The sequence below is a fragment of the Enterococcus sp. LJL99 genome, assembly GCF_054871725.1.
Genome location: NZ_JBTXLT010000014.1, coordinates 1 through 57,671, shown reverse-complemented (window position 1 = coordinate 57,671; position 57,671 = coordinate 1). Strand labels below are relative to the sequence as shown.

The 57,671-nt window shown below is 32.5% G+C and carries 52 protein-coding genes, 1 tRNA gene and 1 pseudogene (1 of these 54 running past the window's edge); 13 read left to right on the top strand and 41 right to left on the bottom strand.

Annotation, left to right across the window (positions count from 1 at the left end; genetic code table 11):
- Together ACYSNW_RS16200 and ACYSNW_RS16195 are read right to left on the bottom strand one after the other, a co-directional pair.
- Nucleotides 1-482, bottom strand: the 5' portion of a protein-coding gene (locus ACYSNW_RS16200) for a potassium channel family protein (RefSeq protein ID WP_461746254.1). 232 nt of this gene lie to the left of the window's left edge; only the first 482 of its 714 coding nucleotides appear in the window; it begins with the start codon at nucleotides 480-482; the stop codon falls past the left edge of the window.
- Nucleotides 483-1,109: 627 nt separating this feature from the next.
- On the bottom strand, nucleotides 1,110-1,241 hold the full coding sequence (locus ACYSNW_RS16195; protein WP_461746252.1) for a hypothetical protein: 132 nt from the start codon (nucleotides 1,239-1,241) through the stop codon (nucleotides 1,110-1,112).
- Between the two features lie 158 nt (nucleotides 1,242-1,399).
- On the opposite strand from ACYSNW_RS16195, the pseudogene ACYSNW_RS16190 reads away from it, so the two are divergent.
- Both ACYSNW_RS16190 and ACYSNW_RS16185 read left to right on the top strand, forming a co-directional pair.
- Nucleotides 1,400-1,918: pseudogene (locus ACYSNW_RS16190) on the top strand (DUF6609 family protein).
- Between the two features lie 143 nt (nucleotides 1,919-2,061).
- Entirely contained in the window at nucleotides 2,062-2,271 is a 210-nt protein-coding gene (locus ACYSNW_RS16185) for a hypothetical protein (RefSeq protein WP_461746250.1), read from the top strand.
- A gap of 352 nt (nucleotides 2,272-2,623) precedes the next feature.
- Here the strand turns inward: ACYSNW_RS16185 and ACYSNW_RS16180 are convergent, their stop codons facing one another.
- The 5 genes from ACYSNW_RS16180 to ACYSNW_RS16160 all read right to left on the bottom strand — a co-directional run bounded on the left by ACYSNW_RS16180 (nucleotide 2,624) and on the right by ACYSNW_RS16160 (nucleotide 6,230).
- The gene (locus ACYSNW_RS16180) at nucleotides 2,624-3,034 is read right to left on the bottom strand and encodes a GNAT family N-acetyltransferase (RefSeq protein WP_461746248.1); all 411 of its coding nucleotides are present in this window, start codon (nucleotides 3,032-3,034) and stop codon (nucleotides 2,624-2,626) included.
- A gap of 202 nt (nucleotides 3,035-3,236) precedes the next feature.
- Nucleotides 3,237-3,309, bottom strand: a tRNA-Lys gene (locus tag ACYSNW_RS16175).
- 149 nt (nucleotides 3,310-3,458) lie between these two features.
- Nucleotides 3,459-3,593: a FeoB-associated Cys-rich membrane protein gene (locus ACYSNW_RS16170; RefSeq protein ID WP_461746246.1), complete on the bottom strand. Its 135-nt coding sequence runs from the start codon at nucleotides 3,591-3,593 to the stop codon at nucleotides 3,459-3,461.
- 13 nt (nucleotides 3,594-3,606) lie between these two features.
- Nucleotides 3,607-5,760 carry a ferrous iron transport protein B gene (gene feoB, locus ACYSNW_RS16165; RefSeq protein ID WP_461746245.1) on the bottom strand — a complete coding sequence of 718 codons (2,154 nt, stop codon included), beginning with the start codon at nucleotides 5,758-5,760 and terminating at the stop codon, nucleotides 3,607-3,609.
- A gap of 2 nt (nucleotides 5,761-5,762) precedes the next feature.
- On the bottom strand, nucleotides 5,763-6,230 hold the full coding sequence (locus tag ACYSNW_RS16160) for a FeoA family protein (protein WP_461746243.1): 468 nt from the start codon (nucleotides 6,228-6,230) through the stop codon (nucleotides 5,763-5,765).
- 414 nt (nucleotides 6,231-6,644) lie between these two features.
- Between ACYSNW_RS16160 and nrdH the strand changes: the two genes are divergently transcribed.
- The 4 genes from nrdH (at nucleotide 6,645) to nrdF (ending at nucleotide 10,553) form a co-directional block, all read left to right on the top strand.
- A complete protein-coding gene (nrdH, locus tag ACYSNW_RS16155) occupies nucleotides 6,645-6,869 on the top strand; it encodes a glutaredoxin-like protein NrdH (RefSeq protein ID WP_461746241.1) in 225 nt (74 codons plus the stop codon).
- Between the two features lies 1 nt (nucleotide 6,870).
- The gene (gene nrdI, locus ACYSNW_RS16150; RefSeq protein WP_461746239.1) at nucleotides 6,871-7,248 is read left to right on the top strand and encodes a class Ib ribonucleoside-diphosphate reductase assembly flavoprotein NrdI; all 378 of its coding nucleotides are present in this window, start codon (nucleotides 6,871-6,873) and stop codon (nucleotides 7,246-7,248) included.
- On the top strand, nucleotides 7,229-9,388 hold the full coding sequence (gene nrdE, locus ACYSNW_RS16145; RefSeq protein ID WP_461746237.1) for a class 1b ribonucleoside-diphosphate reductase subunit alpha: 2,160 nt from the start codon (nucleotides 7,229-7,231) through the stop codon (nucleotides 9,386-9,388). Before nrdI ends, nrdE begins: the two co-directional genes overlap by 20 nt.
- Nucleotides 9,389-9,590: 202 nt before the next feature.
- Nucleotides 9,591-10,553: a class 1b ribonucleoside-diphosphate reductase subunit beta gene (gene nrdF / locus ACYSNW_RS16140; protein WP_461746236.1), complete on the top strand. Its 963-nt coding sequence runs from the start codon at nucleotides 9,591-9,593 to the stop codon at nucleotides 10,551-10,553.
- Between the two features lie 116 nt (nucleotides 10,554-10,669).
- Here nrdF and ACYSNW_RS16135 read toward each other — a convergent pair whose 3' ends face one another.
- From ACYSNW_RS16135 to ACYSNW_RS16040, 20 genes are all read right to left on the bottom strand, one after another.
- Nucleotides 10,670-11,800 (bottom strand): AI-2E family transporter, encoded by a 1,131-nt coding sequence (locus ACYSNW_RS16135; RefSeq protein WP_461746234.1) that lies wholly within the window; start codon nucleotides 11,798-11,800, stop codon nucleotides 10,670-10,672.
- Between the two features lie 75 nt (nucleotides 11,801-11,875).
- Nucleotides 11,876-12,583, bottom strand: a complete 708-nt coding sequence (locus tag ACYSNW_RS16130) for an MgtC/SapB family protein (RefSeq protein WP_461746233.1) — start codon at nucleotides 12,581-12,583, stop codon at nucleotides 11,876-11,878.
- 316 nt (nucleotides 12,584-12,899) lie between these two features.
- On the bottom strand, nucleotides 12,900-14,018 hold the full coding sequence (locus ACYSNW_RS16125; RefSeq protein WP_461746231.1) for an LCP family glycopolymer transferase: 1,119 nt from the start codon (nucleotides 14,016-14,018) through the stop codon (nucleotides 12,900-12,902).
- 117 nt (nucleotides 14,019-14,135) lie between these two features.
- Entirely contained in the window at nucleotides 14,136-15,281 is a 1,146-nt protein-coding gene (gene wecB / locus ACYSNW_RS16120; RefSeq protein WP_461746229.1) for a non-hydrolyzing UDP-N-acetylglucosamine 2-epimerase, read from the bottom strand.
- Between the two features lie 17 nt (nucleotides 15,282-15,298).
- A complete protein-coding gene (locus ACYSNW_RS16115; RefSeq protein WP_461746228.1) occupies nucleotides 15,299-16,513 on the bottom strand; it encodes a nucleotide sugar dehydrogenase in 1,215 nt (404 codons plus the stop codon).
- Nucleotides 16,506-18,410 carry a heparinase II/III family protein gene (locus ACYSNW_RS16110; protein WP_461746226.1) on the bottom strand — a complete coding sequence of 635 codons (1,905 nt, stop codon included), beginning with the start codon at nucleotides 18,408-18,410 and terminating at the stop codon, nucleotides 16,506-16,508. Before ACYSNW_RS16110 ends, ACYSNW_RS16115 begins: the two co-directional genes overlap by 8 nt.
- Nucleotides 18,403-19,737, bottom strand: a complete 1,335-nt coding sequence (locus ACYSNW_RS16105) for a hypothetical protein (RefSeq protein WP_461746224.1) — start codon at nucleotides 19,735-19,737, stop codon at nucleotides 18,403-18,405. Before ACYSNW_RS16105 ends, ACYSNW_RS16110 begins: the two co-directional genes overlap by 8 nt.
- Nucleotides 19,734-20,822: a glycosyltransferase family protein gene (locus tag ACYSNW_RS16100; protein ID WP_461746223.1), complete on the bottom strand. Its 1,089-nt coding sequence runs from the start codon at nucleotides 20,820-20,822 to the stop codon at nucleotides 19,734-19,736. The genes ACYSNW_RS16105 and ACYSNW_RS16100 overlap by 4 nt, the downstream gene beginning before the upstream one ends.
- Nucleotides 20,822-21,919, bottom strand: coding sequence for a glycosyltransferase (locus tag ACYSNW_RS16095; RefSeq protein ID WP_461746221.1), 1,098 nt, complete (start codon nucleotides 21,917-21,919; stop codon nucleotides 20,822-20,824). Before ACYSNW_RS16095 ends, ACYSNW_RS16100 begins: the two co-directional genes overlap by 1 nt.
- Nucleotides 21,916-23,346: an oligosaccharide flippase family protein gene (locus tag ACYSNW_RS16090; protein ID WP_461746219.1), complete on the bottom strand. Its 1,431-nt coding sequence runs from the start codon at nucleotides 23,344-23,346 to the stop codon at nucleotides 21,916-21,918. The genes ACYSNW_RS16095 and ACYSNW_RS16090 overlap by 4 nt, the downstream gene beginning before the upstream one ends.
- 1 nt (nucleotide 23,347) lies before the next feature.
- The gene (locus tag ACYSNW_RS16085) at nucleotides 23,348-24,106 is read right to left on the bottom strand and encodes a glycosyltransferase family 2 protein (RefSeq protein ID WP_461746217.1); all 759 of its coding nucleotides are present in this window, start codon (nucleotides 24,104-24,106) and stop codon (nucleotides 23,348-23,350) included.
- Between the two features lie 582 nt (nucleotides 24,107-24,688).
- Entirely contained in the window at nucleotides 24,689-25,561 is an 873-nt protein-coding gene (locus tag ACYSNW_RS16080) for an NAD-dependent epimerase/dehydratase family protein (protein ID WP_461746216.1), read from the bottom strand.
- A 2-nt stretch (nucleotides 25,562-25,563) separates the two neighbouring features.
- The gene (locus tag ACYSNW_RS16075; RefSeq protein ID WP_461746215.1) at nucleotides 25,564-26,181 is read right to left on the bottom strand and encodes a sugar transferase; all 618 of its coding nucleotides are present in this window, start codon (nucleotides 26,179-26,181) and stop codon (nucleotides 25,564-25,566) included.
- Nucleotides 26,182-26,195: 14 nt separating this feature from the next.
- On the bottom strand, nucleotides 26,196-27,998 hold the full coding sequence (locus ACYSNW_RS16070) for a polysaccharide biosynthesis protein (RefSeq protein WP_461746213.1): 1,803 nt from the start codon (nucleotides 27,996-27,998) through the stop codon (nucleotides 26,196-26,198).
- Between the two features lie 15 nt (nucleotides 27,999-28,013).
- Complete coding sequence (locus tag ACYSNW_RS16065) at nucleotides 28,014-28,778, bottom strand: tyrosine-protein phosphatase (protein ID WP_461746212.1); 765 nt, start codon at nucleotides 28,776-28,778, stop codon at nucleotides 28,014-28,016.
- Between the two features lie 21 nt (nucleotides 28,779-28,799).
- Nucleotides 28,800-29,507: a CpsD/CapB family tyrosine-protein kinase gene (locus ACYSNW_RS16060; RefSeq protein WP_461746210.1), complete on the bottom strand. Its 708-nt coding sequence runs from the start codon at nucleotides 29,505-29,507 to the stop codon at nucleotides 28,800-28,802.
- 10 nt (nucleotides 29,508-29,517) lie between these two features.
- Nucleotides 29,518-30,306: a YveK family protein gene (locus ACYSNW_RS16055; RefSeq protein WP_461746208.1), complete on the bottom strand. Its 789-nt coding sequence runs from the start codon at nucleotides 30,304-30,306 to the stop codon at nucleotides 29,518-29,520.
- Nucleotides 30,307-30,471: 165 nt separating this feature from the next.
- Entirely contained in the window at nucleotides 30,472-31,329 is an 858-nt protein-coding gene (locus ACYSNW_RS16050; RefSeq protein WP_461746206.1) for a hypothetical protein, read from the bottom strand.
- Nucleotides 31,330-31,373: 44 nt separating this feature from the next.
- Nucleotides 31,374-32,354, bottom strand: coding sequence for a diaminopimelate epimerase (gene dapF / locus ACYSNW_RS16045; RefSeq protein ID WP_461746204.1), 981 nt, complete (start codon nucleotides 32,352-32,354; stop codon nucleotides 31,374-31,376).
- A gap of 109 nt (nucleotides 32,355-32,463) precedes the next feature.
- Nucleotides 32,464-33,072 (bottom strand): superoxide dismutase, encoded by a 609-nt coding sequence (locus ACYSNW_RS16040; protein ID WP_461746203.1) that lies wholly within the window; start codon nucleotides 33,070-33,072, stop codon nucleotides 32,464-32,466.
- Between the two features lie 181 nt (nucleotides 33,073-33,253).
- Here ACYSNW_RS16040 and ACYSNW_RS16035 point away from each other — a divergent pair, with 181 nt between their 5' ends.
- The 3 genes from ACYSNW_RS16035 (at nucleotide 33,254) to ACYSNW_RS16025 (ending at nucleotide 36,451) form a co-directional block, all read left to right on the top strand.
- Nucleotides 33,254-34,072: a DUF1189 domain-containing protein gene (locus ACYSNW_RS16035; protein ID WP_461746202.1), complete on the top strand. Its 819-nt coding sequence runs from the start codon at nucleotides 33,254-33,256 to the stop codon at nucleotides 34,070-34,072.
- A gap of 120 nt (nucleotides 34,073-34,192) precedes the next feature.
- Nucleotides 34,193-35,284 carry a flavodoxin-dependent (E)-4-hydroxy-3-methylbut-2-enyl-diphosphate synthase gene (ispG, locus tag ACYSNW_RS16030; RefSeq protein ID WP_461746200.1) on the top strand — a complete coding sequence of 364 codons (1,092 nt, stop codon included), beginning with the start codon at nucleotides 34,193-34,195 and terminating at the stop codon, nucleotides 35,282-35,284.
- Nucleotides 35,285-35,488: 204 nt separating this feature from the next.
- Nucleotides 35,489-36,451, top strand: a complete 963-nt coding sequence (locus ACYSNW_RS16025; protein WP_461746199.1) for a phosphoglycerate dehydrogenase — start codon at nucleotides 35,489-35,491, stop codon at nucleotides 36,449-36,451.
- 157 nt (nucleotides 36,452-36,608) lie between these two features.
- On the opposite strand, the gene ACYSNW_RS16020 is transcribed toward ACYSNW_RS16025, so the two are convergent.
- The 9 genes from ACYSNW_RS16020 to nox all read right to left on the bottom strand — a co-directional run bounded on the left by ACYSNW_RS16020 (nucleotide 36,609) and on the right by nox (nucleotide 45,605).
- Complete coding sequence (locus ACYSNW_RS16020) at nucleotides 36,609-37,544, bottom strand: glycosyltransferase family 2 protein (RefSeq protein ID WP_461746198.1); 936 nt, start codon at nucleotides 37,542-37,544, stop codon at nucleotides 36,609-36,611.
- A gap of 314 nt (nucleotides 37,545-37,858) precedes the next feature.
- A complete protein-coding gene (locus ACYSNW_RS16015; RefSeq protein WP_461746274.1) occupies nucleotides 37,859-38,170 on the bottom strand; it encodes a HesB/YadR/YfhF family protein in 312 nt (103 codons plus the stop codon).
- A 70-nt stretch (nucleotides 38,171-38,240) separates the two neighbouring features.
- Nucleotides 38,241-38,906, bottom strand: coding sequence for a potassium channel family protein (locus ACYSNW_RS16010; RefSeq protein WP_461746196.1), 666 nt, complete (start codon nucleotides 38,904-38,906; stop codon nucleotides 38,241-38,243).
- A 205-nt stretch (nucleotides 38,907-39,111) separates the two neighbouring features.
- Nucleotides 39,112-39,744 (bottom strand): response regulator transcription factor, encoded by a 633-nt coding sequence (locus ACYSNW_RS16005; protein WP_461746195.1) that lies wholly within the window; start codon nucleotides 39,742-39,744, stop codon nucleotides 39,112-39,114.
- A complete protein-coding gene (locus ACYSNW_RS16000; protein ID WP_461746193.1) occupies nucleotides 39,741-40,823 on the bottom strand; it encodes a sensor histidine kinase in 1,083 nt (360 codons plus the stop codon). The genes ACYSNW_RS16005 and ACYSNW_RS16000 overlap by 4 nt, the downstream gene beginning before the upstream one ends.
- On the bottom strand, nucleotides 40,820-41,551 hold the full coding sequence (liaF, locus tag ACYSNW_RS15995; RefSeq protein WP_461746192.1) for a cell wall-active antibiotics response protein LiaF: 732 nt from the start codon (nucleotides 41,549-41,551) through the stop codon (nucleotides 40,820-40,822). Before liaF ends, ACYSNW_RS16000 begins: the two co-directional genes overlap by 4 nt.
- A 403-nt stretch (nucleotides 41,552-41,954) precedes the next feature.
- Nucleotides 41,955-42,428, bottom strand: coding sequence for a transcription elongation factor GreA (gene greA / locus ACYSNW_RS15990; protein ID WP_461746190.1), 474 nt, complete (start codon nucleotides 42,426-42,428; stop codon nucleotides 41,955-41,957).
- A gap of 250 nt (nucleotides 42,429-42,678) precedes the next feature.
- Nucleotides 42,679-44,064, bottom strand: a complete 1,386-nt coding sequence (gene mltG / locus ACYSNW_RS15985) for an endolytic transglycosylase MltG (protein WP_461746188.1) — start codon at nucleotides 44,062-44,064, stop codon at nucleotides 42,679-42,681.
- Between the two features lie 209 nt (nucleotides 44,065-44,273).
- Nucleotides 44,274-45,605 (bottom strand): H2O-forming NADH oxidase, encoded by a 1,332-nt coding sequence (gene nox, locus ACYSNW_RS15980; protein WP_461746186.1) that lies wholly within the window; start codon nucleotides 45,603-45,605, stop codon nucleotides 44,274-44,276.
- Between the two features lie 283 nt (nucleotides 45,606-45,888).
- Between nox and ACYSNW_RS15975 the strand changes: the two genes are divergently transcribed.
- On the top strand, nucleotides 45,889-47,076 hold the full coding sequence (locus ACYSNW_RS15975; RefSeq protein ID WP_461746184.1) for a hypothetical protein: 1,188 nt from the start codon (nucleotides 45,889-45,891) through the stop codon (nucleotides 47,074-47,076).
- Nucleotides 47,077-47,267: 191 nt separating this feature from the next.
- Here the strand turns inward: ACYSNW_RS15975 and ACYSNW_RS15970 are convergent, their stop codons facing one another.
- Both ACYSNW_RS15970 and ACYSNW_RS15965 read right to left on the bottom strand, forming a co-directional pair.
- Nucleotides 47,268-47,918 (bottom strand): HAD family hydrolase, encoded by a 651-nt coding sequence (locus tag ACYSNW_RS15970; protein WP_461746182.1) that lies wholly within the window; start codon nucleotides 47,916-47,918, stop codon nucleotides 47,268-47,270.
- A 177-nt stretch (nucleotides 47,919-48,095) separates the two neighbouring features.
- Nucleotides 48,096-48,965 carry an SPFH domain-containing protein gene (locus ACYSNW_RS15965; protein WP_461746180.1) on the bottom strand — a complete coding sequence of 290 codons (870 nt, stop codon included), beginning with the start codon at nucleotides 48,963-48,965 and terminating at the stop codon, nucleotides 48,096-48,098.
- A gap of 269 nt (nucleotides 48,966-49,234) precedes the next feature.
- On the opposite strand from ACYSNW_RS15965, the gene ACYSNW_RS15960 reads away from it, so the two are divergent.
- Nucleotides 49,235-50,209: a ring-cleaving dioxygenase gene (locus tag ACYSNW_RS15960; RefSeq protein ID WP_461746178.1), complete on the top strand. Its 975-nt coding sequence runs from the start codon at nucleotides 49,235-49,237 to the stop codon at nucleotides 50,207-50,209.
- Nucleotides 50,210-50,320: 111 nt separating this feature from the next.
- Here the strand turns inward: ACYSNW_RS15960 and ACYSNW_RS15955 are convergent, their stop codons facing one another.
- The 3 genes from ACYSNW_RS15955 to ACYSNW_RS15945 form a co-directional block, all read right to left on the bottom strand.
- Nucleotides 50,321-50,809 carry a gamma carbonic anhydrase family protein gene (locus ACYSNW_RS15955; protein ID WP_461746176.1) on the bottom strand — a complete coding sequence of 163 codons (489 nt, stop codon included), beginning with the start codon at nucleotides 50,807-50,809 and terminating at the stop codon, nucleotides 50,321-50,323.
- A gap of 307 nt (nucleotides 50,810-51,116) precedes the next feature.
- Entirely contained in the window at nucleotides 51,117-52,883 is a 1,767-nt protein-coding gene (locus ACYSNW_RS15950; RefSeq protein ID WP_461746174.1) for an ABC transporter ATP-binding protein, read from the bottom strand.
- A complete protein-coding gene (locus ACYSNW_RS15945) occupies nucleotides 52,880-54,610 on the bottom strand; it encodes an ABC transporter ATP-binding protein (protein WP_461746172.1) in 1,731 nt (576 codons plus the stop codon). Before ACYSNW_RS15945 ends, ACYSNW_RS15950 begins: the two co-directional genes overlap by 4 nt.
- A 938-nt stretch (nucleotides 54,611-55,548) precedes the next feature.
- Here ACYSNW_RS15945 and ACYSNW_RS15940 point away from each other — a divergent pair.
- Both ACYSNW_RS15940 and rnjA read left to right on the top strand, forming a co-directional pair.
- Nucleotides 55,549-55,761: a DNA-directed RNA polymerase subunit epsilon gene (locus tag ACYSNW_RS15940; RefSeq protein WP_461746170.1), complete on the top strand. Its 213-nt coding sequence runs from the start codon at nucleotides 55,549-55,551 to the stop codon at nucleotides 55,759-55,761.
- A 1-nt stretch (nucleotide 55,762) separates the two neighbouring features.
- Nucleotides 55,763-57,433 (top strand): ribonuclease J1, encoded by a 1,671-nt coding sequence (gene rnjA, locus ACYSNW_RS15935; RefSeq protein ID WP_461746168.1) that lies wholly within the window; start codon nucleotides 55,763-55,765, stop codon nucleotides 57,431-57,433.
- Nucleotides 57,434-57,671: the final 238 nt, after the last annotated feature.

Here is a 57,671-nt window from a genome sequence, read left to right as displayed (position 1 = left end):
TAGCCAACCGTCGTAACTGTTACAATACTCCACCAGACACTATCTTTATAACTGATATTTTCAACAATACTGTAAAATCCACTTCCCACGAACACAATACAGGCACTTGCATACAATGCGTAAATAAAGCCATTTCTATAAAGAATACTATTTTTGTTGTGCCCTAATTTTGCCAACAAATTAATTACTCGAAAAATACGATTTGACTTTCCGATAATTCCTATATTAAGCAAATTCAATGGAATAATCGCTAGTAAATTGAAGATATTGCTGATAAAATATTGCCGTTTATTTTCAGCTAGTATAAATCGGACGATATAACTGATAATAAAGGCGATAAGAATTGATGTATCAATAATATTGAACGGATATTTATTTAAATCAATCACACCAGCTAAACTTAAGATAAATAGCATTATCCAGAATAAAGTAATAATAAAATCACTCACAATATACAGTTTATGAAATAGTTTTTTATCCAAAATCATTCAGCTCCCATTTTAAAATCAAATTAGACCATTTAGCTATTAGAAAAATTTTTTTAGATTGCTCTTCATTTTTCAAGATTCTCTTTAACGTATTACGATCTACTAACACATTGACGGTGTCAAATTGTCTTTTACAAAATACAGCATAGGTATGCATTAAAAAATCTTTTCTGCAGTTAAGTAGTTTGTGTCTAAATCATATCATATTGTATTAATAGTGGGGGAATTTTGATAGCTTGGTAACGATAAAAAATAAATTGATTTACAACAAAAAAAATAGTACTTATTCAACTTCACAGATAAATACTATACTTTTTTAGTTTTATTAGTTAATACTCTTATAAGCACTGATCAATCGCTAAATTATTCTAATTACTTACTTTAGAAATACACAATAGTACTCTATCTCACAACTAATATTGATAAATAGAACTTATTTATCTCATCATAGAGCTAGACAAATAATTTTCACTAGGATTTATCACTTCAAAGTCCTGCTTGTTGACATTTAAATCTTTAAGAATTAATTGATTCAATTTTTCTTTCCCTAAACAACAAAAACTTCTGTAGCCCATCTCACCATAAGGTGCCCAAAAAGCACATTTTTGCAGTCTTACATCATTAGCAAAATCGATTTTTAAATTGAATAATCGTATCAATTGTATTTTCAGATTTTTTACTCATCCTAACCCAGACAACAAAACCAACAATAACAAGGACTAACATAACCACTGAGAATAAAATTTTACCCATGACACACTCACTCCTTTTCGATTATAAAAGCGTTTTCTTACTTTGAGTATATCATTATAGGTTTCAATTTCAATCTTTAGTTATAGGAGCTAATTCTCAAAATAGCTTTGAAAAGTAAATTAATAAGGAGTATACTAAAAAAAATCGTTGATTAGGATGTGAATCACTTGGAACAAGCGCAAAGATATCTTTACCCCAGACAAAAAATTTGTGGAATTTGGCTAGTTATAGTTGGTTTATCAATGTTTACTTTATTGAATAATGGCTACAAACATCCAATTATTTTTGCCATTATATATATTTTAGGGATGGTATTTTAATTAAATCCTATAACTAGAAAAAAATTATCCGTTGGTGTAGCTACACCTAAACAAAAAATGTGGTCAAATCTTAGTCTTTTAATTTTATCTTTTTCTTGTTTTATTGGTTTTTTTCTAAGCAATGGAAACATAACGAATATTTGGCTTGCAATCTTGCTCGCTGTAGGTTTTCACTTCTTTTTCTTCATCCCAGTTCATGGGAAATTGATCGGTATATTAGGATTGCTTACTACGCTCAATGCCCTATTAGCAATTTTTGTAAAGGAATATCAATTAGATATGGTATTTATCGTTGATGGTTGCCTCAAGTGTTTGTTTGGAACAATTATGATTTTTTTGAGTCCTATTGATTTTTAAGGTTGGTAAACAAGACTTACTTGGCAGTAATAGTAGCTATACTATAAAAAACATTTTGTTAACTAAAGTTATATTAAAAGAATATATTATTGCTTTCGTTTGTTAAAATTAGTTATTAACATTAATATAAAAGGAGCATCATTATGGAAATCTCTATTTCTAAAATTGGTAAAATCATTGAGCATTATTATAAAATCGGTTATTTTGAGTCTGATTCGTTAAAATCAGCCATCGAAAAAATGGTGAATGATTCTGATACTGGTCTTGGAATAACTGTTCAATTAGCTGACACAGAACCTTTTGACGAAGTTACATTGAATATGATTTTAGAGGAAATTTTTGACTCACTCTAATTTTAAATTCAAATAATTCAACTAAAAATTTCTAGCAATTGAACAATTCATGTATTGAGCAAATTTTTTTCTCTTGCTTATTCCAATACAACTGATTGCTTTCTATTAATTGTCTGCCCCAATATTTATTTGCTCTAAATAAAAGTAAAATAATAATTACCAATAAAACAATTATCAAAATTTTGTATTTTAGATTCAGTTTTTTTGTTGTGATTACTTCTAGTTTGATTCATAGTACACGCTCTTTTCTATTCAAATTATTAATTTTAGTGTGCTCAATAAAAGGATTACAGGTACGTTCTATCAAATTGCATAGAACATACTCACTCTATAGATTTATTTTTGGCTATATCTACTTTGATTCCCTAGGCCACTTCATACCTATGGATGGTTCTACACTTATAAAGCCATAACGTTTGTATAAACCTATAGCTTTTTCATCTGCAATAAGATTAATATATGCTTTTTCATCAACAGTTTCTAAATACTTTGTCAATAAGTTCATTATTTTACTTCCAATCCCTTTTTTCTGATACTCAGGTTTGGTTACAACATCAACTATTTGAAACGCTGTTCCTCCGTCTCCTATAATTCTCCCCATTCCAACAAGCTCACCCAACTTATTTCTAACACTTATGCAATAATAAGAATTCTTAAGGCCTATTTCGGCCCCTTTTTTACTTTTAGGTGATAGTGCGCCTAATTCTCTCATCAGTAAATATTCTTCGACTGTTGGTGTTTGTTCTAAATAACTTACTTCCATTTTTATTCCTCCTTCTTAATCTACCTAATATTTCCTTTACTATATACTATAATTTTACCATCATTCTTCTTATTCTTTAATGTCTATAAATTTCAAGTTATAACTATCAAACGTGATTAATCAAAAAAAGAGAATGCGTATTCCGTCTTCGAAATGTCCTAAGACACCGACAGAATACCATTCTCGTGGGTTTGGCACCCAATGGGCCGTAAGGGGCTCGAACCCATGACCCGCTGATTAAGAGTCAGCTGCTCTACCAACTGAGCTAACGGCCCAAATTTTTAGTACCTAGTTATTGTAGCACCTGTATCGCTTTTATTCAAGAATAAGTTCATTTTTTCTAAGTAAATGATCGTTTTACTTTAGAAGCATAAAAAGCCTAAAGCTAAAAATCGTTCAAAAGCTTTAGGCTTTATTTTAAGCGTTATTCTCGTTGTTCTTTTTTTACAGGACAGGTTGTATGACAATCATCACACGTCTTGCCCTTTTTAATACGCGAATAAATAATATAGCCTGCACTACCAAAAATAAGTGCTGCTAATAAAATAGTCGCTAGCATATTTTTTCACTTCCTATTCTTTTCCCAAAACAGTTATAGGGACAATGGTAGGTGTTTTTGTTGTTGGTTTTCTTACTAACAAGTAGCTGATGACAACAAGCAATAAACAAGCAACAACCGTTCCTACACCAAATGTTCCCTTTTCAAAGACAACATGCCCAATTTGGTAAATGATAAAACTAACAACATAAGCTAGCCCACATTGATAACCAATCGCTCCTAGCGTCCATTTTCGGTCGCCCATTTCTCTGCTAATTGCTCCGATTGCGGCAAAACATGGCGCACATAATAAGTTAAAGACTAGGAAAGAATAGGCAGCAACTGACGTGAAGGCAGCTTGCAACGCACCCCAAACTTCGACGCCATTTTCAGATACTTCCTCTACATGACCAAAAAGGATTCCAAAAGTATTGATTACATTTTCTTTAGCGACCAAACCAGTGATTGTTGCAACAGCGCCACGCCAATGTCCCCATCCTAACGGCGCAAAAATCGGTGCAATCACTTTCCCGATATTCGCTAAAATGCTTTGTTCTTCCGGAACAGCTTGGAATGTGAATGAATAATTAGAGGTAAACCAAATCAAAATACTTGAAACAAAAATAATCGTTCCTGCCTTTTTGGCAAATGCTTTACTCCGGTCATATGCGTGACGTACAACGCCTCTAATTTGCGGCATATGATAGGCTGGCAGTTCCATAATAAAAGGTGCTGGATCTCCAGAAAATAATTTTGTTTTTTTCAACCCAATACCTGATAAAATGATTGCGCCGATTCCGACAAAGTAAGCAGATGGTGAAACCCAACTACTTTGCGGGAAAAAAGCACCAGCAATCAAAGCAATAATTGGTAGTTTTGCTGAACATGGCATAAATGTTGTGACCATAATTGTCATTCGACGGTCTTTTTCATTTTCAATCGTTCGACTTGCCATAACGCCAGGAACACCACAGCCAGTCGCAATCAACATTGGGATAAAAGATTTTCCTGACAAACCAAATTTACGGAATAAACGATCCATCACAAAGGCGATTCGAGCCATATACCCGCAATCTTCTAAAAAGCCAAGGCATAAGAACAATACTGCTAACTGTGGTAAAAAACCTAATACAGCACCCACACCAGCGATGATTCCATCTAAAATCAAGTTTTGCATCCAATCAGCGACTTGCCAACTTTCAAGTAAGTTTCCTACATTCGTTGGAATAATTGCTCCAAATAGTTCATCGTTAACCCAATCCGTTCCCATTGTTCCTACTGTTTGAATAGATACGTAATAGACCAGCCACATAATGAAAGCAAAAATCGGTAAAGCTAACCAGCGATTCGTTACGATTTGATCGATTTTATCACTCGTATTCATTCTGATTGCTTCTTTTTCAATAGCACATAATGCCGTCAAACGGGCAATAAATTCATATCGTTCATTGATCACGATTGATTCACTATCATCATTAAAGATTTTTTCTGTCATGGTAATAATTTCTTCAATCACTTCTTGTTGGGTTTCCGTCAGTTTTAATTCAGCTCTTACTTTTTCATCACGTTCAAATAACTTAATCGTAAACCAACGCATTTGCGATTCAGGAACACAGTCCGTAATCATTTTTTTGATTTCGCTTAAAGCTGCTTCAAGACGATTATCGTACGTTGGATAATTATCTGTTGCATGCTCTTTTTTAGAAGCATCAATTGCTTTGATGACAGCTTCATCTAATTTATGATTTTTGATTGCACTAATCCCAATCACTTCTACGCCTAAACCATAGGAAAGTTTCTCGATATTGATTTTCTTGCCATTTTTTGCCAGAATATCCATCATATTCAAGCCAACCACGACTGGAATTCCTGTTTCCATCAATTGAGTCGTCAAATAAAGGTTACGCTCTAAATTGGTTGCATCGACAATATTCAAAATAGCATTCGGTCTATTAATTAATAAATATTCTCTTGAAACAATTTCTTCCGGAGTGTATGGGGACAATGAATAAATTCCTGGTAAATCTTGAATCGTAATCTTCTTATCTTTTTTCAACTTTCCTTCTTTACGTTCAACTGTTACCCCTGGCCAATTACCAACATATTGATTTGCACCCGTCAAAGCATTGAATGCTGTTGTTTTCCCACTATTAGGATTTCCAGCTAATGCGATATGCAGTTCTTTCATGTTCACCCTTCTTTCTTGACCAATACTAATTCCGCTTCACTTTTTCTTAATGTTAATTCATACCCACGTAAATTAATTTCAATTGGATCTCCCAACGGTGCTCTTTTTCTAACTAGAATATTGACACCTTTTGTAATTCCCATATCCATCAAACGACGCTTGATTGCTCCTTGACCATGAACACCAACCACTTGCGCATTTTCTCCTGCGCTTAGTTGATCTAAAGAAACCCAATGTTCTGTGCTATCTTCTTGTTCTGTAATGATTATGTGATTCAAAATAGACTTGTTCATGGCTATCCGGCTATTATGTAGCAAAACAATGCCATTTTCACCAGAATCATTGATTAACACAATCGTTGCGCCAGGTACCAAACCTAAATTATTTAAATGTTTCTTGGTCGCTTCTTCTGCTTGAATATCCTCAACAACATACGCTTTGCTGTGTTCAGCATTTGCTAATGTCAGCATGGTATTCATCCTCCTTTGTGAAAAAAATTCAACAAGAAATACAACTGAAATTGATAATCGTTCTCATTAAGAATACTCGCTTGTTCAACACTTGTCAATATCTTTTCTTACTATATAATATGAGTTTTTTTCATAAGTGATTTTGTCTTGTGTTTTCTCTCACGAATAAACACTATATCTTGTGTCTTTGATTCTATTTTTCTCACATCAAAATTTAATAATTTGATTTTCTAACAACCATTTTTACGTCTTATTGCCTAAAAAATCAGAATAGACTTGCTTTCATTCTTTTTTCAAAAACACAAAAACTAGTGGTAGCTAAAAAAATGACCACAATATATAGTGTTTAACTGTTGACTTTTTCCCAGATAGATTTATACTAATTCTTGTAAGTAATTTGAGGGGGAATGAAAAATGAACGTAAAAATCTTTTCTAAAAATAATTGTATCCAATGTAAAATGGCGAAACGCTTTTTAAACGAGAATAATATTGCATTTGAAGAAGTAAATATCGATGTTCAACCTGAGGCAATCGAGTGGTTAAAAGAACAAGGATTTCAAAGTGTCCCTGTTGTTACTTCTGATGCTACAACTGTTATTGGTTTCCGCCCAGACCAATTGAAACAATTGGCTAGCTAAGATGAAACTGGTGTATTTTACAGTTACAGGACAAACAAGACGCTTTATAAAAAAATTGGATTTGCCAGCTTATGAAATTGAGCCTGCGAATCCTTTTTTTGAGATAAATGAACCTTTTATACTAGTTGTTCCTACTTATGATTTAGACATTACTGAAGTAGTTAATGATTTTCTTGATTATAAAAGTAATCGGGACAATTTAAAAGGAGTTGCTGGTGGCGGTAATCGGAATTTCGCCGAATTATTTGTTTACACAGCTAAAGATATTGCCCGTGATTATCATGTACCTATGCTTTTTGCTTTTGAGTTTAGCGGCACTAACGAAGATGTGGAATCCTTTAAGAAAGTAGTGAATCAAATTGAGTCTGAAAGAAATTAAAGAAGTCAGTTATTTTAAATTAAATAATGCGATTAATCGACCAATCGACGGTCAAATTCCTTTGCATAAAGATAAAGAAGCCTTAACAGCTTTTTTTGCAGAGAATGTCGTTCCAAATACGAAACAATTTACTAGTGTAGCCGAAAAAATTACATTTCTAATTGAAAATGATTATATTGAGTCAGCATTTATTAAAAAATATTCAATGAGTTTTATCGAAAAATTATATACATTTCTTGATCAACAAAATTTCACGTTCAAATCCTTTATGGCAGCTTATAAATTTTATTCACAGTATGCATTAAAAAATAATGCTGGCACAGAATATTTAGAAGCTTATGAAGACCGTGTTGCGTTTAATGCTCTTTATTTTGCGGATGGTAATGAAGAACTTGCAATGGAATTAGCAGACGAAATGATTCATCAACGTTATCAACCAGCGACACCTTCATTTTTAAATGCTGGACGCAAACGACGCGGAGAACTGGTTTCTTGCTTTTTGATCCAGGTAACAGATGATATGAATAGCATTGGGCGTTCAATCAATTCCGCGCTACAACTATCACGTATTGGCGGCGGTGTTGGAATTACGCTAGCAAATCTACGTGAAGCAGGCGCTCCTATCAAAGGCTATGAAGGTGCCGCTAGTGGTGTTGTTCCTGTGATGAAATTATTTGAAGATAGTTTTAGTTATTCAAATCAATTAGGACAACGTCAAGGAGCTGGAGTTGTTTATTTAAACGTTTTTCATCCTGATATTGAAATGTTCCTTTCAACTAAAAAAGAAAATGCTGATGAAAAAATCCGTGTGAAGACTCTTTCTTTAGGAGTTTTGGTTCCAGATAAATTTTATGAATTAGCTAGAAATAATGAAGAAATGTACTTATTCAGTCCTTATAGTGTCGAACGTGAATATGGCGTACCTTTTTCTTATATAGATATTACGAAAGAATACGATAACTTAGTCGCAAACCCTAATATTCGTAAACGTAAAATTAAAGCACGTGATTTAGAAAATGAAATTTCTAAATTACAACAAGAATCTGGTTATCCTTATATTATCAATATTGATACTGCAAACAAACAAAATCCAGTTGATGGTAAAATAATCATGAGTAATTTGTGTTCTGAAATTTTACAAGTTCAAACGCCTTCTGTATTAAATGGAAAACAAGAATACGAAGTACTTGGAACAGATATTAGTTGTAACTTAGGTTCAACAAATATTGTTAATTTAATGGACAGCCCTGATTTTGGAAAATCGGTTCGTGCGATGACTCGTGCATTAACGTTTGTTACCGATGCTTCTGACATTGATGTTGTTCCATCGATTCAAAATGGCAATCGTTTAAGTCATACAATTGGACTTGGCGCAATGGGCTTGCATACCTTCTTTGCGAAAAATCATATGGAATATGGTTCTGATGAATCCCTTGATTTTACTAATGTTTACTTCACATTATTGAACTATTGGACTTTAGTAGAGAGTAACAATATTGCAAAACAATATAATAAAACATTTGATAACTTTGAAAAATCTGATTACGCAAATGGAACTTATTTCGATAAATATATCGAAGGTGATTTTACACCTAAATCAGAAAAAGTCAAAGCAATCTTTAAAGATATTTTTGTTCCAACAGCTGAAGATTGGCAACAATTACGTGAAGCAATCCAAAAAGATGGGCTGTATCATCAAAATCGTTTAGCCGTTGCACCAAACGGTTCAATTTCTTATATCAATGATACAAGTGCAAGTATTCATCCAATTACTCGTATGATCGAAGAACGTCAAGAAAAGAAAATCGGGAAAATCTACTATCCAGCTCCTTATTTGGCAAATGATACGATTCCTTACTATACTTCTGCGTACGATATGGATATGCGTAAAGTGATTGACGTTTATGCAACTGCACAACAACATATTGATCAAGGGATGAGCTTAACACTGTTTATGCGTTCTGAAATTCCTGAAGGTCTTTACGAATGGAAAGAAACAACGAAACAAACAACTAGAGATTTAAATATCTTACGTCACTATGCTTTCCATAAAGGAATCAAATCAATTTATTACGTACGTACCTTTACAGACGATGCCGAAGAAATCGGTAGCAACCAGTGCGAAAGCTGTGTAATTTAGAAAACGAAAAGCAATTCAACGCAGTTAGCTCTGGTGAAAATTAGAAAGCTGAAAGTGAATCAATTGTTGATTCACTTGAAGATTCTCTATTTTCCTACAGAGTTGCTTTGAAAGACTGAATACGAACGATACTTCAAGACGCCTTTGTTTTCTAGGCGTCTTATCCTATAAAAGCAGAACCATAAGGAGGACTACAAACAAGATGGCAACGTATTATGAAGCAATCAACTGGAATGAAATAGAAGATGTAATTGATAAATCAACGTGGGAAAAATTAACAGAACAATTTTGGTTAGATACACGTATTCCTCTATCCAATGATCTAGATGATTGGCGTACTCTTTCTGATTTAGAAAAAACAACGGTTGGTTATGTATTTGGCGGTTTGACTTTACTAGATACCGTCCAATCGGAAAGCGGGATGGAACAATTACGTAACGATGTTCGTACACCACATGAAGAAGCCGTTTTAAACAATATCCAGTTTATGGAATCTGTCCATGCCAAAAGCTATTCTTCCATTTTTAGTACCTTAAATACAAAAAAAGAAATCGAAGAAATTTTTGAATGGACAAACACCAATGTCTACTTACAAAATAAAGCAGAAAAAATCAATGAAATTTATAAAAATGGCACCCCTTTAGAAAAGAAGGTTGCTAGTGTTTTTCTTGAGACTTTTTTATTTTATTCTGGCTTTTATACCCCGCTTTACTATTTAGGGAACAATAAACTAGCTAATGTTGCTGAAATTATCAAATTGATTATCCGTGATGAATCTGTTCATGGTACATACATTGGATATAAATTTCAACTAGGTTATAATGAGTTGCCAGAAGAAGAACAAAATGAGTTAAAAGATTGGATGTATAACCTTCTTTATGAATTATATGAAAATGAAGAACGATATACTGAGGAATTATATGACGACCTTGGTTGGACAGAAGAAGTTAAGACATTTCTACGCTACAATGCAAACAAAGCATTGATGAACTTAGGAATGGACCCATTATTCGCAGATACAGCGAACGATGTGAATCCAATTGTTATGAATGGTATCTCAACAGGAACTAGTAATCACGATTTCTTCTCTCAAGTTGGTAATGGTTATCTATTAGGAACTGTTGAAGCAATGAAAGATGACGATTACTTGATTGGAATGGACTAAATTAATTTTATAAAACTAAAAACGAATCTAAATAAAAAAGCCAGAGTCTAAATTAGCGATTTTAACTCTGGCTTATTTTTTTATTTAAATTCAAATTGGGAAAATCTGAAAACTAACTATTTTTCTTCTATATCTATCGACTCATCCAATAAAATCGAGTCACTTTCTTTTCTTATTTGATACATTTTCACCAAATTAACAATTAAGGTTTTTATAACTGCATAAACAGGAATACAAATTAGCATTCCTATGATTCCACCTACGCTTCCTGCGGCGATTAAGACTAAAATGATTGTCAACGGATGAATATTCAACGATTTTCCCATCAATAATGGTTTGATTAAATTTCCATCTAATTGCTGAATTACTAAAATAGATAAAGCCATGTACAGTGCTTGCCATGGGGAAACAAATAAACCAACTAAAATGGCAGGAATTGCTCCAATAAATGGCCCTACATAAGGAATGATATTGGTCGCTCCACAAAAAACGGCTAAAAGCAATCCATAAGGTTGTTTAAAAATCGTCATCGCAATAAAACTTAACACACCAATAATTAATGCGTCCAAAACGGTACTACTGATATAAGCAGACAAAGTTTGATTCATTTCTCTAACCGTTTGACGTAACTCTTTGCGAATGTTTTTAGGGAAAAATTGTGACAATGCATCCAAAAATTTATGACCATCCTTAAACATGAAAAAAAGAATGAAAGGAACTGTAAATAGTAGAATAAAGAAACGCATCAACATACTAACTATTTTTGATACACTATTTGTTACACTAACAAAAGCAAAATTTATTATGTTACTGATGGTAATATTTGCTTTGTCTAATTCAGCTTGAATATCAATTCCTTTTAATGTATCTAATTTCCCAAGATCAGTTACCCAATCACTCAATTTTTCCACATAATCAGGTAGTGATTGGCTTAATTCAACAAATTGATTCACTAGTTGAGGAATAATATTCATCACTACAACCAGAACTAAAACAACTAAAATAATAAACGATAATAAGAAACCAACTAAGCGAGGAAGCCCTCGTTTTTCTAGAAACAAAACAACTGGTTCAAACATATAATATAAAAAACCAGCAATCAATAAGGGCATAAAAACGGCCGAAATCATTCCTAAAATCGGACTAAAGACATCTGGCATCTGTAATAAAAAGAAAGCTCCAATGATTGTCAACACAACTTCTACTGTCCAAAATAATAACTTTGATTGCTTAAAAAAGGAACCCATACCTAACCTCCAATTTATTTTTTCTACTTCGAATAATCAAACGAAATACACTTTTACTTTCCCTTTTGCTCCTTTTTAAATACTTACTAAACGTAATTTGGTAATATTTTTATAAATCGATAAGTCTTCAATCACTTCTGCATATGTCATTTTTTTAGGTAAATTAATCGTATAAACATTGGTATAAATTCGTGTCTCACCACTAAGATTCATATCAAAGTTTACATCTTCAACTTCTATTTGATGGTCTTCAAAATATTGATTAATGAATTCTTTTGTATCTTGCTTATGTACATAGCGTATTTCTAATTTTTTGGTAGTAGGGACATGAATCACTTTCTTTACTAATGCTAATGCTGTAAAAATACCAATAAAACTTAGGATGGCTATTTCATAATATCCCATACCAATAGCAATCCCTATTCCGGCAATTGCCCACAACGATGCGGCTGTCGTTAACCCTGTTACTGACTGTTTAGTCACGATAATCGTACCAGCACCCAAAAAACCAATCCCACTAACTACTTGTGCAATCAATCTTGCCTGATCTGAACGAATCACACCAGATAATTCAGGATAATTGGTTGCATCTTCTAAAGCTGAGATAGCTATTTCCACTTGAATCAGTGCGATTATCGTTGCTCCCATACAAACTAAAATATGCGTTCGCATACCAGCTGGTCGATTTTTAAACTGTCGCTCAAAGCCAATAACCCCTCCAATCAACATCGCTAAGCTTAGACGAATAATAATTTCAGTAATCGTTAAATGTATTTCTGGCATTCAAAATCCACTCCATTTCTCTTCACTTAATTATAGCACTTAATTAAGTGAGTAGAGATTTCAAAAAAGATAAATAAAAAATCAGAATGAAAGAGTTAATCCTCCATTCTGATTTGAAAAACACCAAGTAGGAAGTATTCAACATCGAATGGAAACCTTTGGTGTTTATTATCATTTTCATGATTTGTCACTTATTGGTATCTATTCGAAAAACGAAGTGATTCACTATTGAATCACTTCGTTCTCGGAGTTCCACACTGCTGTTCAAACTTATTTTTATATTAATTAAGACAAAAAGTCCATTTTAAACAACTGATTAATAGCCACCGTTCCCGTAGTCTGTCGCTACATTAGGATCAACATATTCTGTTTGTTGATTTGGATCAACGTACTGGCCGTTGTCTGTATACGCACTTTGATCTGCACCATAAGTACCATTACCATACACATCTGTTGTCGTTCCAAAATTACCATATTTACTTTGATCGATTGCTTCCATCTCGTCATTTTTAGGCAAACCTAGTTGTGCTCGCAGTTTCGTTTGAACCTCGAACAAGTTTGCAGGATCTAATGCTTGATAGTAAATATCATTTAGATACATATCTTCACCTTGTAATTGTAAAGAATCAACTGTTTTGAACGCTGGCAGATACTTCGCTTGAATATCTATCATATCATCCCAAGTAAGATCAGTTTTTACATTATCACTTACAGCATTTAGGATTTTTTTATACTTAGTGACCCCATCGACGCTAATAACTTTATCAAGAATCTTTTGAACAACTTCACGTTGACGTCTTTGACGACCAATATCGCCTTCCGGGTCTTCCTTACGCATACGCGCATAAGCAACGCCAGTCACGCCATCTAATTTAACATTATCACCCGCAGGTACCGTTACGCCATCTAAAGTGAATTCGAATGGATTATCAACTTCAATTCCACCCACTGCATCAATCAAGTCTTTAAGACCTTTCATATTGATTGATACGTAATGATCAAGAGGGATGTCTAATAGTTCTTCAACTGAATCCATAGCCATTTTTGAACCACCATAAGCAAACGCATGATTCAGTTTATCCCAAGTATCATTTCCAACTAATTCAGTATAGATATCTCGATCCAGACTAATCATGGTCGATTTCTTTTCTTGCGGATTGATTGTTACAACCATTGTAGTATCTGAACGACCTACATCCGCTTCCCGACCAAAGTCACCATTATCAATTCCCATCAATAAAATAGAAAATGGCTCTTGTGCATCGATATTAGCAACAGTCGTCCTTTTCGTCGATGTTCTATCGATAGATTCAAAAACTCCTTGTATCGTAGTATTTGCGTCAGAAGCTATTTTAACACCGTACGCACAAACTCCAGCAACCAAAACTAGTACAACGCTTAAAACACTCAATATTACTTTTTTCCAAATGTTCATAAGACACTTCCTCATTATTTATGCAAAAAATAATTCATGTGCTTCATTTTCTCATAAATTTTACAAAGTCGCAATATTTTCGAGTATTTGGCATGGGAACTTAATGTAAATGTAAAATTAATTACTTTTAAAATCAGAAGGTCTATCTTTTAACAAATCAAATTCATAAGCGATGGCATTTAAAATTCGCTTACTCGCTTCGCCATCTCCATACGGATTAGCTGTTTGAGACATGTTTTTATATAAGTTTGAATCTATTAAAAGTTTTTCAACATTATCGTAAACATTATTTTCATCAGTACCAACTAAAAGTAAAGTACCAGCATCAATTCCTTCTGGTCTTTCAGTTGTATCTCTCAAAACTAGGACTGGAACACCTAAAGACGGTGCCTCCTCTTGAACCCCACCTGAATCTGTAAGAATTAAATAACTGTTATTAGAATAATTTTGAAAATCAATAACATCTAATGGTTCAATAATTTTTATTCTATTTGAAGAAATAAGTGTTTTTTCTGCTAATTCACGAACTTTAGGATTTTTGTGGATTGGAAATATGACTTGAATATCAGAAAAGTTAGTAATCACTCGATTAATTGCTTTAAAAACTTGTTCCATTGGTTTTCCCAAATTCTCTCTTCTATGCATTGTTACCAATATATTTTTCATTTCAGTTGAGTTCTGAAGTAATTCATTCGAGTAATCAGAGTTTATCGTATATTTCATTGCATCAATAGCTGTATTTCCCGTTATATATATATGTTCTTCTTGATGGTTTTCCTTTAGTAAATTCATTTTACTTTGTTTGGTTGGAGCAAAATATACGTCAGAAAGCACATCAGTTAGTTGTCTGTTAACCTCTTCTGGAAAAGGAGACAATTTATTCCAAGTTCTCAACCCCGCCTCAACGTGTCCAATTTTAACTTGATGATAGAATGCCGAAATAGAGGCTGCAAAAGTTGTTGTTGTATCTCCATGAACTAAAATAATATCTGGTTTAGCAACAGGTATTACATCATCTAAAGATTTAATCACTCGTACAGTTATGTCTGATAAAGTTTGCCCATCTTTCATAATATTTAAATCAAAATCAGGTTTTATATCAAAAGTTTCTAAAACTTGATCTAACATTTGTCTATGTTGTGCAGTAACAACTACAATTGATTCGAAACGTTCATCTCCATTTATTTCTTTAATTAATGGTGCCATTTTTATAGCTTCAGGTCTAGTTCCAAAAACAGTCATTATTCTTATCTTTTTCATCATAATCTCCTCTCTACATTTTATAGTTTATAGCCAAAATTAAAAATATTTTGAGTATCTAGCACTACTTTATTTGAAAACATTTCCGTGTGTTCTTGTAGATGAGTATGAGGAACCATTATAACTACTAATTCACAACCATTTATAAATGTTTCAAAGTCCATTTCCTGTGTTTCTATTATAGAACTCTTAATCATTGGATCATATACTTTAAAAGGATCAGAAAAATGTTGTTCCATCAATTCAAATAATTGTAAAGTTGGACTTTCACGAATATCATCTACATCTTTTTTATATGTTAATCCATATATACCTACTTTATTTCTATCAGTTATAGAATTTTCCTGCATTATACTTTTGATTCTTTGCAAAACTAGTTCTGGCATTGATTCATTAATTTCCAATGCTGTAGAAATTAATTTAGTATGTCTAGGATAGTCTCCTACTAAAAACCAAGGATCCACTGGTATACAGTGTCCCCCTACTCCTGGACCAGGAGTTAAAATATTTACTCTTGGATGCATATTAGATATCTTTATAATTTCATGTACATCTAATCCATCATAACGAGCTATTTTAGTTAGTTCATTCGCAAATGCAATATTAACCGCTCTAAATGTATTTTCCACTACTTTAGTCATTTCAGCTGTTCGAATATCTGTACACACTATTTCTCCTATACAAAAACTTGAATAAATATCTTTTACCTTTTGTGCTATTTCAGGAGAATCAGCTCCAATAGTCCGAGAATTATGTTTTAATTCTTGAATCATTTGCCCAGGTAAAATTCGTTCTGGTGCATGAACTAAAAAGATGTCCTTGTTCAGTTCATATTTAGAAGATTCAATCAATGGACGAATATATTTATCAATTGTTCCAGGTGAAACGGTGGACTCAATTACTATTATGGTTTCTTTTGTACATACTTGTAATATTTCTTCAATAGCAGAAATTACATAAGAAGGATCAATTTTTTTATTGTCTTTATCGTAAGGAGTTGGAACTGTCACTATATAAAAATTTGTTTGCTCATATGAATTAGAAAAAGTAATTTTTTGATTTAGTGCTTCTTCAAATAATCCTTCTAAACCAGCCTCTTCAAAAGTCAGTTCTTTATTCTTCAACTTTCCAACAAGTTGCTCATTACAATCTGTTCCTACTACTTGATTACCACTCGCTGCTAAAATTAAAGCAGTCGGTAGCCCAATATACCCTAATCCAATTACATTAATCATTATAAATATTCACTCCAATATCTTTATTAATTTTTCCATATCCTTCTGACTTCAGTTCTCCATCGGGTTCATTATAAAAGAAAGAAAGATTTGAACTATCTTTTATAAGAACTTTTGTCTTATAAAAATAAACTTCTCGAAGAAAAACCGTTTTTTTCCACTTTGCACTAATAATAATTTTTTTTTCTTCATTATTCTTAATATTAATATCAACAAAAAAATTGTCTAAATGAGATTTTACACTAAAAACGTCTAAAAAATCTATTAACGATTCCTTAAAAACTGGCTTAAAATGCACTTTATAAGATCTAAAGTAATTTCTAATTTGAGTTAATGGAGTATAATTAAAACTTCCTTTATCTTGATAAAAATGCTTCCCATTCTCAATATATTCTAGACCAAATATATCATCGTGACAATGTGCTAGTAATTTATTATTATAATTAAATGGAACTCTCAAAAATAATATATCATCATAATTATTCTCTACTCTAATTAATCCAAAATCTTCCCAGTAATTAATATCTTTTAAATTTTCAAAACTCATTTTTATGGTTTTGCTTTTTTTATATATTAGTAATTTGGGATCAAATTCAAACTTTTTTTGACTAAAATGATTCCCTGTAGCTATAGTATTTTTCATTTTTTTTAATGAAAATATTTTTCCATCAGATACTTGTTCAAGTAAACAGGAAAAAAATGTATTTCCATTTGAAGAAAAAATTTGTGTTATTTCTGTAGTATCTAAATAATCCTCTTCAAAAAAAACTTCACTTCCATCATATTTTTCATAATTTATATTTTCTTTTGCTAATAGAATTCCTTTCTTAAACTCTCCTTTCAAATTTATATTAAATAAGTGTCCACTATCATTATCACCAATCTGTATTAATCTACTATTTATGGAACATTTTTTCAAAAAGTCTATTGCAGAAAAAATTTTGTCCATTTCGATTTTTTTTAAATTTTTATGGTTATGCTTAGTAGCTATTGATATCCCAAACAAAATTAATTCTAAAGATAATCTATGGTATGCAGTCGAACATTCATAGATAGTTCCATCACTAGATAACTGCTGATCTAGTTCAATAAAAAATTCACTAAATAGAAATTCCGAAACAGTTGAATCATTTTCCAATCCAAAATATGTTCTTAAAAAAAGTAAGCCTATCAAATTAGATAGGTAATGGTTGCCATTTTTTCCATTCAAATAGTTTAATTCCAAATTATTCAAAATAAATTTATAACAACGATCAAAATATTTATATAACTCTTTATTCTTTTGAATATCGTAGAATAAACTAGTCTTATCAATCCTACTAATATCAATAGCAATTAATTGGTTACAACATCTTATCGATACATCCATTGGACTAGTCCAACAAGGATGATCTTCCTCTAATTTATTTAAGGAAACTATATCATCATAAATTCTTTCATCAATTTCTGCTCTATATCTGCTGTCATGTTGAAAATGCTTAAATATTGCCAATTGAGGTAAATAGTATTGCCTAGATAACTCCCAAATATTTTTTATGTCAATCTTATTTTGTAAATTCTTTTCTGAAATATATAAGCCTGTTGTTATATCTCTATCCCAATCAATAGACTCTATATTGTCATTCGAAAAATGTCCAATATATTTCCAACCACTTCCTAAAATATCAAAATAAAAATCCATATATTTATTACAACACCAACTTAATACTTCATAGTCAATTTCATTTTTCATTTTTTCAATAGAGTTTATATGACTTGTAAATTCTCCAGAAAGACTATTCTTTATATGAAATTTTTTAGATATCTGAATTTTCTCTAAAATTTTATTATATAAATTGAAATCAATGAATTTACTATTCTTTTTTTTTAAACATATCATAGTCTCAATTTTATTCATTTTCCACACTCAATTCTTTAAGATTACTATTATCATTAATCATAGCTAATAATACTAATGCTAATAATAAACCGTACGATGATAAAACAACAAAAATACTAACATTCAAAATCACAAATACTTGAATTAATAAAATACACATATAAACTTTTTCAGATAAATGACTAGTATAAACATCAAAAAAAGAAATTAGTACCGCATATAGTACTGCAATTAGTATCATTCCAACAGCACCATAAGAATAAGCCATACCAAAGCCTCCCGTGTTAGCACTTATATTTTTATTAAAAAAAAGGAGTTCTCCCATCATATATGAAATTCCTTCATCATAAGGATAGTGTGAATACATCCCTAACTTTTGGAAGAAAGAAACAAAAGGAACAATTTTGGGATTTGATGAAAAAAAAGTAAAATAATTGGCACCTAATATAGCAGGTAAAAATACAATTCTTTCAAAAAAGTTACGTAATAAAAACATTCCTAAACTAGTATTGAAAAAAAGTAATTGAAATACACTTAAACCTAAAATATACTTTGGAAATTTAAAAAAAATGTCATTTTTCAAAAAGAAAAAAATTCCTATAGAAACTATCACAAGAAAAAATGCTGCTTTTTGGTTGTCAATACTATATAACATCGCTTGTAATAATAATATGAAAAAAGAAAGTCCATATTTTTTTTGAGCAAATAAGACAAGTATCATAAGAGGAAAAACTATATACATCGCATTGTTTCTTAATAAATCAAAAATCTTCCCAATATTATATTGTCTTGCATTAATTCTTAATTCGTAAATCTCATCAATGTTAAAACTAAAATTGAAATTAAAACTACCATAGCGACCAAATATATAAAATACTGTCAGTGTAAAAAAAACTATCATAACAACTAAAAGGATATATCGTTGCTTTTCATTCCCTATATACAATCGCCTATTACTAAACCACCTTCTGGTCAAAAAAAGAGTGGAAATAAAAACTAACCAAAAAAGATTGAGTGAAAAAAAATACTCAATTGATAAATTCATGGCAAAAAACAAAATACTTTCAGGTATATACCCTAGTAAAAATAATAGTAAAACAAAATAATCAGATGCACTTTTTCTTCCCTTATTAAATCCAACAAATATGAAAATTAATATTAATAGAAAAATTATACAGCTCACTATCATTTTACTATATGACACATCTAGGAAAAAGATTCCTCGGGAAAGCAAAATACTTTGTTGAAAATACTTTGGAAATAATTTTAAAAATACTAACGAAAAAAGAATATATACTAACACACAAATAATAAAGCCATATCTTTTAATTTTTCTTTCTGTCATTTTTCTTCTCCAAATAATCCTATAAATTTAACCGAAACGTTTTTAATATCATATTCTTCTAAATTAATAAACAGAGCATTTTTAAATTCAAAATTTAAAAACTCCCCAAAAAGTTGAAAATCTTTTATATCAGAACTTATAGAAAGAATTGGTCTCTGAGTTAGTCCATAATCAATTAATTTTGAAGGCAACTGATTATTTGTTTTATTTTCAATATTTAAAAGAAAATCCATCTTACTGAGTTCGAATAATAACTGTTCTCGAGGGATTATATCATGTAAGACTAGTTTTCCATCCATCTTTTTCTCATATTTTTTCAAAACATTCTCATAAATAGCACCTTTTTTCAAAGTATAAATATGGAATGTAAAGTTTTTATCCAACAAACTCAAGTATTGCAATATTTTTTCTGGATTTCTAATTTTAGAATAAAACATTCCTGCATATGCAAAGGAAATATTCTCATTTTTTTTATATTTAGCTAACTGCACATCGGCTAAATCAAAACCCTGAGGAATCACTTTAATTTTCTCTGGATTGGTAAATTCTGAAAAGTAATCTACTACATCATCAATTGGAACTACAACATAATCAAATGAAGTGATTATTTTTTTTTGTATGTGTTTAAAATATGGAGCCAATTTTACGTGACTTTTATAGTATGGATCACTCCAATCAGAGATTATTTTACCGCTCCAGTTTACTAAGCTTTTACATTTTTTATGAACCATTCTATGGATATAAAATGGTAATCCTACGGACAAAACTACTGAATAGTCACTAAAGTCTATACTATTAAATATTTTTCTATTAGTATAATAAAATCTCTCTCCAAAAAAATACTCAAATACTGTATTTGCAATCGAAAAATATTTACTTTTTAAGTTACTCGCTTGCTTACCAACTAATTCTGTTTTTGATTGATCAAATTCTGACATTTTAAGTATTTTTTTAGAACTACCAATTACTACATCAACATCATAACCTTTTTTATATAACTCTTGAGCCAATGAAGTAGCTCTAAAAGCTCTTGGAACATTAGTTGGATAAAACCAGTGAGTTACAATTAAAACCTTTTCTTCCATTATAAAACTCCTTTATATACATTCAGTAACACATCTCCACTATAACTAGAATCAAACATATTCGAGTTTAATTCTAATATTTTTCTGTTCCTAAATTTCATCTTACCATTAAAACTATTAAAAATTTTTTCAGCCCAAAACTGTGAAGATTGACTTAAAGAAATTTTTAAAACTTCGTTCGTTATAAAGGCTTCTTCTGGTACAACATCTGAACAAACACAGTAAAGCCCTGTATATTGAGCTTCTACAAGAGCTATTCCTAAACCTTCAAAAAGAGAAGGAAACAAAAAAATATCACTAGCCATCATTAATTTGTTTATATCCTTTCTGGTATTCAAAAAAACAACATTTTTTGTTAGTCCAGTACGTTCAACATAATTTTCATAATGAATTTTCAAAGGACCCTCACCAACACAAATTAAAAATGCTTTGTCATCTAATTTCAAATATTCCTGAAAAACACTTAATATTTTCTTATGATTCTTCTGATTATTAAATCGTCCAACATGAAGAAAAACTACCCTATCATCGATTTTCATGTCTCTTCTATAATCGAATCTAATATTTTTATTAAATAGATATTCTTCGGTTTCTAAAACATTAGGTACTACTGTTCCTTTAGATTGAAAATTTTTACCAAAATATAATTCTCCAGCTTTCTTAGAGCTTGCTAGCTGATAATCTAGTACCTCCCCTACTCCCTTGCATAACAATTTATTTCTAATTCTTCCAATTTTTTTATCTGAAAACTCAGTAGTATGTGCGTGCCCTATGATCTTACAATCATTTCTTTTTACAACCTTATAAAAAAAATTGACCAAGTATAATTCATGAACATGAATTATATCGTACTCTCCAGAAAATTTTTTCAAAGTTTCTATAAAATCAGAATATGATTTTAGACTGGGTTTTCCTATTTTAATTAATTTTCCATCCCAACTGGCTATTTCAAGTGAATAATCAACCTCATCGTCACACCAATACATATAATCGAAAGTTAAATCATACTTATTGAAAAGATATTTATGATATTCAGTTAGTACTTTCATTACCCCACTGTGCTTTCCTATAGAAGAACAAAATTGTAAAATTTTCATTTTTTCCTCAATTCTTTTAAAAGTTTTATTTCATCGACTTGTAAAATCAAACATGATAACATGTACACAATTGCAGCAACACTCACTAATATGAGAAAAGAAATCACACTATTTGAAACTAAAGAATTCACTAAAACAACAACAATTCCCATTATTATACTTGATAAAATAATTTTGTATATGTTCAACATCGGAATCATAAGTGATGTATTAAATTTTGCCCATATAAATCTATAACAACTAACAAATAACTCTGCTATAATATTAGAAATTATTGCACCATAAACACCAATTTTGGGTATTGTGATCATTGCTAATACAACGCTAATACATCCACCAAACAAAACAGAAATAGTATAATCTTTAGTATTTCCCATAGGAATTAAATACTGTCTACTAATTGATACACCCAGTGGCACTATTATCAATAAAATTGATTCCATAGGTAAAATTCTATTTAATTCACCAAAACTATTTCCAAAGAACCATGGTACAAAATTTGAAGCAGTTAGTGCAATTCCAATACAAGCAGGAACGGCTATGAATATTTCAAAACTTAATGATTTTTTTACATATTGGTCAATCGCACTCATATCATTTTTTTTAGATAATAAATTAGACATTTTAGGTAACATCACTAAGTCAATCGTAGTTATAACAGTTATTATAGAACTAATTAAATTCATTGAATTGGTATAATAGCCTACAGAATCAATATCTGAATACAAGCCTAAAAGAGTTCTATTAACCGTCGAATATAATATTATCCCTACCTGAGGAATAAAATACTTAAACGTACCTTTTAGATGCTGCATAACTTCTGCTCTATTCAATAGATTCATGCTAATTGTGCCCAAATTTTCTTTCAAAAAAAACCAAGGAACTATCTGTCCTAGAATATTTCCAATAGCTAATATAAACGCGTACATATATATATCTGAAGGTTTTCTTATTAGCAATACAATACATATAAATACTAATAATTGAGAAAAAAGACTAGATAAACTCGTTTTTTTAAAATCTTCAATTCCCATAAAAAACCAAGAGATATCAAATATAACAGCTAAAATATAAATAGATTGTATAAAAAAAATAGTTTTATATTCGTTAGTAAAAAAAACAACGAAAAATAAATATGCAACTAAACATAAAAAAGTTGTTATAAATTTCATGAAAAAAATATTAAAAAAAGTACTTGTTAAATTATCATGATCCTTACTTCTAGCAATTTCTCTATTGCCATATAAACTTATGCCTAGAGAAGAGACCAAAACAAAATATTGTACAATTGAATTGGTATATGAATTCAATCCAATTCCTCCAGCTCCCAAAGCTTTAGATGCAATAGGAATAGATATAATGGGAACTGCGATTTTAATCATTTGAAACAAAAGTTGGTACATGTAGTTATAGAAAGTTTTTTTCATTTTATTTCTCCAAATATTTAATTACTGTATAATATATGTATCTTAAAAACAAAATTTTTTTCTTTAAAATAGATTTATTTTTTTGGTTAAAAATTATTTCCCTAGTCCAAAAAAAGGTTTGAAATTTATTTGAAGATTTAGATTTTTTTGCTTTCGTATACATTGAAAGACTCCGATTCAAATAAAAAACACTGTTATTGTTTGATAAAATATTTAACCATGTGGCGTAATCTTCATGATTAATTTCTGGCATCAAAAACTCTTTCATAACAGAACTCTTAATCATAACCGTTAAACAACCTATAAAATTTGTTTTTAGTAAATCATTATAGTCATATGTACCTTCTTTTTTATTCATACTACGAATTAAATTGTTTTTTTCATCTACCACGGTATATGCGGTACAAGAAAATTCAATATTTTTTTGTACCATTACTGTAAGTTGTATTTCAAGTTTATCTGGTTTCCAGCAATCATCACTGTCTAAAAAAGCAATATAGTCTCCTTTAGATGCAACTATTCCTTCATTTCTAGAAAAGGCAATACCTTTATTTTTTTCCCTAGAAATTAATTTAATTTTTTCTTCTTCCTCACAATATTGTTTTACAATATGTTCTGTTAAATCTCGACTACCATCATTAATTATTATCAATTCCCAATTTTTATATGTCTGATTAATCACACATTCTATGGCTCTTACAATTTTATTTTCCGCATTATATGCAGGCATTATCACAGAGATTAGTACATCATCTATCAATCTACTATTTCACTCCTCACTATTTTCATTGAAGTTATAAAATCAATAAATTCAATATTCTTTTTACTTTGATTTCTCCAAATGCCAAATCTCTAAATATTTTTTTGTGAAAGTGTTTAATTTGTTTAAACATCTAAAAAATAGATAGTCTTATTTTTTTAACAAAATTCTTCAATTATTATTCTTTGTAAATTCCTTAACCAAATGAGTAGTACAAATACATTGTTTACTTTGAATATCGAAAATGCCTCTATTTCTTCAAAAAATCACTTTGTAAATGAACAAATTTGAATTTTCTATATAAATCAGTGACCTTTTATTGTCTATATCATGAAATATAGAACTATATAAAGCCAACTTTCTCAGCCATTCATGATTTCGATGCTCTATAAAAATTCCCTACTTATCATTTTAAATGTCGCAACTACACTTACAAATTCTTTGTTCTCAATTAAATTTAAATATTGCTTAAATAATAACTTTAGTTTCTCCTATAAATTTATTGGTATAGTTTTGTATTATTTGGGATATTTTCTGAATTCACAAGAAAGGTGTTCATTAAGTTGATACAAACGAGTTGTTTCACATCGTATTTTCCGACTCCTGAATGCTAAGTTCAAAATCAGTAACTTGATACTCCATTTTTATATTATTATAAATAGTATCTGGAGAACCCACCATACTTCTATCATAGATAAGCGTTCCAAAAACTTTTGAAAAAGTATTATTCAGCTTTGCGAGCAAATGAATTATGCCCGAAAAACCAGAAAGTAACCAAATAGTTCTACCATTCACCTTTCCAATAACAAAAAAAAGATTAGAGGTATTAACATATTCTCTATTTTGCGGATGAAATACTCCAGATAAATTATTATCGATTAATAATTTGACAAAACAATGCAAATTTTCAATATATAACATGCTCCTTTGATTATCTACCTTAGGGAAAATTAATATTTTTTTTGCCAATCTCGATAATCTAGTATAATTTCCAGTAGCGTCCTTTCCATAAATCATTGGAGGTCTTAGAATGCTAACAATAAATTTTTGATCACCTAGTTCTTCAAGTGCTTCTTCTGCTTGAAGTTTTGATTTTCCGTAAGGTGTAATGGGTTTCTTTTTAGTTTTTGAAGAAATTATTCCTTTATCAATTCCAAATACTGACATCGTACTAAAGAAAATAAACTGCTTAACTCCGTCTTGTTTTGCTTTTTTGGCAACCTCTAATGTCAAATCTCTATTTACTTGATAATACAGTTGCTCATTTTTTTCTTTCACATGAACAATTGCAGCTAAATGAATAATAATATTGTACTCTGTAAAATCATATTCCTTCCAACTTGGATCTCTCATATCTAACGTATCAATTTGATAGTCATCACCAAATTGTTTCATCCACTCTTCAAAAGAAGTTCCAATATAGCTTCTAGCTCCAGTAATTAGTATTTTTTTCATAATTACCTTTCATCTACCTTTTTATTTATACTTCCAGTTCCACCTTCAACAACGCCGGATGTTTTAAAAACTGCAGTAATCGTACCGACAAAACATTTCATATCCATCCAAGGCGTTATATGGTCTATATAATGGCCATCTAAACTTGCCTTAACCGAAATCTCTAATTCATCACGACCATTGATTTGCGCCCAACCTGTTAGTCCAGGACGAACATCGTTTGCACCATACTTCTCTCTTTCTTCAATCAAATCTTCTTGATTCCATAGGCAAGGTCGAGGCCCAATCACAGCCATATCTCCTTTTAAAATATTAATTAACTGTGGCAGTTCATCTAAGCTAGTTTTCCTTAAGATTTTCCCAACTTTTGTAATATAATAATCTGGATTATCCAATAAATGTGTAGGCATTTCTTTCGGTGTATCAATTCTCATTGTACGAAATTTGTAAATATTAAAGTATGTCTTATTTTTACCAACTCGCTTTTGAGTAAATAAAACAGGGCCTTTGGAATCTAAACGAATGGCAACGATTATGATCAAAAAAACGGGTGACAATACAATTAACCCAAGTAATGACAAAATAAAATCTATAGGTCGTTTCAAATAATTTTTATACATTTATTTAGTCTCCCCTATTTACTAGAATCATTGGCAAATTTTACTAGTTCTTCCCCTAGTTGTTTTTCATTTGTAGGCAATTGACCTAAAAACGATTGAATTTTTTCTAAGGTAAATCCATTAACATTCCCAATAAAAATTTTGTCAAACACTTGTTTCGGATTTTTTTCCTTACTCACTAATAATTCTTCATATAATTTTTCGCCAGGACGAATACCTGTTTCAATGATTTTGATGTCATTTTCCGTATATCCGCTGAGTTTAATCATATTGATTGCCAAGTCATAAATTTTGACTGGTTCTCCCATATCCAAAATAAATATCTCCCCACCATTAGCTAATGAACCTGCTTGGATTACTAAACGACTGGCTTCAGGAATTGTCATAAAATAGCGTGTCATGCGAAAATCAGTAATAGTGATTGGACCACCCGCTTTGATTTGTTCTTGAAAAACAGGAATCACACTTCCACGACTTCCCAAAACATTCCCAAAACGGACTGCACAAAACTTTGTTTTTCCCTCTTCATTCATCCCTGTCACAATCATTTCAGCCACACGCTTAGTAGCTCCCATAACATTAGGAGGGTTCACTGCTTTATCGGTTGAGACCATAACAAACGTCTCAACGTTTGCTTTTTTAGCGGCTCTTGCTACATTTAATGTACCATAGATATTATTTTTAAGCGCCTCTTTAGGATTACATTCCATTAAAGGAACGTGTTTATGAGCTGCAGCATGGTAAACGATATCTGGATGATACTGTTCCATCACCTGCTGAATTCTTTTTTCATCTTGAATATCAGCAATAATTGGAATCAAATCTATTTTTTGGTTTTTAGCTAATTTTTTTAGCTCTTTTTCAATTAGATAGATAGAATTTTCACCGTGACCTAACAATAGTAATTGTTTCGGGGTAAATTTTAGTAATTGACGACAAATTTCAGAACCAATTGAGCCACCGGCACCTGTAATCAAAATCGTTTTATTGCTGATTTTATCTACTAATTGCACCATGTCTAGTTTGACTTCTTTACGCCCAAGTAAATCGACAACATCAATATTTTTTAGTCTAGATATCGTAATATTACCACTAGCAACTTCTTCTAATGCAGGCATTGAATTAATCGGTAATCCTAGTGGTGTAATGATATTTAGAAGATGTTCCAATTCTTCTTTTTTGATAGAAGGAACTGCTAACGTCAGCATCTCAATATTGAATTCCTCCACTAGTTTAGGAATATCTTCTGAACTTCCCAATACACGAATTCCTGATAAATAAGTATGGAATTTATCTTTTGAATCATCAATAAAACCAACAACATCGATATCTCCATTGGTTGTTGAATTCACTAATGAACTTAACAAGATTCGTCCAGCTTCTCCTGCTCCAATGATTAAGGTCTTTTTGGCATTTGAGTTCAAAGATTTATTTTTCTTTTCAACTATTAAGCGCCAACACAACCGACTTGAAATAATAAAGAATGTCGTCAACAAGTAAGTTAATAAAACAAAACGACGACTATGTACATCGTCCATGAAAAATAATACAATAAATTCAATCATGGCCGAAAACGAAGTTGCTCCAAAAATAGCAATGATTTCGCTTAAATTAGTATAACGATTGATTCTCGTAAATACTTTAAAAATAAACCCAAATACAATATATACGATTAGTTGCAAGCTTACCGCTGTTAACAAAAAATCTTTATCCATGCTTACATATGGCAACATATATATATATGAAAAGAGATTCGCTATCAATATGACGAGCGAATCAAGACATAGTAATACCAACACTTTTGTCTTTCTTGACATTTCCTCCCCAACTTTCTAAAACAATCCAAACTTTCTTTTCTTGATTTCTTCAAATTCAAGTGTTTTTGTATCTTCCCCATTCATAATATTTCGGGCGGTTTGTTGCATAAAAGAAACAACTTCTGCCCCTTGATCCTTTTCGATTGCTGCATAAGCTTTTTTCATGAAAAAACCTCTTTTTTCTACATTATGTGCATCCGAAGCCATCATATGAATCATATTATGGGATACCATTAATTTTGCTGTTTTTTCAATTTTTTTACCAAAAATACCAACATAACTAGGGGCGGTCAATTGAGTCAACACGCCCATTTGTAAAAAAGGAATCAATCGATTAGGATCTTCGATAAACTTATTATTTCGTTCAGGATGAACAATGATTGGTGTCTTCCCTTGGCTTAACAACTCAAACATAACCGTTTCAGCATAAAGTGGAATTTCGGCAGTCGGAAATTCAATCAAAATATAGCGATTCGATAAATCAGCAAATAAAATTTCATTATTTTGTATTTGGGTTAATAAATCCCCACTAATCCGAACTTCTTGTCCTTCAAATAAACTTAATGCAATTCCTTGTTCATCTAATGCTTTTTGAAGCGTAGCAACCTGTGAAATTACTTCTTCAGGCGGATTCGTATACCTTCCATTATTATGATGTGGCGTACAAAGAATATGAGTAATTCCTTGATCAACAGCCATTTGAGCCATTGCTAAAGAATCTTGCATCGTTTGTGCACCATCATCAATCCCTGGTAAAATATGGCAATGTAAATCAATCATAAGCAACTGTCCTTTTCTAAGCTAAACGCCGTAGTAATATCCTTGATCAGCAACATTTCTAGCACCATTATAAATAACGCCTAAAACATTCGCATCTACCATCTTTAATAATTCTTTGGCTTTTAATAAAGAGTCTCTTTTGGAAACATTTTCTCGGATTACCATTAAAGTTCCATCTGCTTTAGAAGCCAAAATTTGAGCATCTGTCACTGCTACAACTGGTGGCATATCAAAAATCACTAAATCATATTGTTTTCTTAGTTCCACTAGTAATTCTTCCATTCTCGCAGAAGATAGTAACTCTGATGGATTTGGTGGCTTTGGCCCGCTTGATAGTATGGATAAGTTTGTGATTCCGGAAGACTGAATCACTTGATGCAGCAATGTTTCACGACTTCCCAACAAGGTACTTAATCCAAAAGCATTAGGAATCGCAAATGTTTTAGAAACAGTTGGTTTTCTCATATCTGCATCTACCAACAAAACTTTTTTTCCTGAATTAGCAAATACAACCGCTAAATTAGCAGAGGAAGTCGATTTTCCTTCACTAGGTCCTGAAGAAGTAATGACTAATGTCTTTAAATCTCTATCTACCATTGAATATTGAATATTCGTACGAATCGTTCGATATTGCTCTGAAATTGGTGAAGATTTATCGGCAACTGTAATTAAACTGACCGCACTTGTTGACTGCTTTTTATCTTTTTTATGTTTTGACTTATTTGACATTTTTTACTCCTTATACTTTCGGTCGTGTTCTACGTGATAATGTAGAATCTTCCGTTGAGTTATTTTCTGTATCATCGATGATTTGAGTTGGGCTGGTTCGAACTAATTTTGCATTCAATTCTTTCGCACTCATATTCGGGACAATCCCTAATACAGTAAAGCCAAGTTCTTCAGAAACAAACCGGTCATCCTTAATCGTCTTATCAAATAATTCTAGAACAAATGCTAAACCTACCCCAACAACTAATCCTAGGGCCACACCTATCAATAAGTTCAATTTATTATTAGGTGATACTTGCTTATAACTCGCAACAGCAGCAGAAATAATCGATATTTCATCTACACTTAAAATATTTTTGGCTTTCTCTTGAAATACTAGTGCCGCTTGATTGGCAATATTTTGAACCAATTCTGGTTGTGTCCCTTTAGAAACAATTGAAAACATTTGAGAGTTTGGTGATTGAACGACCTCTAGACTACCTCTAATATCACCAACAGAAAGGTCATTGTTGTACTCTTCCTTCATTCTCTTTTTTACTTCATTCATTACCGTATCACTAGTAATCAAATCTTTATACGTATTAATCATCTGCAAATTAGCATTAATATCATTTACATTAGATGTTTCGCTCTGTGGTAAACGAACGATCAACTGTGCTTGTGAACTAAATTTAGGTGTGATAATAAAAAATGTGACAATACCTGCTACCCCAACCCCTAAAAACATACTAACAATAATTAAGCCAATACGTTTTTTTAAAATTTTAAATAATTCCTGTAAACTAATTGTTTCTTCCATGTTCTCCTCCGTCTATACAATAGTACTAAATAATTATAAGTTTTAGATGTACGAAACACAACCCTTTTTGCAAATTGATTTCGCTATTTTTTACTTCCAATCATTTCAATTGATATTTTTTTCATTATTTTCAGTTATTTATTTCATCTATTACCCAAATTTTTTTTATTCTATGACAACTTCTTCAACTTGGTTTGGCTCTTCATCGACTGTTACTTCTGGAACAACGGCTGGATCTGGAGCAACTGGTTCAACTAAAAGCGAATGGATAGCATCTAATTTCGTAAGTAACTCGGTTCGCATTTGTTCATTCTTTATTGCTTGGGCTTGTTCCACTAAAGTTAAATAGGTTTCCAGGGTTGCTGAAGCGGCTAACTGCTCTCCATCCATTTGCCCTTCAATTGATTTTTTTAGCGTCATATATTGTGAGAGCTGCGTTTGAGCATCTGTCAAAAAGCGGTCCATTGCTTCGCGCCATGCTCCTTGTTTTTTATAGATTAAAGGTCGGATTTGTTCGATTTGGTCCATTGTCAGACTTTCATTTATCACGTTATTCCCTTCATCCACTTGCCAATTTGTTGGCGCTTGGAGAAATAATGTCGCAATTTTAGTTTGACTTTCCTGTTTTACAGTTAAGTCATTTAATTTCTCAACAATATCTGTTTTTAATGAAGTCAATTTTTCACTTTTCTTAAGTAAAGTTTCTGAAAAATCTGTCTGCTTCAAATCAAAATCCTCTGGTGTTGTTTTTACGATAGTCACTGAATTAAGTAATGTCTCTAATTCATTTAAATCTATGTCTGCTTTGATAAATTCATGCGTATCATCTAAATAGTACTCATTCACTTGTTGTTGTATACTTTCCAGTCTTGTCGTTTCGTCTGCAAAGGTGCTCTCCGCATTTGCAATCTTATCTTGATTCCCTTGTTTCCTTTGGTAATTTAGACCAAAAATACAAATAATGATTGAGCTTATAATAATAACAATTGAAATTACCCATTTTAGCGTAATTCTTATATTCATCTCTTTCCTCCTACCGATACTTTCTTACTTAGTAACCAAACAAGTTATGTCTGTTTAATTTTTGCTAAAAAAGAATTGTAATCAGCTTGTTCTTTCGTTTCACGGCTACTTATTTTTGCGAATTCAGCAGCTATAAAAGTAGCTAAATCCCCTTGCAATTCATGTGTCACCGTTGCATTACCAATCAATTCCATCCAATAACCATTATCGCCATCTTCATGAACGACCGTTTTTACCATTCCACCAGTATTTTTCACCGTGATTGTCTCATAAAAAGCGCCACCTTTTAACAAAGTATACATTAAGCTACTTGCACACATAGCCGTTCCACAAGCACTAGTAAAACCAACTCCGCGTTCATACGTTCGAACAAATAATTGATTGTTCCCTAAGACTTCAACAAAGCTTACATTTATTCCATCTGGAAATAATGGGTTTTTAGAATTAACCGTTAAAGCAATACGCTCAAATTCATCGCTATGTAACAATTGGTGATCAACAAAAGAAATCAGATGTGGATTAGGAACAGCGACTGCAGAAAATTTTAACGTATCCGATAACTCTGGTATCACTTCATCTATGATACGATTATTTCTAGTCTGCATTGGAATAGCTTCAGCATCAAAACTAACAGGGGATATTTCTACCTGATAAGTAGCAACACCTTCTCCTAAACTATGCGCTCTCCTCACTTTTAAATCGGCAAACATCGTTTCAACTGTAAAATATTCTTTATTGTATTTTTCAGCTAAATATCTTGCGACTGTTCGTAACCCATTCCCGCACATACTCGCTTCACTACCATCACTATTGATCACACGCATTTTAGCTAAAGAAGTTCCTTTAACAACTTCTTGAATCAATAAAATTCCATCCGCTCCACCAAGTAATCCATTTGCTCGATCACATAAACTTTTTCTTAATTGATCTATTTCACTTTTAGTTAGCGGTCGTTCTAACAAGGTTTCATCAATTAAAAAAAAATCATTCTCTGAGCCATGTACTTTTTGCATTGTTAGGTTCATTCTAAAACTCCTCCATATTTTTTACACACATATATACATTATGCCATAAACAAAAAGAGGAAAACAGCATAAATTACCGTTTTCCTCAAAAAGATGCATATTATTCTACTTATTTAGCAAAATCAAAGTTTTTATTCGCTTGATCCCAATTTACTAAGCTCCAAAAAGCATCAATATATTCAGGACGAACATTTTTGTATTTTAAGTAGTAGGCATGTTCCCACACGTCTAAACCTAAAACTGGGGTTTTTCCTTCCATTAAAGGAGAATCTTGGTTCGCCGTAGAAACTACTTTTAATTTGCCGTCTTCTACAATTACCCAAGCCCAACCAGATCCAAAACGACCTGTAGCTGCTGCTTTAAATTCTTCTTTTAATTTATCAAAGCTACCAAAAGAAGCATCAATCGCTTCTTTTAATGCGCCTGTAGGTTCTCCTCCTGCATTAGGGGCAAGAATTTCCCAGAAGAAGGTGTGGTTAGCATGTCCGCCACCATTGTTGCGTACTGCTACACGAATATCTTCAGGTAAACCATCTATATCTGCAATTAGTTCTTCTACTGTTTTTTCGCCAAGCTCTGGGTGTTTATCAATTGCAGCATTTAAGTTTGTCACATACGTGTTGTGATGTTTGTCATGATGTAAGTGCATTGTCTCTACATCAATTGCTGGCTCCAAAGCGTCATAAGCATAAGGTAAATCTGGTAATGTGTAAGTCATTAAAAATCCCTCCAAGTTTTTTTGAGTAAAATCCTTCATACATTTATTATAGTAACAGAACTCCCCAAAGTCTTCAAAAAAATTGCTTATGTTTTTTTATTCTTGCATGCCTTGTGTTTCTAGACTAACTCAGCTAAAATGACCAGTGTACTTAATTCTATTCTAGATTAGGAGAAATCTCATGAATTCACTTACTTTATTTAAAAATTCTTTTTATCATTTTCAGTCACTTAAATCGGCTAAAAAAACGGCTTTTTGGAAAGTTATTCTATATATTTTTTTTCTTAGTTTTATTCTAAGTCTACCATTGATTAAACAAGGTGTTACTATTTTGAATGGACTTAAACAAGAAGGAACTAAAATCGCCGAAAAACTACCAGATTTTTCAATAACTGATGGCAAAATGGAAACCAAAGAAAATACCCAAGGCTTTATTTATCAAACCAATTCAGTTATTTTCACCTTTGACCCTGAAGGAAAACGCTCAACTAGCGACATAGCCGCAGATACAATTGGTAATACGATTGGTTTCGCCCTACTAAAAGACAAACTGTTGCTTTCATTCCCTACAGCAGGCGCAGATATCGCAACTGCAGTATTCGGGAGTGATCAATTTGAAATTCCATATTCAAACGGTACTTTGGATGGTTTAAATAATAGAAAAATACAAGAAACTTTCTCTGATTCAACTCTACCTATTTGGGTAAAAGCAGTACTCTTTCTATTGATTCTTTACCCAACCTTTATTAATTTGGTTATTAACTTGTTTTTGATTGTTATTGGAGCAAATCTTTACAGTAAAATGAAAGCTTATCCCTATCGGCTTTTTGATTGCTTAAAAATCGTCACTTACTGTATGACGTTACCAGTTTTCCTTAGCAGTGCTATTCGTTTTGTTAATCCTTCATTTAATGACAATACACTAATCGTTTTTATTTCTTTAGTCATCTTCTTCTTTGCTGTTCGTGATGAGAATACACCGAAAAAGACAATAATTTAAGAGAATCTTATATTTTTCTTACGAGCTACTATCATTTATTATGTGGTAAGATATAGATTGAATTAAATAGCTTTATTACCGAAAAAAATGATTCAGAATAACATGAGGAGAGAATTCATTATGGGAAAAATGACTCACCGTAAAAATACACGTCCAGTCAAAGTTGGAAATTTAACTATTGGCGGTAGTGACGAACTAATTATCCAAAGTATGTGTACAACTAAAACGCATGATGTATCAGCAACCGTTGCTCAAATCAAACAACTTGAAGAAGCAGGTTGTCAAATTGTTCGTGTAGCAGTTCCAGATGAAGAAGCAGCGAATGCGCTTCGTGAAATCAAAGAACAAATTAAGATTCCTTTAGTTGCAGATATTCATTTTGATTATCGCTTAGCTTTAAAGGCTATTGAGCAAGGAGTCGATAAAATCCGTATCAACCCTGGGAATATCGGACGAAAAGATCGGGTTGAAAAAGTAGTAGCTGCCTGTAAAGAAAAAGGTATTCCCATTCGCATTGGTGTTAATGCTGGTTCGTTAGAAAAGAAATTTTTACAACAATATGGCTATCCAACTGCAGAAGCTATGGTTGCCAGTGCTGTTGAGCATATCAAAATCTTAGAAGACTTGGATTTCTATGATATTATTGTCTCTTTAAAAGCTAGTGATGTGACACTTGCTATTGAAGCCTATACTTTAGCGGCCGAAACATTTGACTATCCATTACATCTTGGTATCACAGAGGCTGGTACAAAGTTTTCTGGCGGGATGAAATCTGCTGCTGGCTTAGGCGCCCTTCTTTCTAGAGGAATCGGCAATACTTGTCGTGTCTCTTTATCAGCTGATCCAGTTGAAGAAATTAAAGTAGCAAAAGAAGTTTTAAAGGCTTTTGGTTTAGCCAGTAATGCTGCTACCTTAATCTCTTGTCCTACTTGCGGACGAATTGAAATTGATTTAATTCCAATCGCAAATGAAATTGAGGAATATATTGAAAAAATCAAAGCACCAATTAAAGTAGCTGTTCTTGGCTGTGCGGTCAATGGACCTGGTGAAGCTAGAGAAGCGGATATCGGGATTGCTGGCGGGAATGGAAAAGGGATGCTTTTCAAAAAAGGCAAAATTATCCGAACTGTTCCAGAAGAAATCATGGTAGATGAACTAAAAAAAGAAGTGGATTTATTGGCTGCTGCTTATGCTCGTGGCGAAGAAATCTAATGATTGCATTTTAAGTAATGTCTGAAACAAAAAATAGTTAATTTCTAAATCGTCTGTAGAACAAGCGACAAATCATTGTTTGATACAATCTTTCAATGCTTTGTCGCTTTTTTACGCTAAATCGTTCATTTTTAAGTTTTGATTCAAACGCTTTTTAATTTCCACTATTTTTTGTTACAATGTTGAATCAAGGAGGAGTGACGAATGGACAAACCTATTATTTATATTCACGAATCATTTACTGATACACATATTCAAGAAATAAAAGAGGCTGCACCACACTATCTAGTAATCGCATCTGAAGCGGAACTTGCTCAAATCAACCAGGATACCATTCAAATTATGTTAGGCTGGGATAAAGCATTGGGTAGCGAGCTTCTTGATTCTCCAACTAGCCAATTAAAATGGGTTCAATCGATTTCAGCAGGAGTAGATAGTTACGATCTTGTGAACTTTCAAAAAAAAGGAATTTTACTATCTAACGGTAGCGGGATTCACAGTATATCGATTGCAGAACATGTTTTAGGTGTTTTATTAACTGAAACACGGGGCATTCGGAGAAGTATCCAACAGCAGCAAGTTCATTCTTGGAATCAAAATTCTATTTCTTATCAACAGTTATCTGGTCAAAAAATGCTCATTGTTGGAACTGGACAAATTGGTCAGCAACTGGCTCATTTTGCTCAAGGTCTTGGGCTTCAAACTTACGGCATAAATACTACAGGACATGCTACTACTGGCTTTATTGAATGCTATTCTCAGGAAAAATTAAGTCGAATCGTAAAGGAAATGGATATTATCGTTAATATTCTTCCTCTTACAGAATATACATATCATTTATATGATAGTGATTTATTCAATGCAATGAAGAAAGGCGCTATTTTTGTCAACGTTGGTAGAGGTCCTTCTGTAAAAACAGAGGATTTAATTGCAGCCTTACTAACTGAACAAATTAAATTTGCTGCACTAGATGTTTTTGAAGAGGAACCGCTCCCTGAAAACAGTCCTTTATGGAAAATGGATAATGTTCTCATTACCCCACATATTTCTGGTGCGACGCCTAAATTCAAAACAAAATTATTGGCAATCTTTCTTCCTAATTTGAAAAGTTTCATTGAAACTGGCACACTAGTAAAAAATGAAATTTCTTTTGATAAAGGGTATTAATTAATGATTTACTTAAGAAATAGACATAATTACCCTCGATAAATACTTCCCGTTTTCTCAACTCTACTAAATTTAAAAAGAAACAATTCGCTCAAATATAATTGATTTTGCGAATTGTTTCTTTTTAACTGTTCAGTAGACTATAAGAAATCTATTTTTATTTATCTATATCTTGCTCCGTTTCTTTTACTATATAAATAGGACGCTTTTTAGTTTCCAAAAATATTTTACCGATATATTTCCCAATGATTCCTAGACACATTAATTGTAGGCCACCTACGAAAAGTATAATAGAAACCAGTGAAGGCCATCCTGTAGTTGGATCTCCATAAATGATTGTTCTGAAAAAAATCACAATCATTGCAATCACAGAACCAACGCAAGAAAGTGCACCAACATAAGATGCAATATTTAATGGCGCTTCAGAAAAATTAACAATTCCATCAATTGAATAACTTAGTAATTTCCAAAAAGACCAAGAAGTTTCGCCAGCAACTCTTTCACGATTTTCATAGGAAAGGTATTTTGTTTCAAAACCAACCCAACTAAAAATTCCTTTAGAGAAACGATTATACTCAGTTAATTCTAAAATAGCATCAACCATTTGTCGTGTCATTAACCGAAAATCTCTCGCTCCATCCACCATTTCTGTATCACCGATTTTATTCACTAGTTTATAAAACATTCGCGCAAAAAAACTACGAATAGCCGGTTCTCCTTCACGGTCTGCACGTCGAGTTCCAACGCAGTCTAATCCTTCTTCTTCAATCATTTGAATCATTTGCGGCAATAATTCAGGCGGATCTTGTAAATCAACATCCATAACTGTTACTAAACGACCTTGTGCCTCTTTCAATCCTGCGTATAAACCTGCTTCTTTTCCAAAATTTCTCGAAAAAGATAAATATCTGACTTTTTCAGGGTTTTCTCTATGCAATTTTCTCAATACTAATAATGTATTATCTTTCGAACCATCATTTACAAATATATATTCAATAGATTCATTAATATTATTGCTGACTTTTTCAACTTCTTCAAAAAATAAAGGAATAGAATCCTCTTCATTGTAACAAGGTACCACAATCGATAACATAACTTTCCTCCAAAATATTCTATTGCTAATTATATCACATTATCAGATGTTTTCTAGAATAATCTTAAAATACTGTTCATTCTTTTAATTTTCTCTAACCATCTATCATACAAAAAAGTAAGTGAGACAAAAGTAAAGAACACTTTTGTTTTATGTCCTAAAAACAAATAAAAGGTGGGAGCAAAAGCAATTCCTACGGAAATAAGCGACAAATCACGAAAATTTGAAAAACAATTTTCGTGATTTGTCGCTTATTTCTTGGAGTTAAACACTTCTGTCCCAACCTCCATTTATCTTATCCGTTTATTTACTTGTTATTTCGCCAAATCTTCCTGATTTTTTGTAAAAAAGTATTTCGGTTCATCGTTTACCTCATCATAATCGACCGTTAAATCATAACCATTAAAAAACCAATCATCGGTTTCTTCAATAAAATAAGGAACCCCATTCAGTACTTCTTTTATTAGTGGTTGCTCGGGTTGTTCTACTGACATAGCAATTGAAAAACCATCATGGACTTCAGTTTTCCCATATATTTTACCGAAAAAACGAATCCCATTATCAGAGCTGGCCCCAACTTCTTTTTCAAACCATTCTTGTGCTTTAGGTGTAACTGTTAATTGCATCATTCATTCCTCCTAACTCTTCTTCATTGTAGCATAGAGTTAGGAAGTAAAAGAACGAACATGCTCAAATTCATTCGTTCATTTTTTCATCTAGAATTTCAACATCGTCTGTTTCACCAATTACTAAAAGATTATCATTCTCTCGAACAATCTCCTCAGCTGTTGGTGAAGCAATCACTTGCGATTTAGATCGGCGAATAGCAACAACAGTTAGCCCAAATCGTTGGCGAAAATTCAATTCTTCCAAAGTTTTTCCATAAAATTTTGGATTCGACACACGAACTTCTGCTAGAGAAAATTCATTGGATAGTTCAATATAATCTAAAATATTTTTAGAAACTAATTTATGCGCAATACGAATCCCCATATCTCTTTCGGGATGTACAACCAAATCGGCCCCAATTTTTTCAAGGACCCTAGCATGATAAGGATTGACCGCTTTTGCTAGCACATTAGGTACACCCATTTCTTTTACCATTAACGTAACTAAAATACTGGCTTGAATATCCTCGCCAATTGCAACAACAACATTATCAAAATTACGAATTCCCAATGACCGCAACGTCATTTCATCTTGGGCATTCGCCACAACTGCATGCGTAGCAATATTCATATATTCATTCACTTTGTCTTCATCGTTATCAATTGCTAAAACTTCTTGCCCAGATTCAATCAGCGTCTGACAAATACTACCGCCAAATCGCCCTAAACCAATAACTGCAAAATTTTTTTTCATTTTTTCTCTCGTTTCTTTAATCTACTAGTTTATTTAAAAGTATATCAAAATAAATTACATTCGTCTAAAAACTATAAAAAAAATTCAGTGTTCGGTCTATTTTCTATTGATTGAAATAAACCACAAATCGCAAAAATCGACTAAATACTAAAAACCAATAGATTCTTGTGTATTTCTTCTTATTTTTTATGATTTGTGGTTTATTTTATTTCGCTAATCCATGCTGAAAAGCATAAATAGCCGCTTGTGTCCGGTCTTCAACATCTAATTTCGCTAATATATTTGATACATGGGTTTTAACTGTTTTCAACGTAATAAACAAGTCATCCGCAATTTCTTGATTGCTTTTTCCTTTAGAAATCAACATCAGAATTTCATTCTCTCTGTTTGTTAAATCTTCATGCAAAACAGGCTCTTGTTTTTTTGTTAAGCGTTCCATCATTTTTGTGGTAACTTCTGGTTCTAAGACACGCTCACCTTTAAATGTCGCACGAATCGCATTCGCAATTTCATGCGCAGTAGAAGTTTTTAATAAATAACCAGCAGCCCCAGCTTCGATTGCTGGATAAACTTTTTCGTCATCGATAAAGCTTGTAACAATAATGATTTTAGCTTCTGGCCAATCTTTTAAGATTAATTTTGTTGATTCGATTCCATCCATGACATCCATGACCAAATCCATCAAGATAACATCTGGACGCAATTCCAGCGCTTTATCATAACCAATTTGACCATTTTCAGCTTCGCCAACTACTTCAATATCTTCTTGAATAGATAAATAGGAGGATACACCCAATCTTACCATCTCATGGTCATCCACTAACATCACTTTGATCATTCTTTTACTTCCTCCTTGATTACAGGTACTTTGATTTCAACACTTGTCCCTTGCCCTTTGAAACTAATAATTTTTACTAGCCCGCCCATTCCAGCGACTCGTTCACGAATATTTTTCAAGCCATAACTTCCTGCTTTATTTTCATGTTCATTCATATCAAAACCAACACCGTCATCTACAATACGCAATAAAACATTTTTATCTACTTGGTGTAAGTATACTTCTAACTCTTTGGCTTTTGCATGTCGTAATGTATTTGAAAGTAATTCCTGCACAATTCGAAAAAGATGGTCTTCAATACTATTATTCAAATCAACATCTTCGATATCCCAAGTCAATTCAATCTTGATTTTTGTTTGTAACTCTCGTAATAATTGCTCAATCCCTTGACGTAAGCTTTTCCCTTCCAAGCTTACAGGTCGTAAATGTAATAAAAGCGCACGCATTTCGGATTGTGAAGCATTGATGATATCTGTGACCAAAACCAGTTGCTTTTGAAAAGGACTTGGTGTTTCAGATTTTTGCGCTTGTTCATTCAACGCAGATAACATCATCATTGCCGCAAAAAGTTGCTGGCTGACTGAATCATGAAGTTCTCTAGCTAATCGGTGACGCTCTGCTTCCAATATTTCCTCTTTTGTTTCTCCATCCATCACTTGTGGTCGACTATTTACTAATTGTAATTCTTTAGACATATCCAATAGTTTTGTGCGAATCGATAAGATATCACGATCAATCTCGCCAATATATTGATCACTAGTTGCATGAGGAACACTTTTACCCAATATTGGATTTTCATAGCTACCTCGTGCAAGCAAACGTAATTTCTCTTCAATTTTACCATATTGTGCTTTCTGAATAATAGAAATTATTAAAAAAGTCGATAAACCTATCAATAATGAAATTAAAATCACATGGAAAATCAAAGGAATATAAAATATTTTCCTTTGAAATAATTCCATTCCCCAATTTTTTTGTTTGATTGAATAAAAATACGAGAACAGTGTGAGTAATATTACGAAAAAAGTACTGAGAGCTGCGTAAAGAGAAAGCATATGTCTAGAGACTCTCCCCATCATACGCGGATCACCTCAACATCTCCAACTAAGGAATTAGTTATAATTTTCAAGCGACGATTATTGGTATCAAAATCATTGCTAAATAATTTTAGTGTTTCATTTTTCAATTGATATTTTTCATCTTCAAAAATCACATTCCCATAAAAAGTAGAATGTTCCAAAACAACTGCTACTCCCAACGGAATCAAAATTCTTGTTTTACCAAAGCCTTTTCGGATAATAATGATATTATCGTCCTTAGGTAATAATGTATTTCCTAAATCAATAATTGTGTCTCCTGAAAGCAAATTGATATTGATATCGTCCCACTCATAAACATTCGTACCAATTCGCTCATTCGCAAACCAAGGTCGTTTAAAACGGCGACCATTTTTGGGTTCTGTATTCGTAGTTTCAACTATAATCATTTGTTTTTTTCGCCAAGGAGCACGTTGTGTAAAATCGACTCCAGCAATTTCTACACCCTTTAAACCAATAAATAGAATGGCAAACAACAACATCACCCAGATAGCAGGGCTGTTCAACAAACCAATCAAGATAAAAATAATACCTACAACCATCAAAAAATTATTAAAGTTTTTTCGTGGAGCTTTCTTAGCTGCATAACTAGTTAGTATAATTCCTAGTACTAATAATACTGCTAAGCCTGGACTATGTACAATTTGCCATAAGGCAAGAACAAAAAGCACTGCTTCAATGACTATAAAAAAACGCCATGGGTTCTTCATGATTATCCCCCTCTCATAAATCAATTATATCTTGTTTATCATATTAATGTTAGTTGCTAAAGACGCATTTTGCCATAGGACTTTAGACCTAATTTTACTTTTAGGCTCAAGTTATAAAATTGAAATCATGTGGCACAAACGGTTAATTGATTCAAACCAACTTCATTTTTGTACAACATCCATTCTGACAAATAAAGAGAAGGCTGAGACAAAATCAGTTTGACTTTGTTTCAACCTTCAAATTAAGAATAGTTAATTGAATAGAAACACTGTAACAAAAACCATTCGGTGCTTACATTATTAACTATATAGACCTAAAAATTAGCTTTTATCTTCAGGGAATGTCTAAATAATCACGATTTCAGTTTCTTTACAAACCATGACCATTTTCACCTAAAAATTCTTAGCTTACTTTTTTTATTTCAACTTCCATATCGCCACCTGGCGTTGCAATAATAACTTTTTCACCTAATTTTTTACCAATTAAAGCTTGGGCGATTGGAGAATCGTTTGAAATTTTACCTGAAAACGGATCAGCTTCCGCACTACCTACGATTGTGTACTCTTCTTCTTCCCCATCTGGTAACTCAATAAAAGTTACTGTTTTTCCAATTGAAACTTCATCTGAATCTACCCCATCATTATCAATGATTTCAGCAAAACGAATCATGTTTTCCAAAGTAGTGATTCTACCTTCAACAAATGCTTGTTCATCTTTTGCTGACTCATACTCTGAGTTTTCAGATAAATCTCCAAAGCTTCGTGCAATTTTTATACGTTCAACGATTTCTTTACGCTTAACCGTTTTTAGTTCTTCTAATTCTTGTTCTAATTTTTCTTTACCTTCCAATGTCATTGGAAATACTTTTTCTACCATGCTTGATTTCTCCTTCTTTAACTTACTACTTAATTCTATTTTTATTATTTTATTGAAAAATTCCGCTTTCAATCCAGAAAAGAGTACCACGCTTCGCTTAAATTGTAAATAATATTTGCTTAAAAATTGTATTTGATTTAAAAATGTACTCATTTTCACTTTTTTATGAAATTTTTCATGATGTTAGTAAAGCGAAACGAGCCGCCTACATAAATAGGTTGGCTCGTAAAAAGTTACGCTAAATTTCTACTTATTCATCTTTATTATTGACATATTTTTCAACAAGTTGATTGTGTTCCTCATAGGTTTCTGCAAAATAAACTTTTCCCGTTGTAATATCCGCAACAAAGTACAGATAATTATTAGGTTCAGGATTTAGAACAGCAGTAATTGCTTGCTCACTTGGACTATCTAAAGGTCCTGGCCCATAACCAGTATTTTTATATAAATTATAAGGTGAATCAACCTCTAAATCTTCATAAGTAACAAGTTCTTTATGCTCACCTAAGGCGTATAAAATCGAAATATCTGATTGCAAAGGCATGTTAGCAGCAATTCGATTAAAGAATACTTGAGCAATGTTCTTACGATCACTATCATTGACCCCTTCTTTTTCGACTAAGGAAGCTAATGTCAAGACTTGATGAACGGTCATATTTTTAGCATGGATTGTTGGAACAAATGGTTCAATAACTGTATTTGATTTCGCAATCATTTGTTCAACGAAATCTTCTAGTTTTTGATCTTTATGATAATCATAGGTTGCTGGGAATAAATAGCCTTCTAGGCGATATCTAACTCCTTCTGCTGCTGCCGCACTATCTAACAAATCAGGATACTTTTCTTTCATTGAATTGAAAAAGTCTTGATTCTTCATTAATTCAATAAACTGATCCTTTTTAAAATCAGTATTTTCGGCAATCGCATCTCCAATTTTTTCAATATCATAGCCTTCTGGAATCGTGACTTTCCCATCAGCAAGTTGCGTTGGTTCAGCCGTTCCACCTTCTCTTAAAGTCGCTCCAACTTCATCTAAAGTCATATTAGGGGCCATTTGGTAATAACCAGCTTGAAAATCAGTCAAATTTTTAAATTTTGCATAGTAATTAAAAACCATTGCACTTTTGATTACTTTATCTTCTTCCAAAATATTCGCAATTTTTTTGTTAGACGATCCTTCAGGAATATAAACTTGAACTAATTTTTCATCATTTTTATCTAGTGGTTGTAATCCTGCATTTACATATCGGTATAATGTAAAACCAAAAATGGCGATTACGATTAGTAACACACCTACAACAAGTAGGACGATTTTACCAACAATTCGATCTTCTCTTTTCCTAGTTCGTTTTTTAGATTCTTCTTGCGTATCACTGTCTTCATTTTCAGGTTCTTTTTCGTGAGAAGCTCCACTTCTTGAGCCAACTGTCTCTACGGTAAAATCATCTGTAGCCTGAGGTGTATCCGTTAAATCGGTGGCCGGGCTATCATATTTAAATTCTTCTGGTGACTCATTCTGATTATAGTTTTCAGAGGAATCTGAATTTTCATTGTCATCGACCTTTAAAGAATTTAACACTTGCTCTTTAAATGAGGGCGTGGAATGATCTTGATTATTTTGGTTATCATCTGCCAAAACAAATCCTCCTTACTTTCTATGTCTATCCTTAACTTAAACTATTATACATGAAAGCTTTTTAAAATAAAATCTTTTTAATGAAAAGTTATCAACTTGTAACGTTTGATAGTGTCTAGGAGCAACTACAAAAAGTGTAGCTAAGATAAAACTGGTTACCGTTTCATCTTAGCTACATTCTTCATTTAATATGAATCCCTGATTATGTTTTATTCTGCACTTAATGCGGCCATCGTAATATAATTATATGGTTGGTTAAAATGCGGTAAGAAGAAAATATCCAATAATTTTAGCTTATCAATCGTTACTTTTTCTTCAATTGCTAGTGAGAACATATGGATTCCCATAGAAATATCTTGATAAGAAGCCATCTGTGCCCCGACAACGCGACGAGATCCTTCTTCGTAAACGATTCGAATCTTAACTTTATCATTGTCTTTCATAAAGCCTGGTTTTTGTAAATCTTCAAATTCTGTATATTTTACTTTCAAATCAGCTTTTTCAGCTTCTTGAACAGTTAGACCTGTAGAAACCATATGATAGCCAAATATTGAAATTCCGTTAGAGCCTTGAACACCAATTGCTTCTAGTGGTGTTCCACCAATATTGTGACCTGCAACAATACCTGAACGAACTGCATTTGTTGCTAAAGCAATATAAGTTGTATCTTGTAATGCATTAGAATAAATCGTTGCACAATCGCCAACCGCATAAACAGCAGGATCGCTTGTTTGTTGGTGATCATCAACAAGGTAAGCACCGTTTTCAAATAATTCTAAATGATTTTTTCCTAATTCATTATTTGGCTTGAAGCCGATAGCATTAATCACTAAATCAACAGGATATTCACCTTTATCCGTTACTAATGCTTCAACTTTTTCAGTTCCTTTGTATTCTTTTGCTAATTCATTGTAATGTAATTCAATGCCATTTTCTTTTAGTGTATTATCCATGTCATCTGTAAACCATTTGTCATAATAATTAGGCAAACAACGTTCGGCTGCATCAAATAGCAACACGTTTTTCCCACGACGTTTGGCTGCTTCGGCAATTTCAACACCAATATAGCCCGCACCAATAACTGCAACCGTTTGAATATCTGGTTTGCTGATTGCCGCATCAACGGCTTGACCGTCTTGGAAAAGTTTTAAAAATTCAACATTTTTCAAGTCTTTTCCAGGAATGTTTGGTTGAATCGGAGCAGAACCGGTAGCTAAAATTAATTTATCATAGTTTTCGGTAAATGTTTCTCCTGTATTTTTCTTGCAATAAATCGTTTTTTGAGCGAAATCAATTCGTTCAACCGTTGTTTCCATATAGATTTTCGCGCCTTTTACTTCAAAGGCTTCTTTATTTGTGTAAAATAAATTTTCATAAGAATCAATTTGTCGTCCTACCCAAAGTGCAGTTCCGCATCCTAAATAACTAAGGTTCGTATTTCGATCAATCATCACCACTTCTTGATTTGGATAAGTGTCCAATAAAGTATTTGCTGCAGCAATTCCCGCGTGATTTGTACCAATAATAACTGTTTTGACCATACTATTTCTCCTTTGTGATTTATTTTACTTTAGTATACATTAAAGTAGACAGTTATTATTATCAAATAATGATTAAAAATAATAAAAAAATGAGAATACTTTACTTTTTGATAATAAAAAAAGTGTTTTTACCAAATTTATTTATTATGATTCAACAATATTTCATAATTTCATCCTTATAGAATTAAGCTATTTTTGATAACTATTGATTAAGTTTAAAAGAAATAATAACTATCTTTCTTGTCAAAAAAAAGATAAAATGAACATTAAGGGGGAATATATAATGAAAATGAATTTAAAAAAAATATTTTTAGGATTTATTGTCATGTTAGGTGTAATAGGATTAACTGCTTGTGGGAATGATACTCGGAAAGAATTTACAAAAGCACTCTATACTACAAGTAACCAAGATTTTAATGCGGCTAAATTTAATATGAGTATTAAAGAGTTTGATATGCAAACAAGTGACACAACAGGCTCAGCTTATATCAATCTAATAGCCAACCAAATAAAAGATCTTAAGATTGATGGTAGTTATGCTTTAGATGAAAAAGAAGAAGCGTACGAAATGGAAATGAATTTTAAATTCTTAGGTCAAAAAATTCCGATTCAACTAGTTGGAAAAAAAGAAAAAGCGTATTTATCTACAAGTTTCGTTACTAGTTTATTGGACTTAGCAAAAGGGTTTCAAATTCCAATCGATATTTCTGCAGCGGATTTAAAAAAATTAGATGGTAAATATATGGATATTGAAGCGACAGGTGAATCTTTAGCAGCAGAAACAACAAAAGATTCAACGAATCCATTTAAAAATATCAATCCTGCATCTGAAAATACGTCAAAAATGTTTAGTGAATTACAAAAAACGCTTGAGTCTTTTGATAAAGATTCGTTTAAAAAAGATGGCGATAAAATTAGTCACACATTTACCAAGAAAGAAATTATTGAGTTAATGGAAGTAATGAAAAAAGTGGCGAAAGAAGAAAAAGATACAGCTAGCGAAAAAGAGATGAGCGACGCCATTAGTGCTATAAAAGAAACCTATGAAAAACTTGACGTAAAAACGACTGTTGATACAAAAACAAACGCTATTGATTGCGAAATGGCTATGACAGCTAAATCTGATAGTGAAAAAGATGTAGTTTCTATCACTGTTGCATTTTCTATACAACCTCAAAAAAATAAACAGAAAATAAATTTACCAGACAAAAAAGATATCTTATCACAAGATCAAGTAAATAAAATTCTAGACGGTATCACAAATTCATCTTCATCATCAACAAGTGTAGCAGATGAAGATGTCGATGACCAATTAGATGAACTAATTGCGCAAATCGAAGCAAATCCTGAAATAATCACTGAAGAAACAGCTAAATCGATTCGAGAAAGTGGCGGAATGTACCTAAATGCTGATCAATTAAAACGATTAAATGCTGCTTTAGATAAAGCCTTGGCATCAAATGCACTATAAGATTATGTAATTAATACAGGGTTGGCTCAAAAAAAACTAACATTAAAAAACCATAAAACGATAAAATTGGAAAAACAATTTTTATCGTTTTATGGCTTTTTTTATATAAATCACTTTTAATTTAAGATTTCATCTGAATCTAAAAAGTAGCGGATGGAACAACTATCCATGATAGCTAATATCCTCAAAAATCATTTTTCTACGATTTCCATTATTTCATTTGGTGTTGCAGCTAGATACGTCGCTTGTGCTATTTGCAGTTCTTCTCTATTCCCAAATCCGTATAACACACCAATCGTATCCAAATTATTTTCTTTGCCTCCTAAAATATCATGTTTACGATCGCCAATCATAATAACATCCTTTTTCATTTCAAGCTTAGCTTCTTTTAAAGCATATGCAATTACATCTGCTTTTTTAGAACGTACACCATCCAAACTAGCTCCATAAATCCCCTTAAAATAGCCTGTTAATTCAAAATGCACCAATATCTCTTTGGCAAAAACTTCTGGTTTCGAAGTCGCAATATATAATGGATACCCCAATTCGTTTAAATGAATCAATAGTTCTGGGATTCCTTGATATACTTGATTTTGATATAAGCCTTCCTTTTGGTAATATTCTCGATAATACGTTACAGCTCGTTGTGCATCTACTTCATTTAACTGGCAGATAGTTTCAAAAGATTCTTTTAACGGTGGCCCAATGAATGAATAAAGTTCCTTTTTTTCTGGGACAGGTTGACTCATTTTTTCAAGTGCATAAATAACTGAATTGATAATTCCTTCAGCTGAATCCGTGATTGTTCCATCCAAATCAAACAGTAATATTTTATTGTTCATTTTTACTCTCTTTCTACGCTTAATTTTATTAGCTTTTATTTTAAAATCCAGTTGGAAATCTAGAAAGAAAACATCGCTTACTTGTGATATAAGCGCTGCTTCTGATAATGGATTCCACCAAATTTGCAAAAATATTCGCCACTATCATTTTCTGCTACTCCCTAATCCCAACAACTGCTATTGATCAGAGATGTCACCCGTATTAATTACTGGTTGCGTTCCTTTATCTGTGATAATTGATACTAATAAGTTATTAATTAATTGTACTTTACGGTCATCAGTGAAGTGAATTTCTTGGCCAGCTTCAATTTGTTCAAGAGCCATTTGGGTCATCGAAACGGCACCTTCCACAATAATTTGACGCGCAGAAAGAATTGCTTTTGCCTGCTGTCTTTGTAACATAGCACTCGCTATTTCTGTTGCATAAGCTAAATGATTAAGTCTCGTTTCAATCACTTCGACTCCTGCCACTGACAATCGTTCTTGCAACTCTTTGGCTAATTCCTCAGACACTTCATTCGTATTCCCGCGTAACGTAATGTCGTCTTCATTAAATGTATCATATGGATATTGACTAGCGATATGTCGAATCGCTGTCTCACTTTGAATTTCAACAAAGTTCTGATAGCGATCAACATCAAACAAAGCTTTAGCAGTATCTGTCACTTTAAAAACAACAACCGCTGAAATTTCAATCGGATTTCCATCAAAATCATTAACCTTTAATAATGAACTATTAAAATTCCGAACCTTCAATGATACGTTGATTTTCTGCGTTAAAGGAATTGTCACAAATAGACCATTTGTCTTGATCGTTCCCAAATATTGACCGAAAAATAGAATCGCTTTTGCCTGATTAGGACTAACAATCGTGAGTGAACTCAAAAACAGGGCTGAAATAAGCCATAAAATAATACTAAATATAACCCAAACTATTTTTTCTTGTGTAACACCATAGTAAAGTAAATAGCCACCAGCAAGAACCAGTACTCCCAGCACAATCAAAGCTAAGTAACCATTTACATGAAAGGTCTTTTTCTCTTTCAATTTCTATTCCTCCTACTAAAAATTTAAGTTTTATTACTCACATAGTACTCTTCTTTAATCAATCATTCAACTATCTATCATTAATCCTTTTGTTTGCAAAAAATACGTATATCCTCTACACTGATTTTTAATACATACATTAAAAAAATAACAAAAAGCTAAATTTACCTTTAACTAATTGAACCATTTTTTCTAAAGAACCTAATCTTACTTTTGTTTATTTGATTCTGTTGAATTTCTATACATTCTAACTTTTTGGAGGACATAAAATGAATACACATATTCAAGGGATACATCACGTTACGGCAATCACTTCTAGTGCGCACAAAATTTATCGCTTCTTCACGGATATTCTTGGTCTTCGTTTAATAAAAAAAACAGTCAATCAAGATGACATTCAAACATATCATCTTTTTTTCACTGATGATCTTGGATCTGCTGGAACCGATATGACTTTCTTTGATTTTCCAGGTATGCCAAAAAGTGAACCTGGAACAAATAGTATTTCTAAAACCTCATTTCGAGTACCATCGGATGCTGCCTTAAATTATTGGCTTGAGCGTTTTATCAAGCATAATATTGCTCACGGAGAAATCGAAGAGCGTTTCGGGAAAAAATTTATTACTTTTGAAGATTTTGATCAACAGCAATACCAATTAATTTCTGATCAAAAAAATTCAGGTGTGTCTGCTGGGACTCCTTGGAAAAATTCAAATGTACCTACAGAATATGGTATTACAGGATTAGGGCCTTCCTTTATTACGGTTGAAAATTTCCCGCAAATTCAAACAATTTTAGTGGATTTATTAGGCTTTCATTTAGTTGATGCTGAAGGCAACTTTCATTTATTTGAAGTGGGAGCTGGCGGAAATGGCGCTAGCATAATTGTTGAACATCAGGAAAATAGGAAAAGGGCGATTGAAGGCTTCGGTGCAGTTCATCATTTGGCCTTGCGAGTAGTTGACCAAGAAGCATTGCAATTTTGGATTAACAAAATTGGTCAAACCAATTTACCAAGTTCAGGTTTCGTTGATCGTTTCTATTTTGCTTCTGAATACTTTAGAGCGGCTCCAGGGGTTCTTTTTGAATTAGCAACTGACGGCCCAGGGTTCTTTCAAGATGAAACTTATGAAAATGCAGGAGAAAAATTAGCTTTACCGCCATTACTAGAAAAAAAACGAACAAAAGTGGAAGAATATGTTCGTCCACTCGATACTTCAGATGCTAACAAAAAGCGAAATTAATAAATAAGTTCCAACAATAGCCTTCCCCAATTAATACGTGAAAACGTTAATTTGGGGAAGGCTATTGTTGGCTATTCATCTAACACATGATCTTGTAATTAATTTGCTGGATTATTTTATTCGTTCTATTTTATTTTCAGCATACTTCTTAGCTAATTCAATATAATGCATCGCATTTTCTTTATTTTTTCGAATTTCTTCTCTTGTTAAAGGGCGAATTACTTTTGCAGGGCGACCAAAAGCCAATACATTTGGCGGAATCTTTTGTCCTTCGACAATCAAAGAACCTGCGCCAATCAAACTATTTTTTCCAATAACCGCGTGGTTTAAAATAGTGGTCCCCATACCAATCAATGCCCCTTCCGCTACATGACAACCATGCAAAAGACATTGATGACCAACAGTGACATTATTTCCTACAACAACTGGTGCATCAAAATCGACATGAATCACCGATCCATCTTGAATATTTGTTCCTTCACCAATCGTAATCGAATCTGCATCCCCTCTTAAAACCGCTTGAAACCAAATATTTGAGTCCTTACCAAGTTTGACATCCCCATAGACATCTGCACTCTCAGCAATATAATAGTCTTTCATCTGCATAACTCCCTTTTGATTTTTGTTAAGGAATATCTGAAAACGATTCTGTCTTGCTAATTTCTCAGAAAATTAGTTGAAAATCAAGAAAGAAAAATTAGCCTAGAGGTCAATGAATCCCACTAAATTATGAATCTATTCGCCATTATCGTTTGCAGATACTTTTTTAATAGAATTGATTGAATAAATTTAGTATAACAGGAAGTCGCTTGAGATAAAATGGCCGCACCAATAATTTTTAACTACAATATAAAAAAAGAACGCTGAAAATCAAAAAATGATTTTCGACGCTCTTTTTTAATTTCTGTTAATTATAATCCCCTTCTTCAGCAAATTGGCTATTATAAAGTTTTTCATAAAAACCACCTTGCGCTAGAAGTTCATTGTGTGTACCTTTTTCCATAATTTCACCTTGATTCATGACCAAAATCAAATCAGCTTCGCGGATAGTCGATAAGCGATGCGCAATCACAAAACTTGTTCGTCCTTCCATTACTCGATCCATCGCTTTTTGAATTAGTGCTTCTAAACGAGTATCTACAGAACTTGTTGCTTCATCCAAAATTAAAATTTTAGGATCTGAGATAACAGCTCGAGCAATTGTTAGCAATTGCTTTTGCCCTAAGGAAACATTATCTCCTTCAGCGTTGATTTTCATCTCATAGCCATCTGGCATTGTTCGGATAAAGTGATCGACATTGGCAGTTTTGGCTGCATCAACAACTTCATAATCGGTTGCATCCAATTTACCAAAACGAATATTATCAGCAATCGTGCCTTCATAAAGCCAAGCATCTTGCAAAACCATTCCGAATAACGAACGTACATCGCTTCGATTTAATGTTTTAGTATCGATGCCATCAATTTTAATCGCACCTTTATTTACATCATAAAAACGCATCAGTAAATTAATCAAGGTTGTTTTCCCAGCCCCTGTAGGTCCTACGATTGCCACGGTTTGACCAGCTTTTACCGAAAAACTTAAGTCTTTAATCAATGGTTTTTTAGGATCATAACTAAAGTTAACATGATCAAAATCAACTGTGCCATGAATTTCTTTTGGTAATTGAACTTCATTTTCATTCAATTGCTCTTCAGGTTCATCTAAAATTTCAAATACTCGTTTAGCTGCTGCCGAAGCACTTTGAAGCGCTGAAGATAATTGCGTGATATTCCCCATTGGTTGGCTTACTTGCCAAATATATTGAATAAACGCTTGTAATTGACCAAGTAAAATGACACCTGTAATTACATAGTAACTACCTAAAAAAGCAATACTAATATAACTACCATAAGCGGTTAATTGAACCAATGGTAACATCAACCCAGAGATAAAGGTTGCTTTAAAACCAAAATGATTTAATTGATGATTTACCTTTTTAAATCCATCTAACGTTTCTTTTTCTCGACCATAGACTTTAAGAACACTGAAGCCCGTCATATTTTCTTGAACAAAACCGTTTAAATCACCTAAAGCATTCTGCATTGATTGAAAATACTTTTGAGAAATACCAACAATTGTTTTAGAAATAAAAATCGATAACGGAATCATAATGATAGAAATCAGCGCCATCAACCAGTTAATATAAAACATCATCGCAACTGCCATCACGATTCCTAACAGGGCTGAGATAATATTGATAAACGTCTGTTGCATCGCATTACTAACAGCATCCACATCATTCGTCACACGTGATAAAATATTTCCTTGTTGATTTTTATCAAAGTAAGAGACTGGCAAACGATTAATCTTTTCATCAATTTCACGCCGTAAATCTCGCATCGAGTTTTGAACGACATTGGTCATTAAAAAGCCGGATAAAAATTGAGCTGCACAATAACCCATCCCTACAACTAAGACCCAAATCAAACATTTAATAATATAGTTAAAGTTTATTTCTTTACCTTCTGTAATATTTTTACTAATTTCCGTCGTCGGTAAACCTGAAACGTATGGTAGGGCGGCATTAAAGACCACCGTCAAAACAGTAAATATAATTACTAAAATGAATGTCACTTTATACGGACCAATATATTTACCTAATCTTTTTAGAGAAGAAAGTGTTTTTTTCATGCTAATTCCTCCTCTGACAATTGAGATGAGGCAATATCATAATAAATCGAACACGTTTCAAGTAATTCGCGGTGAGTACCTATACCAACCACATTCCCTTCATTTAGGACAATGATTTTATCCGCATTCATAATCGTTCCTACTCGTTGGGCAACAATTAATACCGTGGCATCTAAGGTTTCTTGTTTTAAACGAGCACGCAGTTTCGCATCGGTTTGATAATCCAATGCTGAAAAGCTATCATCAAAAATATAGACTTCAGGTTTTCTAATAATTGCTCTAGCAATCGAAAGACGTTGTTTTTGACCACCAGAAAAATTAGCGCCACCTTCTGAAAGTAATTCTTCAAATTTATCTGGTTTTTGGTCGATGAAATCAGCTGCTTGAGCAATTTCGACTGCTCGCTCCATCTCAGCTACGGTTGCATCACCTTTCCCATATAAAAGATTTTCTGCGATTGTACCAGTAAATAAAAGCGCTTTTTGAGAAATATAGCCTATTTTATTACGCAGCGCACTTAATTTAAAATCGCGAACATCTACACCATCTAGTAAAACTTGTCCTTCTGAAACATCATAAAAACGTGGAATCAATTGAACTAAAGTCGATTTCCCACTCCCAGTGCTTCCAATAAAAGCAACCGTTTCTCCTGGTGAAGCAGTGAAACTTACATTACGAATCACAGGACTTTCAGCATGGCCTGGGTAAGCAAAAGTTACATCTTTAAATTCTAAATAGCCTTTTGTTTTAGTTTCAGATACACCCGCTTCATCCTCTAAAATAGTTGGATTCATATCAAATGCTTCTTGAATCCGACGAGCAGAAACTGCCGCTCTTGGATACATCATAAAGACACTGGCAAATAGCATAAATGAAAAGAGTGCGTGGAAAATATATTCGATAAAAGCAATTAAATCACCTACTAATAAATTTCCTTGGTCGATTTGTAATGCACCATTCCAAATGATAAGCACCATTACGATATTAAATAAAAAGAAAAACCCTGGTTGGGCCGCTGCCATTAAACGGAATAAACTTTTTGAACTTTTAGTATATTCTTCATTTACCTTACCAAATCTTTTTTCTTCAAATTTTTCATTTACAAAAGCTCGAATGACCCGCAGACCAGACAGATTTTCTCTAAGAATACCATTTATTCCGTCTAAATTCTTTTGTTGATCATTAGACAGTGGTTCAGAAATTTTTGCAATTGTAACTACAGCAATCAAAAGTAAAGGTAATGCGCCTAGAACAAACCACCCTAAAGTCTGGCTGGTACGCATAACCATATACAAACTAACAATAAACATCATTGGTGTCATAAAGCCCATTCGCAAAATGTTCCCCATAAAAAGCATAATTTGATACGCATCATTCGTAGTTCTAGTAATTAATGAAGAAACACCGATTTTTTCATACTCATGATGAGAAAACGTCTGTACTTTTTCAAATAAATCATCTCGAATATCTCGAACAATATTTGTCGTAATTCGCGCACCAAAATACCCCAACATGATATTCATCGCTACACCAACGATTGTAATCAATATCATTAATAAGGCTTGTTGTTTCACATAACCAAAATCATTATTTTTTATTCCTTTATCAATCATTCGAGCTAAAAGTGTTGGTAAACCTAGCTCTATCAAGATAAATCCAAATACACAAATGAAATCTAGAAACAATAATTTCTTATATCTCATTGTATAACGCCACATTAATTTCAATCAATCATCTCCTCTAGCATTTTTAATCCAGTACTCCAACTATAGCACACAATAGACAATCAGGTAAATTACAAAAAAAGTTTTTTTCTTTGTCTTGTAACTTTTTATTTTCAAAAAGAAATGAGAAAAAACAAGTCGACTTAGTGATTATAATCAAACAATCATTTTTCTTCATTATTTAGTAAATCAATAGCGATAAAAAGGAATTTGCATTCACCTTTTACGTAGGGGATGTCTAAAAACGATGAAGGAATTCAAATTTTATGAAAATTAAGCTGAAAATCAAGAAAGAAAAACTAGTGCTAGTGGTTGGGTCAAAAGCAAAAAAACTTTTGTTCTATCTTTTAAACCCGAATAAACGGCAGAAAACAATCAGAATCTCGGCAATTTCCTAACCATCATTCATTGCAAATAGTGCAATAACTGCTGGTTGATCCAATTGCTCAATTCTAAGCGATTGTTTTATGAGCTGATGTTGCACAATACCTACTCGGTTACCAAAAATTTGAAGAAACCAAGTAGGAACCCTTTCGTGTTTCTTGTGATTTTCTGAAATTCTTTCTTAATTGCGATAAATCACGAAAAGCATAGTGATTCGATGGTGCATCGTACCTAATCGGTTCTCAGAGCTCACTATTTTTGTCCCAACCTCCGCTAATTATTCAAACTAAACCTGTTTCTATACTTATTACCTATTTTATGATAAAATAACTTTAATTGTTGTACCACACAGCACAAGAGCCGGTGAAATCAAGTTAATACCATAAAACAAAATAATAAATGAGGCAAAGTCGAGGCTTCATTTCATTAAAAACTCCTGTTTTTGATGGTCATTGTTTCTAGGTAGAAAACTGCCTAAATTTGTTGTGTTCAAAATTATTCGATAAAAATAAATTATAAATAAATGACTGCTTTAAGCAGATGAAGGAGAAATGATTATGATCTATAAAGTTTATTATCAAGAAACAAAAGTGAGAAACCCAAAAAGAGAAGATACTAAGTCTCTTTATGTTGAAGCTGAAAGTGATGTTATTGTTCGTCAATTAGTAGAAGAGAACACACCCTATAATATTGAATATGTTCAAGAATTGGATAGTAAGCATTTAGCTTATGAACAAGAACATGCGGATTTCTCTTTAACGGAGTTTTAATATGAAAGTAAATATTAAAAATAACGAAACTGGTGTTTTTGCGATTGGCGGGTTGGGTGAAATCGGAAAAAATACCTATGGAGTCCAATTTCAAGATGAGATTATTATCATTGACGCTGGAATAAAATTTCCTGAAGATGACTTGCTTGGAATCGACTATGTTATTCCTGACTATAGTTATATTGTCCAAAATTTGCATAAAGTGAAAGCTTTAGTGATTACTCATGGACACGAAGACCATATTGGCGGCGTTCCATACCTTTTACGTCAAGCAAATATCCCAATTTATGCTGGACCTCTAGCTTTGGCTTTAATCACCAATAAATTAGATGAACATGGTTTATTGCGAGAGGCTCAATTAAACGAAATTAATGAAGATACCGTTATTCGTTTCCGAAAAACAGCAATTAGCTTTTTCCGTACAACTCACAGTATCCCAGATGCTTTAGGTGTTGTTGTTAAAACACCTTCTGGTAATATCGTAGCAACTGGAGATTTTAAATTTGATTTTACACCTGTTGGGGAGCCTGCTAACCTGCATCGAATGGCTAAACTTGGTGAAGAAGGCGTTCTTTGTTTACTTTCCGATAGTACAAATGCAGAAATTCCAACATTTACTAAATCAGAAAAAACAATCGGTTCGTCAATTTTGAAAATTTTTGAAAAAATCGATGGCCGAATTATCTTTGCCAGCTTCGCTTCCAATATTTTTCGGCTACAGCAAGCGGCTGATGCCGCTGTTAAGACAGGTAGAAAAATCGCCGTCTTTGGTCGTAGTATGGAAAACGCCATCGTTAATGGCGAGCGTCTAGGATATATCAATGTACCCAAAGGAACGTTTGTTGATGCCAATGAGCTAAATCAATTGCCAGCAAATGAAACTATGATTTTATGTACAGGATCCCAAGGTGAACCAATGGCCGCACTAAGCCGAATCGCCAATGGAACTCACCGTCAGATTGCTATTCAACCTGGCGATACAGTTATCTTTTCTAGTTCACCGATTCCAGGAAATACGACAAGTGTAAATCGGTTGATCAATCTTTTATCTGAAGCAGGTGCTGAAGTAATCCACGGAAAGATCAACAATATTCATACATCTGGCCATGGTGGGCAAGAAGAACAAAAATTAATGCTACGTTTAATGAAACCAAAATTCTTTGTGCCAGTTCACGGCGAATTTAGAATGTTAAAAATCCATGCTTCATTAGCAGAAGATGTCGGTGTTCCGCCAGAAAACTGTTTTATTATGGAGAATGGAGATGTCCTTGCTTTAACTGCTGATACTGCACGTATGGCTGGTCATTTTAATGCAAATGATGTTTACGTAGATGGTAATGGCGTAGGAGATATTGGAAATGTGGTCTTAAGAGATCGCCGCATTCTTTCTGAAGAAGGATTGGTTCTTGCTGTTGCTACTGTTGACATCAAAAATAAAGAAATTTTAGCAGGTCCAGATATTTTGTCTAGAGGATTTGTTTATATGCGAGAATCTGGTGAAATGATTCATGAGGGACAACGTCTGCTGTTTAATGCGTTAAGAGAAGCTATGCGCGATGAGAACTGTACAGAAGCTAGTTTATGCGAAGCAATCTCTAGTGCTTTACAACCCTTCTTATTCGCTAAAACAGAGCGCCATCCGATGATTTTACCAATGATTATGACTTCTTAAACAATACGATATAACGAAAGTCCACAAAAATTTGAACCATAATTTTTGTGGACTTTCGCTTTTTTACACTTAACACTTCACTTCTTCTCGCTTTTTCAGTAAAACTTATTTCTAGAATTGTCTAATTAAGTGCAACATTTGTAATTGCTTCTCTTAAACCTTCTTTTTTCTAATTGTATTCTTTGATAAAATGGAAAATAGAAGGATTCACTATACAAAATGAAAATGGAGAAACTAC

Bases quoted from the DNA above. Each gene is read 5' to 3' on its own strand.
- ispG (WP_461746200.1), top strand. From the start codon at position 34,193: ATGGGAAAAATGACTCACCGTAAAAATACACGTCCAGTCAAAGTTGGA.
- liaF (WP_461746192.1), bottom strand. From the start codon at position 41,551: ATGAAGAACCCATGGCGTTTTTTTATAGTCATTGAAGCAGTGCTTTTT.
- ACYSNW_RS16020 (WP_461746198.1), bottom strand. From the start codon at position 37,544: ATGTTATCGATTGTGGTACCTTGTTACAATGAAGAGGATTCTATTCCT.
- ACYSNW_RS16050 (WP_461746206.1), bottom strand. From the start codon at position 31,329: ATGAATATAAGAATTACGCTAAAATGGGTAATTTCAATTGTTATTATT.
- feoB (WP_461746245.1), bottom strand. From the start codon at position 5,760: ATGAAAGAACTGCATATCGCATTAGCTGGAAATCCTAATAGTGGGAAA.
- ACYSNW_RS16095 (WP_461746221.1), bottom strand. From the start codon at position 21,919: ATGAAAATTTTACAATTTTGTTCTTCTATAGGAAAGCACAGTGGGGTA.
- ACYSNW_RS16110 (WP_461746226.1), bottom strand. From the start codon at position 18,410: ATGAATAAAATTGAGACTATGATATGTTTAAAAAAAAAGAATAGTAAA.
- ACYSNW_RS16090 (WP_461746219.1), bottom strand. From the start codon at position 23,346: ATGAAAAAAACTTTCTATAACTACATGTACCAACTTTTGTTTCAAATG.
- ACYSNW_RS16060 (WP_461746210.1), bottom strand. From the start codon at position 29,507: ATGTCAAATAAGTCAAAACATAAAAAAGATAAAAAGCAGTCAACAAGT.
- ACYSNW_RS16080 (WP_461746216.1), bottom strand. From the start codon at position 25,561: ATGAAAAAAATACTAATTACTGGAGCTAGAAGCTATATTGGAACTTCT.
- ACYSNW_RS16170 (WP_461746246.1), bottom strand. From the start codon at position 3,593: ATGCTAGCGACTATTTTATTAGCAGCACTTATTTTTGGTAGTGCAGGC.
- ACYSNW_RS16000 (WP_461746193.1), bottom strand. From the start codon at position 40,823: ATGATGGGGAGAGTCTCTAGACATATGCTTTCTCTTTACGCAGCTCTC.
- ACYSNW_RS16035 (WP_461746202.1), top strand. From the start codon at position 33,254: ATGAATTCACTTACTTTATTTAAAAATTCTTTTTATCATTTTCAGTCA.
- ACYSNW_RS16040 (WP_461746203.1), bottom strand. From the start codon at position 33,072: ATGACTTACACATTACCAGATTTACCTTATGCTTATGACGCTTTGGAG.
- wecB (WP_461746229.1), bottom strand. From the start codon at position 15,281: ATGATGAAAAAGATAAGAATAATGACTGTTTTTGGAACTAGACCTGAA.
- ACYSNW_RS16005 (WP_461746195.1), bottom strand. From the start codon at position 39,744: ATGATCAAAGTGATGTTAGTGGATGACCATGAGATGGTAAGATTGGGT.
- ACYSNW_RS16070 (WP_461746213.1), bottom strand. From the start codon at position 27,998: ATGTCAAGAAAGACAAAAGTGTTGGTATTACTATGTCTTGATTCGCTC.
- ACYSNW_RS16055 (WP_461746208.1), bottom strand. From the start codon at position 30,306: ATGGAAGAAACAATTAGTTTACAGGAATTATTTAAAATTTTAAAAAAA.
- nrdF (WP_461746236.1), top strand. From the start codon at position 9,591: ATGGCAACGTATTATGAAGCAATCAACTGGAATGAAATAGAAGATGTA.
- ACYSNW_RS16125 (WP_461746231.1), bottom strand. From the start codon at position 14,018: ATGAACATTTGGAAAAAAGTAATATTGAGTGTTTTAAGCGTTGTACTA.
- ACYSNW_RS15960 (WP_461746178.1), top strand. From the start codon at position 49,235: ATGAATACACATATTCAAGGGATACATCACGTTACGGCAATCACTTCT.
- nox (WP_461746186.1), bottom strand. From the start codon at position 45,605: ATGGTCAAAACAGTTATTATTGGTACAAATCACGCGGGAATTGCTGCA.
- greA (WP_461746190.1), bottom strand. From the start codon at position 42,428: ATGGTAGAAAAAGTATTTCCAATGACATTGGAAGGTAAAGAAAAATTA.
- ACYSNW_RS16115 (WP_461746228.1), bottom strand. From the start codon at position 16,513: ATGATTAATGTAATTGGATTAGGGTATATTGGGCTACCGACTGCTTTA.
- dapF (WP_461746204.1), bottom strand. From the start codon at position 32,354: ATGAACCTAACAATGCAAAAAGTACATGGCTCAGAGAATGATTTTTTT.
- ACYSNW_RS16010 (WP_461746196.1), bottom strand. From the start codon at position 38,906: ATGAAAAAAAATTTTGCAGTTATTGGTTTAGGGCGATTTGGCGGTAGT.
- ACYSNW_RS15975 (WP_461746184.1), top strand. From the start codon at position 45,889: ATGAAAATGAATTTAAAAAAAATATTTTTAGGATTTATTGTCATGTTA.
- ACYSNW_RS16015 (WP_461746274.1), bottom strand. From the start codon at position 38,170: ATGCAATTAACAGTTACACCTAAAGCACAAGAATGGTTTGAAAAAGAA.
- ACYSNW_RS16130 (WP_461746233.1), bottom strand. From the start codon at position 12,583: ATGCCAGAAATACATTTAACGATTACTGAAATTATTATTCGTCTAAGC.
- ACYSNW_RS15955 (WP_461746176.1), bottom strand. From the start codon at position 50,809: ATGAAAGACTATTATATTGCTGAGAGTGCAGATGTCTATGGGGATGTC.
- ACYSNW_RS16065 (WP_461746212.1), bottom strand. From the start codon at position 28,778: ATGATTGATTTACATTGCCATATTTTACCAGGGATTGATGATGGTGCA.
- ACYSNW_RS16180 (WP_461746248.1), bottom strand. From the start codon at position 3,034: ATGGAAGTAAGTTATTTAGAACAAACACCAACAGTCGAAGAATATTTA.
- ACYSNW_RS15970 (WP_461746182.1), bottom strand. From the start codon at position 47,918: ATGAACAATAAAATATTACTGTTTGATTTGGATGGAACAATCACGGAT.
- ACYSNW_RS16100 (WP_461746223.1), bottom strand. From the start codon at position 20,822: ATGGAAGAAAAGGTTTTAATTGTAACTCACTGGTTTTATCCAACTAAT.
- ACYSNW_RS16025 (WP_461746199.1), top strand. From the start codon at position 35,489: ATGGACAAACCTATTATTTATATTCACGAATCATTTACTGATACACAT.
- ACYSNW_RS16105 (WP_461746224.1), bottom strand. From the start codon at position 19,737: ATGACAGAAAGAAAAATTAAAAGATATGGCTTTATTATTTGTGTGTTA.
- ACYSNW_RS16075 (WP_461746215.1), bottom strand. From the start codon at position 26,181: ATGTATAAAAATTATTTGAAACGACCTATAGATTTTATTTTGTCATTA.
- nrdI (WP_461746239.1), top strand. From the start codon at position 6,871: ATGAAACTGGTGTATTTTACAGTTACAGGACAAACAAGACGCTTTATA.
- ACYSNW_RS15940 (WP_461746170.1), top strand. From the start codon at position 55,549: ATGATCTATAAAGTTTATTATCAAGAAACAAAAGTGAGAAACCCAAAA.
- ACYSNW_RS16185 (WP_461746250.1), top strand. From the start codon at position 2,062: ATGGAAATCTCTATTTCTAAAATTGGTAAAATCATTGAGCATTATTAT.
- ACYSNW_RS16160 (WP_461746243.1), bottom strand. From the start codon at position 6,230: ATGCTGACATTAGCAAATGCTGAACACAGCAAAGCGTATGTTGTTGAG.
- ACYSNW_RS15950 (WP_461746174.1), bottom strand. From the start codon at position 52,883: ATGAAAAAAACACTTTCTTCTCTAAAAAGATTAGGTAAATATATTGGT.
- ACYSNW_RS16135 (WP_461746234.1), bottom strand. From the start codon at position 11,800: ATGGGTTCCTTTTTTAAGCAATCAAAGTTATTATTTTGGACAGTAGAA.
- nrdH (WP_461746241.1), top strand. From the start codon at position 6,645: ATGAACGTAAAAATCTTTTCTAAAAATAATTGTATCCAATGTAAAATG.
- rnjA (WP_461746168.1), top strand. From the start codon at position 55,763: ATGAAAGTAAATATTAAAAATAACGAAACTGGTGTTTTTGCGATTGGC.
- ACYSNW_RS16195 (WP_461746252.1), bottom strand. From the start codon at position 1,241: ATGGGTAAAATTTTATTCTCAGTGGTTATGTTAGTCCTTGTTATTGTT.